The sequence below is a fragment of the Pedococcus sp. P2_D9 genome, assembly GCF_056404275.1.
In genome coordinates this window covers 57,672-115,342 of record NZ_JBFUEI010000001.1, presented here as the reverse complement: position 1 = coordinate 115,342, position 57,671 = coordinate 57,672, and the positions used below count along the sequence as shown (strand labels likewise).

Here is a 57,671-nt window from a genome sequence, read left to right as displayed (position 1 = left end):
TCAGCGTCCCCACCCTCGTCCTCCACGGCGACAGCGACGCCATCGTGCCGTTCGAGGTCTCGGGTCACCGCACCCACGAGGCCGTGACGGGCAGCGAGCTCGTCGTCCTCGAGGGTGGGCCCCACGGGATCTTCGCCAGCCACACGCAGGAGTTCAACGCGGCCGTCGTCGCCTTCCTCGCGAAGTAGCCCACCACCACTCGCGTCCAGGTCAGGTGACGTTGGCGGGGTCGTACATCTTCTGCTCGACCAGGACCATCCAGTTGCCCGAGTTGTCGCGGCACACGGCTTCGACGCCGTAGGGGCGGTCGGTCGGCGGCTGGATGAACTCGACCCCCTTGGCGACCAGCTCCTCGTGGGTCTTGCGGCAGTCGTCGACGTTGAGCCCGAGGCCGTTGAGGCCACCGGCGTCCTGGGCCCGCTTCATCGCCTCGACCAGGTCGGCATCCATCGGCGGGCCGGGGATGGCGAGGTTGACGAGCAGCTCGGGCTGCGACGGGTGGATGACTGTGCACCAGCGGTAGCCGTCGCCGAGGGTGATGTCGTCCTTCTCCTCGAATCCGAGGACATCGGTGTAGAACTTCTTTGCGTCGTCCTGGTTCTTGACGAAGACACTGACGATGGCGATGTTGTTGATCATGCTCGGAGCCTAGGAGCCGTCGGGTCGGGGTGCTTCTCCTCGATTGCGGACTGCTCTGCCACCGTGGCGGTCGACCGCTCCGCGAGGCCCCACATGAAGACATAGCAGCCCGGGATGTGCGGCGCGCCGGCGACGGCATACCGCGCCTGGAACTGCGACGGCGTCTCCCCCACAACCGCCTTGAACCGGCTCGAGAACGAGCCGAGGGACGCGAATCCGACCGCGAAGCAGACCTCGGTCACTGACAGGCCGGTGGCCCGCAGCAGGTCCTGGGCTCGCTCGATACGACGCTGGGAGACGTACTCCCCCGGCGTGAGCCCGTAGGTCGCCTTGAACAGCCTCAGGAAGTGGTACTTGCTCAGCCCCGCCACGGCGGCAAGGGACTCGACATCGACCGGGTCGGCGTAGCAGCGGTCCGCGTGGTCCCGCGCCCGGCGCAGGTGCACGAGCACGTCGCCGGGGGCCCGCAGTGCCTTGTCGCCCACGCGCCCATTGTGCTGGTATGCCGCCCGCTCGAGGTGAGCGGGCGGCATCCGGATAGTGCGTGGTGAGACCTCAGGACCCCGTGCCGACCCTGTCCGTGTCGACCTTCGCGTCGACCGCCTTGGCCTCGGGCAAGGCGTCGACCCCGGCCTCCTTGCGCTGTTCGGGCGTGATCGGCGCGGGAGCCGCCGTCAGCGGGTCGTAGCCGCCACCGGACTTGGGGAAGGCGATGACGTCGCGGATCGAGTCGGTGCCGGCCAGCAGCGAGACGATGCGGTCCCAGCCGAAGGCGATGCCACCGTGCGGCGGGGCGCCGAAGGCGAACGCGTCGAGCAGGAAGCCGAACTTCTCCTGCGCCTCCTCCTGCGACAGACCCATGACCTTGAACACCCGCTCCTGCACGTCTCGGCGGTGGATACGGATGGACCCGCCCCCGATCTCGTTGCCGTTGCAGACCATGTCGTAGGCGTACGCCAGCGCGGGGCCGGGGTCGGTGTCGAAGGTGTCGAGGAACTCGGCCTTGGGCGAGGTGAACGCGTGGTGCACCGCGGTCCAGGCGCCGGCGCCCACTGCGACGTCGCCGGCGGCGACCGCCTCGGACGACGGCTCGAACAGCGGGGCGTCGAGCACCCACAGGAACGACCAGGCGTCCTCGTCGATGAGGTCGCAGCGCCGGCCGATCTCGAGGCGCGCGGCGCCGAGCAGGGCGCGGGAGGACTTGGTCGCACCCGCGGCGAAGAAGACGCAGTCGCCGGGCTGGGCACCCACGTGGGCGGCGAGGCCGGCACGCTCGGAGTCGGACAGGTTCTTGGCGACCGGCCCGCCGAGCTCCCCGTCCTCCTGGACGAGGACGTAGGCCAGACCCTTGGCGCCGCGGCTCTTGGCCCAGTCCTGCCAGGCGTCGAGCTGCTTGCGCGGCTGGGAGGCTCCGCCGGGCATGACGACGGCGCCGACGTACTCCGACTGGAACACCCGGAAGGGGGTGTCCTTGAAGTAGTCGGTGCACTCGACGAGCTCGGTACCGAACCGCAGGTCGGGCTTGTCGGATCCGAACCGGCGCATCGCCTCGCCGTAGGTCATCTGAAGGAACGGCGTCTGGAGCTCCACCCCGATGAGCTTCCAGACCTCGCGGACGACCTCCTCGCCGAGCTCGAGCACGTCCGCCTGCTCGACGAACGACATCTCGATGTCGAGCTGGGTGAACTCGGGCTGGCGGTCGGCGCGGAAGTCCTCGTCGCGGTAGCAGCGCGCGATCTGGTAGTACCGCTCCATCCCCGCGACCATGAGCAGCTGCTTGAACAGCTGGGGGCTCTGCGGCAGGGCGTACCAGGACCCCGGTGCGAGGCGCGCGGGGACCAGGAAGTCGCGGGCGCCCTCGGGCGTGGAGCGCGTCAGGGTCGGCGTCTCGATCTCGATGAAGTCGCGAGCGCCGAGCACGGAGCGGGCGGCGGCGTTGACGCGCGACCGCAGCCGGATGGCGCTGCCGGCCGAGGAGGCACCGGGACGACGCAGGTCGAGGTAGCGGTGCTTGAGGCGGGCCTCTTCGCCCACCGTGACGCGCTCGTCGATCTGGAACGGCAGAGGGGCCGAGGCGTTGAGCACCTCGATCTCACCCGCGATGACCTCGATCTCACCTGTCGGCAGGTCGGGGTTGGCGTTGCCCTCCGGGCGTGCCTTGACCTCACCCACGACGCGCACGCAGTACTCGTTGCGCAGGTCGTGGGCTCCCCCCTCGTCGAGCACCTCGTCGCGGACGACCACCTGGGCCACGCCGCTGGCGTCGCGCAGATCGAGGAACGCCACTCCACCGTGATCGCGCCGACGGGCAACCCAGCCCGTGAGCGTGACGGTCTGGCCGGAGTGGTCGGCACGCAGGGTGCCGGCCTCATGGGTGCGGAGCACGAGAGATCCTTCGATTCGAGCGGGTGGTGAACCCGGCCATCCTACGGACCGGGCCACGCGGCATACGAATCGGTTTGCTGCGTCGGCAGCTCAGCCCGCGACGTCCCTCTCGACGTCTCCCACGATGTCCCCGTCGACATAGACCCAGCGGCCAGCCCGCCGCACGAAGTGGCTGCGTTCGCGCAGCACCCCCTCGGAGTGGGCCGCCTCGAACTCCACCTCGCCGCTCTGATCCCCTTCGCGGCCGTCGGCAGTTGCCAGCACGGTCAGCCCGAGCCACTGCGGTCCCCGGTCGAGCTCGAGGGCCGCAGGACGCGTTCGGGGGTGCCAGGTTCGCGTGAGGTAGGCCTCGTCCCGCACCACGAAGGCACAGTAGCGGCTGCGCATGAGCTCGACCGCGGTCGTGGCCGCCCGCTGGCCGTCGTGCAGTGGCCCGCAGCAGCCGGCATACGGCCGGCCGCTCCCGCAGGGGCATCCGGTCGTGGCGCCCGTCCCGAAGACGCCCACTCAGGCCACCGGCTGTGCGCAGGCGCGGCTGGTCGCGAACGGTCGCTTGCGGCATGGAGCCGGGATGGGGTGGGTCATGGGGTCACGCTAACGCAGCGCGATCCCGCTGGCCTCTTGCCGCCGGGCCACGTCACGAGGCCACCGCACCGGACCGCTCACCACACCCGGCCGATCCGACTACCCCCGGTATGCCGGGTGGCTCGGCCACGGGGCGTCGTGCGCCCGGAGCGTGGCCCAGTCCAGGTCCCGTGCCGCGAGGGCAGCGAGGACCGCGATCGCGATCGTGGCGTTGGTGACCCGCCCGGCGAGGACCGCGTCGCGCACCTCTTCGAGCGGGGCCCAGCGCACCGGCATACCGAGCTCCTCGCCATCTCTGGCATGGCGCTCGGACTCGGGGACGCGGGTGAGGTCGCGCGCCAGGTAGATCCGCAGGGCCTCGTCGAGGCCGCCTGGTGAGCTGACGTAGTCGGCGAGCACGTGCCAGGTCGCGGCGGTCAGGTCGGCTTCCTCGTGCAGCTCGCGAGCCGCACCCACGTGGGGCGGTTCCCCCGCGACGTCGAGGAGCCCGGCCGGGATCTCCCATTCGAAGGCCCGCACCGGGTGCCGGTACTGCTGGATCAGGCAGAGCCGACCCTCGTCGTCGATGGCGGCCACGGCCACTGCGCCGGGGTGACGGACGTACTCGCGGGTCACCTCGCCGGCCTCACCGAGGTCGACGCGGTCGCGGACGACGTCCCAGACCAGCCCGTGCATGACCACCTCGGAGTGGCGCACCGGCAGGGACTCGTGGCGGTCGGCGAGCTCTCCCGTGGCGCCGGACCCCCCGTGTCCCTCGCTCACGCGGAGGCGTCGACCGTGCTGCGCGGTCGCTCGACCTCGACCAGCCGGGCCGCACGCTGGGCGTTGATGGCGGCCTCGACCAGTCCCGCGAACAACGGATGGGCCCGGTGCGGTCGGGACTTGAACTCGGGGTGCGCCTGCGTGGAGACGTAGTAGGGGTGCACCTCGCGGGGCAGCTCCACGAACTCGACGAGGTTGTCGTCCGGCGACAGGCCGGAGAAGACCAGCCCGGCCTCTTCGAGCTGAGCTCGGTAGCCGTTGTTGACCTCGTAGCGATGCCGGTGCCGCTCGTCGACCGCCACGGCGCCGTAGGCCTCGGCGATGACTGATCCCTCGGCGAGCTTGGCCGGGTAGGAACCGAGGCGCATGGTGCCGCCGAGGTCGCCCGCGCCCTCGACGAAGGCCTTCTGCTCCTCCATCGTCGCGATGACCGGAGCAGGCGTCTGGGGGTCGAACTCGGTCGAGCTGGCGCCGGCGATGCCGGCGACGTTCCGGGCGTACTCGATGACCATGCACTGGAGCCCGAGGCAGATGCCCAGCGTCGGGACCTGGCGCTCGCGGGCCCACCGGAGGGCACCGAGCTTGCCCTCGATGCCGCGGACTCCGAAGCCACCCGGCACGAGGACGGCGTCGACCCCGCCGAGGGCCTTCTGGGCGCCGGACTCGGTCTGGCACTCGTCGCTGGCGACCCAGCGGATCGAGACCTTGGCGTCGTGGTGGAACCCGCCGGCCCGCATCGCCTCGGTGACCGACAGGTAGGCGTCCGGCAGGTCGATGTACTTGCCGACGAGGGCGATCTCGACGGTGTGCTCGGGGCTGTGCACCCGCCGCAGCAGCTCGTCCCAGTCGTGCCAGTCGACGTCACGGAAGTTCAGGCCGAGGCGACGGATGACGTAGGCGTCGAGCCCCTCCTTGTGCAGGACCTTCGGGATGTCGTAGATGCTCGGGGCGTCGACGGCCGCGGCGCAGGCCTCGGTGTCGACGTCGCACATCAGCGAGATCTTGCGCTTGATGCCGTCCGGGATCTCGCGGTCCGCACGCAGGACCAGCCCGTCGGGCTGGATGCCGACCTGCCGCAGCGCGGCGACGGAGTGCTGGGTGGGCTTGGTCTTGAGCTCGCCGCTCGGGGCGAGGTAGGGCACCAGCGAGACGTGCAGGAAGAAGACGTTGTCGCGGCCCACGTCGTGGCGGACCTGGCGAGCGGCCTCGAGGAAGGGCAGCGACTCGATGTCGCCGACCGTGCCGCCGATCTCGGTGATGATGATGTCGGGCGCCTCGGACCGCGAGACCCCGGGGCTGCCGGCCGCCTGGGCCCGCATGCGCTCCTTGATCTCGTTGGTGATGTGCGGGATCACCTGGACGGTGTCGCCGAGGTACTCCCCGCGCCGCTCCTTGGCGATCACCTGGTTGTAGATCTGCCCCGTCGTGACGTTCGCCCTGCCCACGAGGTTGCTGTCGAGGAAGCGCTCGTAGTGACCGATGTCGAGGTCCGTCTCGGCGCCGTCGTCGGTCACGAAGACCTCACCGTGCTGGAACGGGTTCATCGTGCCCGGATCCACGTTGAGATAGGGATCGAGCTTCTGCATCGTCACCCGCAGACCGCGAGCACGGAGCAGATGTCCGAGGCTGGAGGCGGTCAGTCCCTTGCCCAGAGAAGAGGCAACGCCGCCGGTTACGAAGATGTGTTTCGTCTGTTCCACCACGGGGTTCAAGCCTACGTCATCCCGGGCAGGGCTGAGTACCAGTCGTGCCAGCGACTCGCCGTGGCTTTGCCGTCGTCCCACGATGTGGCGCGCTCCCGGCCGGCCCTGGAGGCGGTATGCCGTGCGGCTGGGTCCGTGAGATAGCGCTCCACGGCGCCTGCGAGGGCCGAGGCGTCGCCCATGGGCACGAGGGTGCCCACGTCCGCCACGAGGTCCCTGAGGCCGCCGGTGTCGGTGGCCACGACCGGCACGCCCGCCGCCATGGCCTCCTGCACGACCAGGGCGCGTGCCTCCCAGCGGCTCGGGAGCACGAAGACCTCAGCCGCACGCAGCCAGCGCTCGGGCTCGGCCTGCGACCCGACGAAGTGGACCGGCGCACCGACGGCTTCGGCCCTCAGCCGCAGCCCGCGGAGCAGGCCGTCCTCACCATCACCCACGACCACCCACACCGCAGGTGGCGCAGGTTCCTCACCCATTCGGAACGATACCGAGGCCGCGGCGTCGACCAGCGTCTCGAGGTCCTTCTGCGGGGCGATCCTGGCGATGGTCACCATCAGCGGGACGCCAGCCGCGGTCTCGATTCCGTTGTCCCGCAACAGATCCACCGCCAACGCTTCGCGTTCGTCATCGCCCGGCGGCTCGTGGGTGAGTAGCCCGGGCACCCGCGGCGACGGCACCGGCGCGAGGCGTGGCTGGTGCGCGCCGTGGCGTCGAGCCTCGTCGACGAGGTCGCCGCTGGCGCCGGTGACCAGGGTGGCACGACGAGCGACGAAGCGCTGGACCGTCGTCGAGACGCGACCACGCAGACCGCCCGTGGTCAGGACGGCGTTGTGCTGGCTCACCACCACCGGGGTGCGCGTCCCGACGGCGACCAGGGTCGCCACCAGACCAGCCTGGTGCCCGTGGGCGTGCACGACGTCGGCACCCCGGATGAGGCGGCGCAGCCGCCACAGGTGGCGCAGCGAGCCGATCACCCCGGCTGCCCTGCCAGGCCACCACAGCCGTGCCTGCGCGATACCGAACCTGTCGGCGGTCAGCTGGTCGGTGACGAGGCTGACATCGTCGCCCAGCTGGCGCAGACCCTGCGCAAGGTCGACGGCATGGGTCCCGATGCCGCCGGTGCTGCGCCCGATGAGCATCACGACCTTCACAGTTCGCTCCCCCGGCGCCGACCGCGGCCACGCTCGCGCAGTGCCTGCATGGCCTTGCGGTCGGCCACCATCATCACGCCCAGGTAGGCCACCAGGGTCACCAGCCCGGTCAGCAGACCGCTGCCCAGGGCCGACCACAGGGAGTCCGGTGACAGGCCTCTCGCCACGGTGTCGCCCACTGCGAGGCCGACCGCCACCGCCACGACGGCAGCCCCGAGCGTCCGGCCCGAGCCTTGAACGGCCTCGGCGCCCCAGGCACTGCGGACCAGCAGGGCCAGCAGGACGGCCGAGACGGTCATGCCGAGGGTCGAGCCGACGCCGAGCAGGCCCAACGTGGTGCCGGCACCCGAGCCCTCAGGGATGAGCGCGATGGGGATGAGTGCGGCCAGGGCCCACCCGGCCGCCACGGCCAGGGCCGCATGGAGCGGGCGGCCTCGGACATAGAGAGCGCGGGTCAGCAGCGCGGCCACCGAGAAGCCCACGAGTCCGGGTGCGTAGGCCGACAGGGCACCGGGCAACGCTGCCAGGGCGGCGGCCCCACCGGCGTTGGCCGCGCTGTCGAACGAACCGAAGAACACCCCGACCGGGCGGGCGACGGCCATCAGCACGGTGACCGCGCCGGCCGTGAGCAGCAGGATCCCCCTGAGGGCGCCTGCCAAGGTGTCGCGCGCGGAGGTCCCGACCTGCTCCTGCAGCTCCTCGGCGGCGCTGGTGTGGGCCAGCGCGGGAAAGGCGGACGTCGCGATCGGGACGGCCAGCACGGCATACGGGAGCAGGTAGACCGCCTGGACGTAGGTGTAGACGTTGACGACACCGGTGTCGATGGTGCGCGGGGCGTGGGTGAGCCACAACGTTGCCGCGACCGCGGTCTGCTGTGCAACGAGGGCGAGGACGCCCGCAGCGGCGAGCGAGCCGGCGCGGCGGGCCACGCCGGCGGGAAAGGTGAACGTGGGTCTGAGGTGTACCCCGGCCCGCACGGCGGGCACGAGCAGCGGCACGCTCAGCACGACCACGCCGAGGGTGGTGCCACCCGCCAGCACCCACATCGCGCCGGTGGACAGGTCCGCGGGGGTGGTCCCGGGCGCGGCCGCGAACCGGTAGGCGACGTAGGCGCTGATGACCACGAGGCTGGACAGCAGGGGCGCCAGTGCTGCGGCGAGGAACCTGCGGTGGGCCTGCAGCACCCCAGCCAGCACGACGCCGACACCGTAGAGCGCCACCTGGGGCGCGAACACCACGAGCATCGTGGTGCCGAGCTCGGCGGCGCCGGCCACCCTGCTCTTGCGGAACAGGACGTCGCTGATCCACGGTGCCGACAGGGCCAGCAGGGCCGACAGGGGCACCAGCACGGAGACCGCCCAGGTGAGGAGGGCCGACGCGGTGCGGTCGGCGTCCTCGCTGCGACCGGACGCGAGCTGTCCTGCGATGAGGGGCACGGCGACGGCCGCCAGGGCCCCACCGGCGGCGACCTCGTAGACGACGTTCGGGAGCATGTTGACGGTCTGGTAGGTGTCGCCCACCCCACCGGCGCCGACGGTGCGCGAGAACACGATGGTGCGCCCGAAACCAGCCAGCCGGGCGAGCAGCGTCACGACCGCGATCACCGCCGCAGCCCTGGCGACCGACGTGCCGACCGACCTCGCCGTCATCGGCGGCACCGCATCATCGACGACCCAGGGCGTCCAGCTGGCGCAGCACCGGGGTGGACTCGATGACCTGGGTGAAGGACACCTTCTCGGAGGCCAGGGTCAGGGCGGTCAGGGCGCCGAGTGCCACCCATCGCCCCCGCCTACCGGTGCGCTGGACGAGTGCGGCGCCGAGCAGTGCTCCGGCGCTGTTGGCCCCGGTGTCACCCAGCATCGCCTCACCGGAGAGATCGGGACCCAGAAGCCCCACGGCGGCGCCGGCCGCGGCGCCCGCGGCAGCCCCTGAACGCGGTGAGGTCGCGGTGAGCGCGCCGAGCAGGATCGTGGCCTTGAGGGCGCGGCCGGGGCGCAGGTCGAGCAGGTTGAGCAGGTTCGCCGTGCCCGCGATCACCGCGCCGCCCACGAGCGTGTCGACAGCCCCGGGTATGCCGCGTGCCCCGGTGGCGTCGGCAGCGCGCGAGGCCCGGTCGATGAGCGCGGCCGACACCAGGCCGGTGATGCCGAGGCCGACGATCTTCACTGCGCCGGTGGTGACCTCACCGCGGGCCAGGGCGCTCAAGTGACCCTTGAGACCCTTGCTGCTGGAGTCGCCGGCCAGGTCGTCGAGGCCGCCGAGTCCGGCCGAGGCCACGGCGGCCACCACGGGGCCGGGGCCGGCACCCAGCAGGGCTGACGCGCCCGCGGCTCCGACGGCATACGCAGGACCCTCGAGGAGGGTGACCGTGCGCCCTGCGTGGTTGGTGCGGTCCCAGGTGACTGACCCGCCCGGCGGGCGCTCGCGCAGCAGACGCAGGGCGGCGGCCGCGAGGGCGCCTGCCACGGCGCCGGACACCAGTGCACGCACGGCGGCTACTTGGTCGCCAGCTGGGGGAACGCGGCCGCTGCGTCGGACGCGAGGCCGTACTGTCCCGACTTGCCGGCCTCCTGCTCGAGCAGTCCGAAGACAAGGCTGGCCTGGCCCATGGGGAGCTCGGCGTTGTCGACGGTGGACAGCACCTTGGCCTGGTCGCCGTCCTCACGGGCGGTGCTGATCACGGAGGTGGCGTTGGTCCCTCCCGACGCTGCGCTCTGGGCGATGAGGACCGCTCCGGCCCCCGCCCCGTCGAGCGCACCCGCCAGTCGGCTCAGGCCCGTCGCGCGCTGTTCGCGGGCCGTGGCGTCGGAACCGGTCACCGGTCCCGCCACGATGACGGCGATGGAGGACACCCCCACCTGGTCGGGGGTGTAGCGGATGAGGTCGCCCGTGCGCAGACCCTCGAGGGCTGCGGCGGCGCCCGCCGACGTCGAGCCCGCCTTGGCCAGCACCGACCGCGCGAGCACGTCGTTGACGACGTCCCCGCCGGACTGGTCCACAGGCACCCCGACCTGGCTGGCCAGCTGCTGGCCGAGGGTCGCCCGGAACGCGGCCTTGTCGGGGTCGATCCAGTTGTCCTGCACCGAGATCGTCGAGCCGACCACGGCACCTGCAATGGCCAGCGTGCCCTGCGTCGTCTTGACGAGGTTCGCGTCCGCACCGGGCAGCACGACGACAGTCACCGTCGTGCCCTTGAGCCGCTCCGCGAGCAGGCTGCGGTTGCTCGCGGAAGTGAACTCGTCACGGGCCTTGGTGCCCTTCTCGGCCACGTCGAGCTCACCCCGCAGCGCAGCCTTGTCGGCTCGCAGGTTCTTCACCTCTGAGGTGAGCGTGTTGCCGATGTCCTCCTTGAGCGGGCCGGCGCCGAGCACGATGCCCACAGCCAGGGCCATGAAGATCGAGACGATCGAGACGAGGTGGTAGCGAAAGTCGATCACGTGAGGATTCCTACGACGAAGGACCAGAAGTCGTCCCAGCGGGCGCCGAGCACCTGGAGGAACGCGCGCCCACCCGTCGTGGACCACAGCGCGGCGAGCAGGGCGCTGAGACCCACGAGCAACATGAGCGTGAGGGCAAGGTTGGAGATGCGCGAGCGGTAGAGCCGGCTGACCCCCTTGGCGTCGATGAGCTTGCCACCCACGCGCAGCCTGGTGAGGAAGGTGCTGGCCATCCCGCTGCGACCCTTGTCGAGGAACTCGACCAGGGTGGCGTGGGTGCCGACGGCCACGATCAGCTCGGCACCCTTGTCATCGGCGAGCAGCATGGCGACGTCCTCGCTGGTCCCGGTGGCGGGGAAGACGACAGGTTCGACGCCCAGCCGCCGAACCCTCTCCAGCCCGGGGGCATTGCCGTCGCGGTAGGCGTGGACGACGATCTCGGCGCCGCAGCGCAACGTCGAGTCGGACACCGAGTCCATGTCGCCGACGACCAGGTCCGGCTTGAGCCCGACCTCGAGGAGCGCGTCGGCACCCCCGTCCACGCCGATGAGGACCGGACGGTACTCGCGGATGTAGCTGCGCAACATGCGCAGGTCTTCCTTGTAGTGGTAGCCGCGCACGACGATCAACGCGTGCCGACCGTCGATCTTGGTCGTGATGTCGGGGACACCGACACCGTCGAGCAGGAGGTCGCGCTCCCGGCGGAGGTACTCCATCGTGTTGGCTGCGAACGCCTCGAGCTGGACGGCCAGCCCAGCCCTGGCCTCGACCATGGACGACGCGACCAGCTCGTGATCGAAGGCCTGGCCCTTGGCGACGACCTCGTCGCCCACCCAGATCTGGTCGCCCTCGATGCGGACCTGCTGACCTTCGTGCAGGTCGTGCATGACGTCCTTGCCGACGTTGTCGATCAGCGGGACGCCCGCGTCCACGAGAATCTCGGGCCCCAGGTTGGGGTAGCGCCCGGAGATCGACGGTGCCGCGTTGATCACCGCAGCCGGCCGACAGGCGAGCAACGCCTCGGCACTGACCTTGTCGATGTCCTGGTGGTCGATCACCGCGATCTCACCAGGTCGCAGGCGCTTGGTGAGGTTCTTGGTGCGGGCGTCCACGCGGACCAGCCCGCGTACCCCCGGGGTCTCGGGGTCGCGGGCGCGTTGGCGGGGGAACTTCAAAGGCATGGTGTTCCATCCTCCCATGGGCCCTTGCGTCTGCCGCGAGCCCCCACGCGGGAGCCCGAGGGCGACTTCGATCACGCCTGCGGTCAGCCCGCTGCTGTGCGGGCCCGCTGGTCAGACGCGGACCGTGGAGGTGTGGGCGGCAGCCGCCCGCCGGGAGGCGGTCTCCTCGACGAGCTCGCGGGCGTGGTCGAGAGCCGTGCCGGTGTCCACCCCGGCCATCATCCGCGCCAGCTCGCGGAGCCGCTCGTCGCCGTCGAGCGCGTGCACGCCACTGGACGTGATGTGCCCGTCGCTGGACTTGCGGACCACGAGGTGCCGGTCGGCGTAGGCAGCCACCTGTGGCAGGTGGGTCACCACCACGACCTGGGCGTGCTGGGCGAGCGCGGCCAGCCGCGCGCCGACGTCGAGCGCGGCAGCCCCTCCGACCCCGGCATCGACCTCGTCGAACACGAAGGTGGGGACGTCGGTGCCCCCGGCAGCGCCGGTGACCACCTCGAGGGCCAGCATCACCCGCGACAGCTCACCGCCGGAGGCCGCCTTGGCCACAGTCCGGGCGGGACTGCCGGGGTTGGCCGCCAGCAGGATCTCGACGTCGTCGCCGCCGTGGCCGGCCAGGCCGGCGGACCGGGGGCTCACGGCGACGTCGACCGTCGCCTGACCCATCGCCAGGTGGGCGAGCTCTCCGGTCACTGCGCCAGCGAGGCGCTTGGCCGCGGCACCCCGTGCCTTGGTCAGAGCTCGTGCCGCGTCTGCGCGCTCCTGGGTCAGCCGGACCACCTCGGGCTCCAGGGCCTCGATCCGGCTGTCCGAGCCCATGAGGGTGTCCAGCCGCTGCGCCGAGAGGCGGCCCCACTCCAGGACGTCGTCGATCGTCTCGCCGTACTTGCGGGTCAGCGCCGTGAGGTCGGCGCGGCGCTGCTGCACCCACGCCATCCGGGCGGGGTCGACCTCCACGTCGGTGAGGTACGCGCTCAGGTCGGCCGCCAGGTCGGCCGCCAGGTAGCCCAGATCGGCCAGCCGACGGTCCAGCTCACGCAGGGCTGGGTCGTGCTCGACCTCGCCCGTGAGGGCCTGACGCGCCGCGGCGATCCTCTCGACCGCGCTGGGGGCCGGCTCCGCGGCATACTCCTCCTCGCCCGCGAGGTGGTCGTGGGCGAGGGACGCGGCCCGGCGAAGGCCCTCGGCGTGGCCGAGGCGCTCGTCCTCGACGCGCAGATCGCCATCCTCGCCAGACTGCGGGTCGACCTGCTCGAGCTGCTCGAGCCCGTGCTGAAGGACCTCGATCTCGCGAGCCCGGTCGCGGGCCTGCTCGCGCAGTCCGGCCAGCTCGGCCGCCGCCGCCTGATGCGCGTCATAGACGTCGGTGTAGCGCTGCAGGACCTTGTGCAGGGGCGCTCCCCCGAACTGGTCGAGGACGGCGCGGTGCTGGTCGCTCTGCCGGAGCCGCCACTGGTCGGCCTGGCCATGGACGGCCACGAGGTGCTCGCCGATCTCGCTGAGCACACCCACGGGAGCCGTCCGCCCACCGACGTGGGCCCTCGACCGGCCCTCAGCCGACACCGAACGCACCAGCACCAGGCCGTCTGTCACGTCGGCTCCTGCCTCGGCAGCCCGCACCGCCGCGGGATGGTCGGACGCCACGTCCACGACACCCTCGACCACGGCGGTGCCTGCACCGGCGCGCACGAGTCCGGCGTCGGCGCGGGCGCCGAGGAGCAGTCCCAGGCCGGTCACCACCATGGTCTTGCCGGCGCCGGTCTCACCCGTGACGACGTTGAGCCCGGGGTGCAGCTCGAGGACGGCGTCGTCGATGACGCCGAGTCCCTGGATCCTCAGTTCGGACAGCACGGTGCACAGCCTCTCACGCACGGCCGACGCCGACGGTCAGGCTGGCGGTGGGGCTTCACCCCTGCTGGGGAAGGTGACCTGCTCGGGCGGCATCCTCGCGCCGTGCCTCGCCGCGCCAGCCGTGGATGGACAGGTCGAACTTGGCCACCAACCGGTCGGTGAACGGTGAGGTGGTGAGCCGGGCCAGCCGGACCGGTGTCTGCGACCGCACCACCTCGATGCGGGCGCCCGGTGGCAGGTCGACGGCGCGTCGGCCGTCGCACCAGAGCGCCCCGGTGCCGAGGGTGTCGGGGACGACCTCGAGGGCGAGGTGCGAGTTGGGTCCGAGCACCATGGGCCGGGCGAAGAGTGCGTGCGCGCTGATCGGGACCAGCAGGAGGGCTTCGACGTCGGGCCAGACCACCGGCCCTCCGGCGGAGAACGCGTAGGCCGTCGACCCGGTGGGCGTCGCGACGACCACACCGTCGCACCCCCAGGTGGTGAGGGGACGACCGTCGATCTCGGCGACGACCTCCAACATGCGTTCGCGGTTGGCCTTCTCGACGGTGACCTCGTTGAGCGCCCAGCTCGTGTAGACCGGATCGCCGTTGACGTGCGCCGTCACCTCGAGGGTCATGCGTTCCTCGACGGAGTACGTCCTGGCGACGATGTGCTCCACCGTGGCGTCGATGTCCTCGCGCTCGGCCTCGGCGAGGAAGCCCACGTGGCCGAGGTTGACGCCGAGCAGCGGCGCCCCGGTCCCCCGCGACACCTCGGCCCCGCGCAGGATGGTGCCGTCCCCACCGAGCACGCAGACCAGCTCGCACCCCTCTGCCGCGGCATTGCCGTCGTCGACCAGGGTGACGCCCGGGTGCTGGGACAGCTTCACGGCGGTGGCTTCGTCACGTTGGACGACCACCTCGATGCCGGCGGCGTACAGGCGCTTGACGACCTCCGCCGCGACGTCCTGGGCCTCCTGGCGACGCGGGTGGGCCACGAGCAGGACCTTGCGGCGCTGCGTGGTACTCCCTGGGCTCACGGTGCTCTCCCCACGATGTCGTCGGTCACGGTGCGGTCACCTCGTCGGCTCTGCTCACCAGAGCCTCCCACCCCATCGACTCGGCGTCGCAGGGGGTCAGCCACAACAGGTACTCCGCGTTGCCCTCGCTGCCCTCGATCGGGCTCCTGGCCAGGGCGCGCGGATGCAGCCCGGCCGCCACGGCTGCGCGGGCGACTTCGGTGACGGCCCAGGCCCGATCACCCTGGGTGCGGACGATGCCACCCTTGCCGAGCCGGGTGCGACCCACCTCGAACTGGGGCTTGACCAGCACCATCGCCTCGCCGGTGTCGAGGAGCAGCCCGCGAAAGGTGTCGAGGACCAGGGTGAGCGAGATGAAGCTCAGGTCGGCGACGAGCAGCTCGACCGCTCCCCCGACCTCGTCAGCGGAGAGGCCGCGGACGGTCGTGCGCGACCGGTCGGTGACCCTCGCGTCGGCGGCCAGCTCAGGCACCAGCTGGCCGTGCCCGACGTCGAGGGCGACCACGTGGGCGGCGCCGTGGTGCAGCAGCACCTGGGTGAACCCGCCGGTCGACGCGCCCACGTCGAGGCATCGCTTGCCTGCCACCGTGAGCCCTGCGGGTCCGAAGGCCTCCAACGCACCCACGAGCTTGTATGCCGCGCGACTCACCCACCGCGGTCCCTCCTCGCGCACCTCGATGTGCTGGTCGGCGCCGACCGGGGTGGCAGGTTTGGCAGCGGGCTTGCCCCCGATGCTCACGTCACCAGCGTCGATCAGGGCACGGGCGTGCCCCCTGGACCGCGCCAGTCCACGCCGGACGAGCTCGAGGTCGAGCCGGGCCGGGTCGCTCACTCGCCGCCGAGGTCGGACAGCCGCGACTGGAGGGTCTGCTGCACCCGCTGGCCTGCCTCGATCTGGGCGTCGAGGTCTTCGCTGGGTGCGTCCTTGAGGTCCTGCAAGGACGCGTCGATCACGATGTCGCCGGTGGCCTGGTCGCCCAAGCCCGTGCCGAGTGACTCGGCGCGGTCGGTCGGGTTCTCGTGCCGGGAGGCGCGGGCCACCTCGGCACGATGGCTGGTGTCCGGTGCTTCAGCCTGGACGTCACTCGGTGTATCGGGCTCGACGGTCGCGTCGGCCGCGACGGTCTCGTCAGGGTTCTGGTCGGTCACTCTGAGGCCTTCTTGGCAGTCGTGGAAGTCTTCGCGGTTGTGGTCTTCTTGGTGGCGGCCTTCGTCGCCGCGCTCTTCGTGGCCGTGCTCTTCGTGGGGGTGGCCTTCTTCGCGGTCGCCTTCCTCGCCGTGGCCTTCGTGGCTGTGGCCTTCTTCGCCGTGGCCTTCTTCACGGCCGGCGCAGTCGTGGTCGCTGTGGTCTTCTTCGCCGTGGCCTTCTTGGCGGTCGCCTTCTTGGCGGTGGTCTTCTTCGCCGCAGCCTTCTTCACGGTCCGCGCACTGGTGCTGCGCGCAGCCCTCTTGGCGGCGGTCTTCTTGGCTGCGGACTTCTTGGCTGCGGACTTCCTGGGGGCGGGAGTAGCGGCAGCAGCGGGTGTGGCGGGCGTCGACACAGCTGCCGGCTCAGCGGCGGGTGCCGGTGCCCGGTGGGCCGTCGTCACCGCTCCCGACACGCCGACCGAGCGAGCGAGCGGACTGCGCGAGGCTCCGGCGACCGCAGCCGCACCCGTGGCGGCGAGCATCGCCCGCAGCTCGGCCAGCTCCTTGGTGACCAGCGTCAACGCCGCCCTGGCAGCATCCACATCGGCAACGCGGGCTACGTCTGCCCTCTTCAGGGCAGACTCCACCTCACCCTGCACGAGGGTGAGCAGGTTCGCCCGGTTGGCGCGCGCAGCCTCGAGCAGCTGGTCGGCGAGTGTCGAGGCCTGCACTGCCCGGCGGGTGACCTCGTCGGCCCCGGGGAGCGCCAGCAGCCCCTGGGCCGCCTCCATCGCCCTGGCCTTGGTCATCTCGCCCAGCCCACTGGCGAGCTGCACATAGCTGCGCACTGATTCGAAAGCCACGATGGTCCTCCTCGACGGAGCGGCGGGATGCCGCTCGCGCCCCTCACGCTACTGCCACGCGTCGATCTCGGGAACGAGTCTGCGCACCGCGTCGAGATCGAGCTCCTCGTGGTCGAGCGCCTCGTGCAGGCAGGCCGTTCCGGCTCGAGCGGACTCGATGGGACTCCCGACGCTGGCAACGTCCCACGCGCCGTCGATGATGCGACGACGGTCCGCGCCACACACCCACCAGACGTAGTCGGTCTCCGCCGACTGGTACGGCTCCGTGAGTGCGCGCAGGTCCTCGAGAAGGTACGTGGGACGGAATGCGGCCGGCGCCACGGCCAAGCTGGACACCGTGTCGACCCCGGTCAGCACCAGTGCCGAGTCCATTCCTGCCTCCACGGCCCCGGCGACATCAGTGTCCAGGCGATCACCGACGGCCAGCACCTGGGCCGGCGACCGGTCGAGGCGCTGCGCGCAGAGCTGGTACAACGGCGCATGCGGCTTGCCGACGACGAGCGGGTCGCGGCCCGTAGCACGTTGCACCGCCGAGACGAGGGTGCCGTTCCCCGGAGCAGTCCCGCGGTGGGTTGGCAGGGTGCCGTCGGTGTTGGTCGCCACCCAGACGGCGCCCGCAGACACGGCATAGGCAGCCTCCGCGAGGTCCGCCGCGGTGACGGACGGCCCGTAGCCCTGGAGCACGCCGGCCACCGCGAGGTCCGGCTCGTCGCGCGTCTGCTGGGGCGTCGCCACCGTGAAGCCTTGGTTCTGGAGTGCTTCGCGGACACCCACACCGCCGATCGCCAGAACTCTGGATCCTGCGGGCAGCAGCCCCGACAAGGCGACCGCCCCGGCCTGTGAACTGGTCGCGACATCGCGTCCGGTCACGTGGAGGCCGAGGTCGGTGAGGTGCGCCGCGACCTCCTCGGGCGGGCGCGAGGCGTTGTTGGTGGCGTACACGATGGGCACGGTCAACGCGGTCAACGCGGTGACAGCGTGGTCCACCGCCTCGGGTCCGCGGTAGACCACCCCGTCGAGGTCACAGACCACCGCGGCATACCGCTCCACCAGCCCGGGCACGCTAGCGGGCGTCCTCGCCGGGAGCCCTTCCGCCAGCGGACGGGGTGTCTGCGGCGCTCTCGCCGTCGTCCGCGTCGTCCTCTTCACCCTCGAGCAGGTCGGTCAGGATGACGCCGTCCAGCTCGGCGAGACGCTCGGCGGCGTCGGTCTCCAGGTCGTCGTCAGCGTCGGCCGCCCGCGCGAACCACTCTCGGGCGTCGTCCTCACGGCCGAGGGCCAGGAGCGTCTCGGCGTAGGCATAGGACAACCGCGCCGTCCAGGGCTTGCGCCCCGCCTTGAGCTGGGGAATCTCCAGCGCCAGCTGGGCAGCCTCCAGCTGGCCGAGGTCGCGACGGATGCCGGAGATCACGATGGCCAGCTCCACCCGGTCCTCGACGGCCAGGGTCTTCGCCTCCGGAGACATGGCGAGCTCGAGGGCGCGCTCCTGCCGGCCGAGACCGCGTTCGCAGTCGACCATGAGCGCGAGCAGGTGCGAGGAGCCACTGAGTCGGCGCGCGGTGCGGAACTCGCTGAGGGCGCGTGCCCACTCCCCCTTGCGGTACGCCACCAGGCCGAGCGCCTCGCGGGCGGCCGGGACTCGTCCAGCCCGACGAACCGCTGTCTCCGCGTGGGCCTCAGCGCTCTCGAGGTCGTCCACCTCGAGCAGGGCCGCGGCCATCACCAGGTGTTGCGCCACCCCCTCGGCATTCTCCTTGCTCAGGGTGCGCAGCTGCTGGTGCACCGAACGATCCAGCTCCTTGCCCGTCACACCATCGGCGATGCGAGGTTCCGGCAGCTTGGGCTTCTTCGGGGCCAGACGTGGACCGCCGCGCTCGCCGTTGTCGAATGCACTGGCATCCCGTGCCCCACCGCGAGGTGCCGAACCGCCGCGGGACGCGGACGCGCCACGCGGGCTCGAACCGCCTCGACCACCGCGGTCACTGGCAGGGCGTCCGGTAGAGGGACGGCCACTGGAGGGACGGCCACTGGAGGGACGACCACCGGTGGGGCGACCACCACCCGATGAGGGACGACGGTCCTGGCCACCTCGGCCTGGCTGGTTCTCGGGCACGATCTGCTCCTCGCTATGCACGTAATCGGTCGCAGTCTACGGACTGCGGTCACCCCGGGCACCACCGCCCACGGGCTGCGGGACTTGGGCCGGGGCTCATGCCCCGGGAATCAAAGGCAAAAGGGAATGCAAAAGGGCCATCCCCGATGGGGATGGCCCTTTTGAAAGTATGTCCGGCTGCGTCCTACTCTCCCACACCGTAACCAGTGCAGTACCATCGGCGCTGAAGGGCTTAGCTTCCGGGTTCGGAATGGAGCCGGGCGTTTCCCCTTCGCTATGACAGCCGAAACTCTATGGAGATATCAATCAGTGGTTCAGTTTCCCGACCGTATCTCGGGAACCACACAGTGGACGCGTAGCATCTTTGTAATCAAGTTATCGGCTTATTAGTACCAGTCAGCTACATGCATTACTGCACTTCCACGTCTGGCCTATCAACCCAGTAGTCTAGCTGGGAGCCTCTCGGACCTAAGTCCATGGAAACCTCATCTTGAAGCACGCTTCCCGCTTAGATGCTTTCAGCGGTTATCGTTTCCGAACGTAGCTAATCAGCCGTGCTCTTGGCAGAACAACTGACACACCAGAGGTTCGTCCATCCCGGTCCTCTCGTACTAGGGATAGCCCTTCTCAAGTTTCCTACGCGCACAGCGGATAGGGACCGAACTGTCTCACGACGTTCTAAACCCAGCTCGCGTACCGCTTTAATGGGCGAACAGCCCAACCCTTGGGACCTACTCCAGCCCCAGGATGCGACGAGCCGACATCGAGGTGCCAAACCATGCCGTCGATATGGACTCTTGGGCAAGATCAGCCTGTTATCCCCGGGGTACCTTTTATCCGTTGAGCGACGGCGCTTCCACAAGCCACCGCCGGATCACTAGTCCCGACTTTCGTCCCTGCTCGACATGCCTGTCTCACAGTCAAGCTCCCTTGTGCACTTACACTCAAAACCTGATTGCCAACCAGGCTGAGGGAACCTTTGGGCGCCTCCGTTACCTTTTAGGAGGCAACCGCCCCAGTTAAACTACCCACCAGGCACTGTCCCTGATCCGGATCACGGACCGAGGTTAGATATCCAGAACGACCAGAGTGGTATTTCAACGTTGACTCCACCGACACTGGCGTGCCGGCTTCAAAGTCTCCCACCTATCCTACACAAGCCGTACCGAACACCAATACCAAGCTGTAGTAAAGGTCCCGGGGTCTTTCCGTCCTGCTGCGCGTAACGAGCATCTTTACTCGTAGTGCAATTTCGCCGAGTTCGTGGTTGAGACAGTGGAGAAGTCGTTACGCCATTCGTGCAGGTCGGAACTTACCCGACAAGGAATTTCGCTACCTTAGGATGGTTATAGTTACCACCGCCGTTTACTGGGGCTTAAATTCTGAGCTTCGTCCCGAAGAACTAACCCGTCCTCTTAACCTTCCAGCACCGGGCAGGCGTCAGTCCGTATACATCGTCTTGCGACTTCGCACGGACCTGTGTTTTTAGTAAACAGTCGCTTCTCCCTGGTCTCTGCGGCCGATCACGCTCGGGCAGCAAGTGCCGTCACGATCAGGGCCCCCCTTCTCCCGAAGTTACGGGGGTATTTTGCCGAGTTCCTTAACCACGATTCACTCGATCGCCTTGGTATTCTCTACCTATCCACCTGAGTCGGTTTGGGGTACGGGCGGCTCGAACCTCGCTAGAAGATTTTCTTGGCAGCATAGGATCACTGATTTCACCCATACGGGTTACCCATCAGGTCTCAGGATATGTGTGAGACGGATTTGCCTATCTCACTCCCTACACCCTTAGACGTGGACTACCATCGCCACGCTCAGCTACCTTCCTGCGTCTCTCCATCGCTTGACTAGTACTAGATCGGGTCGCGCGCTCCACTCGAATCAGTCCGAAGACGTCATCGAGCTTCAGGCGCTTAGCATCACTAGGTTCGTCATGGGCGGTTCTTCGCCGGTTCCGGAATATCAACCGGATGTCCATCGACTACGCCTGTCGGCCTCGCCTTAGGTCCCGACTTACCCAGGGCAGATTAGCTTGACCCTGGAACCCTTGGATATTCGGCGGACGGGTTTCTCGCCCGTCATTCGCTACTCATGCCTGCATTCTCACTCGTGTGGCCTCCACGGCTGGATCACTCCGCCGCTTCCCTGGCCACACGACGCTCCCCTACCCATCAACACGCTTGGACCGTGGATCCTCAGATGTCACGGCCGGGCAAAGTGTCAATGCCACAGCTTCGGTGGTGTGCTTGAGCCCCGCTACATTGTCGGCGCGGAATCACTTGACCAGTGAGCTATTACGCACTCTTTAAAGGGTGGCTGCTTCTAAGCCAACCTCCTGGTTGTCAATGCAACTCCACATCCTTTCCCACTTAGCACACGCTTAGGGACCTTAGATGGTGGTCTGGGCTGTTTCCCTCTCGACTACGGAGCTTATCCCCCGCAGTCTCACTGCCACGCTCTCACTTACCGGCATTCGGAGTTTGGCTAACGTCAGTAACCTGGTGAGGCCCATTAGCTATCCAGTAGCTCTACCTCCGGTAAGAAACACGTGACGCTGCACCTAAATGCATTTCGGGGAGAACCAGCTATCACGGAGTTTGATTGGCCTTTCACCCCTACCCACAGCTCATCCCCTCAGTTTTCAACCTAAGTGGGTTCGGTCCTCCACGACGTCTTACCGTCGCTTCAACCTGGCCATGGGTAGATCACTCCGCTTCGGGTCTAGACCCAGCGACTAAATCGCCCTATTCGGACTCGCTTTCGCTACGGCTTCCCCACACGGGTTAACCTCGCCACTGAGCACTAACTCGCAGGCTCATTCTTCAAAAGGCACGCTGTCACCCCACAAGGAGGCTCCAACGGATTGTAGGCAAACGGTTTCAGGATCTATTTCACTCCCCTCCCGGGGTACTTTTCACCTTTCCCTCACGGTACTTGTCCGCTATCGGTCACCAGGGAATATTTAGGCTTAGCGGGTGGTCCCGCCAGATTCACACGGGATTTCTCGGGCCCCGTGCTACTTGGGATACTTCTCTGGAGTGCACATCATTTCGTCTACGGGGGTCGCACCCTCTGTGCCGGGCCTTTCAATGCCCTTCGACTATAACGCGCATTTTTGACTCCATGTCAGAATGTCAGTACTGACTGAAAAGTCCCACGACCCCGACCATGCAACGCCTGACAGCTATCACACATGATCGGTTTAGCCTGTTCCGCTTTCGCTCGCCACTACTCACGGAATCGCGGTTGCTTTCTCTTCCTGTGGGTACTGAGATGTTTCACTTCCCCACGTTCCCTCTACCCGCCCTATGTGTTCAGGCGGGAGTGACTGGACTTGCCTCCAGCCGGGTTTCCCCATTCGGAAATCCTCGGATCACAGTCTGGTTATCGACTCCCCGAGGCTTATCGCAGATTCCTACGTCCTTCTTCGGTTCCTGGTGCCAAGGCATCCACCGTTTGCCCTTATAAACTTGAGTTTACAAAGATGCTCGCGTCCACTGTGTAGTTCTCAAGGTACGGGCGGCCCCTTCCCCGTGTCGGTGCCTACCGCAGTGTGTCTGTTCAACAGCACCGTGCGGTGGTTCATCCGTGGGAAGGGTCCTGGCCGATCTACCGGCCTGAGGTTCAAGCTTTCGCCCGAAGCCCTCAGGACCCAACAACGTGTCAGGCGCCGGCACCCTCTCGATCGCGTTCCCAGTCCGAAGACCTGTACTTGCTTGCGAGTTGATGTCAGCGCCAAATAATCGATGTTCCACCCTTGAGCTCCTGGTGTAGGACGTACGCCTACAGACCAGGCTCTGGATCGCTTTCGCGACCAGTGCTCCTTAGAAAGGAGGTGATCCAGCCGCACCTTCCGGTACGGCTACCTTGTTACGACTTAGTCCCAATCGCCAGTCCCACCTTCGACGGCTCCCCCTCAAAGAGTTGGGCCACCGGCTTCGGGTGTTACCGACTTTCGTGACTTGACGGGCGGTGTGTACAAGGCCCGGGAACGTATTCACCGCAGCGTTGCTGATCTGCGATTACTAGCGACTCCGACTTCATGGGGTCGAGTTGCAGACCCCAATCCGAACTGAGACCGGTTTTTTGGGATTCGCTCCACCTCGCGGTTTCGCAGCCCTTTGTACCGGCCATTGTAGCATGCGTGAAGCCCAAGACATAAGGGGCATGATGATTTGACGTCATCCCCACCTTCCTCCGAGTTGACCCCGGCAGTCTCCTATGAGTCCCCACCATTACGTGCTGGCAACATAGAACGAGGGTTGCGCTCGTTGCGGGACTTAACCCAACATCTCACGACACGAGCTGACGACAACCATGCACCACCTGTATGCGAGTGTCCAAAGAGTTCTGCATCTCTGCAGCGTTCTCGCATATGTCAAGCCTTGGTAAGGTTCTTCGCGTTGCATCGAATTAATCCGCATGCTCCGCCGCTTGTGCGGGCCCCCGTCAATTCCTTTGAGTTTTAGCCTTGCGGCCGTACTCCCCAGGCGGGGAACTTAATGCGTTAGCTGCGGCACGGATCTCGTGGAATGAGACCCACACCTAGTTCCCAACGTTTACGGCATGGACTACCAGGGTATCTAATCCTGTTCGCTCCCCATGCTTTCGCTTCTCAGCGTCAGTAGTGGCCCAGAGACCTGCCTTCGCCATCGGTGTTCCTCCTGATATCTGCGCATTTCACCGCTACACCAGGAATTCCAGTCTCCCCTACCACACTCTAGTCTGCCCGTACCCACTGCAAGTCCGGGGTTGAGCCCCGGATTTTCACAGCAGACGCGACAAACCGCCTACAAGCTCTTTACGCCCAATAATTCCGGACAACGCTCGCACCCTACGTATTACCGCGGCTGCTGGCACGTAGTTAGCCGGTGCTTCTTCTGCAGGTACCGTCACTTTCGCTTCTTCCCTGCTGAAAGAGGTTTACAACCCGAAGGCCGTCATCCCTCACGCGGCGTCGCTGCATCAGGCTTTCGCCCATTGTGCAATATTCCCCACTGCTGCCTCCCGTAGGAGTCTGGGCCGTGTCTCAGTCCCAGTGTGGCCGGTCGCCCTCTCAGGCCGGCTACCCGTCGTCGCCTTGGTGAGCCATTACCTCACCAACAAGCTGATAGGCCGCGAGTCCATCCCAGACCGAAAAACTTTCCAGACGATAGCCATGCAGCTTCGTCTCGTATCCGGTATTAGCTCCGGTTTCCCGGGGTTATTCCAGAGTCTGGGGCAGGTTACTCACGTGTTACTCACCCGTTCGCCACTGATCAGGTAGGAGCAAGCTCCCACCGTCACCGTTCGACTTGCATGTGTTAAGCACGCCGCCAGCGTTCGTCCTGAGCCAGGATCAAACTCTCCATTGATGTTTAGCTCGTGGTCCGAAGACCACGAAACTGCTACCCAAGAAGGGTTGTTTCACTGACTGAGCAAGAACAACTAGCTATTGCTAGAAATTCATTGTCAACCAAAGGATTTTCGTTCGACGTGACTGCATCCCCAAGCCGTAGGCCTGGTTCGCTGCCACCTCGAGACGAGGTAATTGGCATCGATTTTTGACACGCTGTTGAGTTCTCAAGGTTCGGACGCGCACCATCGACTGACCTTTCGGTCTGTCTCCGGGGCAACCCTTCAAAGTTACTCGCATCGCTCTTGGGCGTCAAATCCTTGCGCTTCCAGCAGGAAGCGGTGGATCGAGCGCGCTTGGCTCTCCGCGAGGTGTCCCACTCTAGCAGGCTGTCTCTGTTTCCAGAAACTCGCTGTCCGGCGTCCGACTGCCCTTTCAGGCGGTGCGGATGCCCTCCGGCGAAGCGCTTGCTTTGCGGCGGGGCGCCCACTGTAGCAGTCTCTCGACCCGCTCCTGACCACCCTTGCGGGCGCTCCGAAGCGTCCTGGTTTCCCAGTTGCCGTTCGGTGGGGTCTGCCCCGGGACCGGCCTACTTCGCGTGAACTCTCGTTCACCGCGGTGGTGTCCGTTCCTCCCTGTCGGGCTGACGTCGAGAACAGTAGACGGCGCCTGCTGCAAAACACAAATCCGCTGGTCAGCGGCCTGTGGGCCTCAGGAACGCCGTCGCCCTGCGGCCAGGGACTTGCGGCCCCGGCGGAGCAGCGCCACCCGCCCGTGCAGGAAGTCGGACTCCTGCAGCACCTGCTCCGGGTCAACCAGCTTGACGTTGTTCAGCGAGGCGCCGCCGTCACCGATCGCCCGGCGGGCTGCGTTTCGGGAGTCCACCAGTCCCACCGCCACGAGGGCGTCGGTGACCGACGTCCCCACGGCCACCTCTCCCCCGGGCAGCTCGCCGGTCGCGTCGACGAGGGTCTGCTCATCGAGCGCCGACACGTCCCCCTTGCCGAACAGCGCCTCGGAGGCAGCCTGCACAGCGGCCGTCGCCGCCGCTCCGTGGACGAGCGTCGTCACATCGGCCGCCAGGGCCTTCTGCGCCTCACGCAGGAACGGCTTCTCCGCCAGCGACTTCTCGAGCTCCGCGATCTGAGGGGCCGACCTGTCGGTGAAGACCTTGAGCAGCGTGACCACCGAGGCGTCCTCGGTGTTGATCCAGTACTGGTAGAAGGCGTAGGGGCTGGTCATCTCGGGGGACAGCCAGATGGCGTTGCCCTCGCTCTTGCCGAACTTGTTGCCGGCGGCATCCRTGAGCAGGGGCGTCGTCAGCAGGTGCACCGACTCGCCCTCCACCCGGTGGATGAGGTCGGACCCCGCGGTGAGGTTGCCCCACTGGTCCTGCCCACCGGTCTGCAGCGTGCAGCCGTAGTCGCGGAACAGCTGGAGGTAGTCCAGGCCCTGCAGCAGCTGGTAGCTGAACTCGGTGTAGGAGATCCCCTCCTCGGAGTTCAGCCGGGCCGCCACCGCGTCCTTCTTCACCATCTGGTTGACCCGGAAGTGCTTCCCGATGTCACGCAGGAAGTCCAGGGCCGACATCGGGGCGGTCCAGTCGAGGTTGTTGACGAAGATCGCGGGGTTGTCGCCCTCGACGGACAGGAAGGGACGCACCTGCCGCTCGATGTTCGCCACCCACTCGGCAGTCTGCTCCTTCGTCTTGAGGACGCGTTCGGACGAGGGTCGGGGGTCCCCGATCAGCCCGGTCGACCCACCGACGAGACAGATGACCCGGTGTCCTGCTCGCTGCAGGTGTCGCATCACCACCAGCTGGACGAGGTTTCCGAAGTGCAGTGACGGTGCGGTGGGGTCGAAGCCGCAGTACGCCGTGATCGGCCCGTCGGCGAGGGCGTCGCGCAGCGCGGACTCGTCGGTGGTCTGGGCCACCAGTCCCCGCCACTGCAGCTCGTCGAGGATGTTGCTCACGGTGGGTCGCTCCTTCGCGTCGCACGACGTGCCGCGCTGTCGCGGCACGTCGCACAGCCTGCCCTATGCACTGTTCCTGCGTGCACGGGCCGTGGTCGATCGATCCCGTGCCGGTCGGTACGCCGAGACGGTGGGGTCACCGTCCAGCCAGAACCGCCAGGGGTATGCCGCGTCGTCACCCCCTGCTCCCGACACCCCGACGCGGGGACCGGACCGGACGGGGTAGTCGCGCGCGCCGCGGACCGGACCCTCCAGCGTGACGGGGCCACGCGGCATACAGGCGTCGAGGCCGGACTGCTCGCCGCTCAGGGCGAGGGTCGTCGCGAGACGAGCCGGACCCCTCGCCCAGTCGCGACGCGCCACCCCGACGCGTCTGGAAGCCGCGAGGTCCTCGCCTGCCACCACCTCACCGGCGCGCAGGAGCACTGCGCTGGCCTTCCCGTTCGGTCCGCACACGATGTTCGCGCACCAGTGCATGCCGTAGGTGAAGTAGACGTACAGGTGGCCGGCCGGGCCGAACATCACCTCCGTGCGCGGGGTCGGCCCACGAAAGGCGTGCGACCCGGGGTCGGACTCCCCGGCATACGCCTCGACCTCGGTGAGTCGCACGGTGACCCCCGCGTGCGTGATCGTGGCCCCGAGCAGGGCCGGAGCCACGTCGAGGACGTCGCCGGCGAAGAACGCGCGGGTCAGGCGCCGCGACGACGGATCTTGTTGCCCAGCCACACGACGGGATCGTAGTGGCGGTCGACGACACGCTCCTTGAGTGGGATGAGCGCGTTGTCGGTGATCTTGATGTGTTCGGGGCAGACCTCGGTGCAGCACTTGGTGATGTTGCAGTAGCCGAGCCCGTGCTCCTCCTTGGCCGCCGGACGGCGGTCTGCCGTGTCGAGCGGGTGCATGTCGAGCTCCGCGACCCGCATCAGGAAGCGCGGGCCCGCGAAGTTCGTCTTGTTGTCCTCGTGGTCGCGCACCACGTGGCAGACGTCCTGGCAGAGGAAGCACTCGATGCACTTGCGGAACTCCTGGCTGCGCTCCACGTCGACCTGCTGCATGCGGTACTCGCCGGGCTGCAGGTCCGCGGGTGGGGAGAACGCCTGCACCTCACGCGCCTTCTGGTAGTTGAAGGACACGTCGGTCACCAGGTCGCGCATCACCGGAAAGGTCCGCAGCGGCGTCACCGTGATGGTCTGGTCCTCCGTGAACGTGCTCATCCGGGTCATGCACAGCAGTCGCGGCATGCCGTTGATCTCGGCGCTGCACGACCCGCACTTGCCGGCCTTGCAGTTCCAGCGCACCGCGAGGTCTGGCGTCTGGGTCGCCTGGAGCCGGTGGATGATGTCGAGGACGACCTCACCCTCGTTCACCTCGACCGCGTAGTCCTCGAGGCCACCGCCGCCGGCATCGCCCCGCCACACCCTGAACTTGGCCTCGTAGCTCATGACTGGTCACTCCCCTGCGCACTGTGGGCACCGCCCGCGTCGAGGCGGGACAGTTCGGGTTCGGTGAGGTACTTGGACAGCTCGGTGCGCTCGAAGAGCTCGAGCAGGTCCTGGCGGATCTCGGGCACCGGCTGCCGCTTGAGCTGCACGCCGCCGGACTCGTCGAGCGTGCAGATCAGGTTGACCCCTCGCCACTGCGGGTCCATGGCCGGGAAGTCCTCGCGGGTGTGTCCACCGCGGGACTCGGTGCGCTCCAGTGCCGCGAGGGCGACGCAGCGGCACACCGCGAGCATGTTGCGGAGGTCGACTGCGAGGTGCCATCCGGGGTTGAACTGCCGATGGCCTTCCACCCCAACGGATTTGGCGCGCTCGTCAAGGTCGTCAAGCATGTCTAGGGCCTCGCGGACCTCACCCTCACGCCGGATGATCCCGACGAGGTCGTTCATCTTCTGCTGGAGCTCCTGGTGGAGCGTGTAGGGATTCTCCGAGGCCTCCCGGAACGGCGCCAGTGCCGTCTCGGCGGCCTGGTCGACGTCAGTGTCGCGGATGGCGGGACGTGAGTTCCCCAGTGCACCAACGTATTCCGCCGCGCCAACACCCGCCCGGCGGCCGAAGACGAGCAGGTCCGACAGGCTGTTTCCGCCGAGGCGGTTGGAACYGTGCATGCCCCCAGCAACCTCGCCCGCGGCATACAGTCCGGGCACGCTGGTGGCCGCGGTGTCGGCGTCGACCTCGACGCCGCCCATGACGTAGTGGCACGTGGGGCCGACCTCCATGGGCTCGGCCGTGATGTCGACGTCGGCCAGCTCCTTGAACTGGTGGTGCATCGACGGGAGCCGGCGGCGGATCTCCTCGGCGGGCAGACGCGTGGACACGTCCAGGAAGACGCCACCATGGGGTGAGCTGCGCCCCTCCTTGACCTCGTTGTTGATGGCGCGGGCAACCTCGTCCCGGGGCAGCAGCTCTGGGGGTCGCTTGTTGTTCTCGGGGTCCTTGTACCAGCGGTCCGCCTCCTCCTCAGTGTCGGCGTACTGGCCACGGAAGACGTCGGGGACGTAGTCGAACATGAAGCGCTTCCCCTCGGAGTTGCGCAGCACTCCGCCGTCGCCGCGCACCGACTCGGTGACGAGGATGCCCTTGACCGAAGGCGGCCAGACCATGCCCGTGGGGTGGAACTGGATGAACTCCATGTTGACGAGCGAGGCGCCGGCGCGCAGGGCCAGCGCGTGGCCGTCGCCGGTGTACTCCCACGAGTTGCTGGTGACCTTGAAGGACTTGCCGATACCCCCCGTGGCGAGGATGACGGCCGGCGCAGAGAACAGCACGAAGCGGCCTGACTCGCGCCAGTAGCCGAACGCACCCGAGACGGCGCCGTCCTCGCCCTTGAGGATGTCGCTGATGGTGAGCTCGGCAAAGACCCGGAGCCGGCTCTCGTAGTCGCCGGTCTCGCGGTGGTCCTCCTGCTGGAGGCTGACGATCTTCTGCTGGAGGGTGCGGATCAGCTCGAGGCCGGTGCGGTCGCCGACGTGCGCGAGCCGGGGGTACTCGTGGCCCCCGAAGTTGCGCTGGCTGATCTTGCCGTCGGGAGTGCGGTCGAAGAGTGCGCCGTAGGTCTCGAGCTCCCACACCCTCATGGGGGCTTCCTTGGCGTGGAGCTCGGCCATCCGCGGGTTGTTGAGGAACTTGCCGCCACGCATCGTGTCGCGGAAGTGGGTCTCCCAGTTGTCCTTCGCGTTGGCGTTGCCCATCGACGCCGCGATGCCGCCCTCGGCCATGACCGTGTGCGCCTTGCCGAACAGGCTCTTGCAGATCACAGCGGTCCGCAGCCCCTGCTCGCGAGCCTCGATCGCCGCCCGCAGCCCGGCACCGCCGGCTCCGATGACGATGACGTCGTACTCGTGGCGTTCGAGGTCGGTCACAGGCGGTCCCTTAGTTGATGAGGCGGAGGTCGGAGATCGAGCCGGAAGCCACCAGCGCGATGTAGGCGTCGGTGACGACGAGGCTGCCGAGGGTCACCCAGGCGTAGGTCATGTGGCGGGCGTTGAGCTTGCCCACCAGGCCCCACGCCTTGTAGCGCAACGGGTGCTTGCTGAAGTGGTTGAGCCGCCCGCCCACGATGTTGCGACAGGAGTGGCAACCCAGCGTGTAGCACCACAGGAGCACGACGTTGGCCAGCAGGATCAGTGTGCCCAGACCCAGCCCGAAGCCGCCGTCCCTGCCGCGGAACGCGTGAAGCACGTCGTAGGTGTTGATGAGCGAGATCACCACGGCGGCGTAGAAGAAGTAGCGGTGCAGGTTCTGCATGATGAGCGGGAACCGGGTCTCCCCGGAGTAGGCTTGGTGCGCCTCGGGAACCGCACACGCGGGGGGGCTCACCCAGAACGAGCGGTAGTAGGCCTTGCGGTAGTAGTAGCAGGTCAGCCGGAAGAGCAGCAGGAACGGCAGCGTGAGCGCGGCGAACGGGATGAGCGCGGGCCACTCGCCGAAGGGCGTGCCGAAGTGGGTCGAGCCCGGGACGCACGAGGTGGACAGGCAGGGCGAGTAGAACGGCGTGAGGTAGCCGTAGTCGGCGACGAAGTAGTCCTTCTGGAGGCTCGCGCGAACCAGGCCATAGAGGAGCCAGGCCGTGAAGCAGACGAAGGTGACGAACGGCTGGAGCCACCAGCGGTCCTCGCGCAGCGTGCGAGCCGCGATGCGGGCCCGGCCTGGTGCATGAACGCCTCCGCTGAAGGGGACGTAGGCCACCTCAGTGGTCCCTGGAGGGGCCGACGCCCTCGTCCTCGGCGTCGGACCACAGGGAGGGGTCGTACTCCTCGTCCGTGATGAAGACGATCTCGCCCGGGCCTCCGGCGCGGTCCTGGGAGCCCACTCCGGCACCTCGGGCCACGAGGTCGACGTCGTCGGCAAGGCGCACGACGTCGTCGCGCAGCCGCTGGATGTCGATGGTGTTGCCGAGCTCCTTGGAGAGCGCGGTCACCGCCCGTCGGAGCCCGGCCACGTGTCCCGCAGCCGCCGTGAGGTCGTCGCTGACGCCCATGACACCTTCCCTTCGCAAGGAGGATGCGGATCGCCTGTGACCCGCGTCACGAACCTATCGCGTGGCTCCCGAGATTTCTCGGAAGCCGGCCGACGGGTATGCCGTCAGCGCACCACGATGGGCACGCTGGCCCACGCACGGGCAGCGTTGACCGCCTCCACGACCCGGTTCCGCTGCTCCGCGACCCGCTCCGGTGCGGTGCCTCCCTTGGCGTTGCGGGAGGCCAGCGAGCCTTCGACGGACAGGACGCTGCGAACTCCCGGCGTCAGGTGCTCCGAGACCTCCGCCAGGTCGGCGTCGGTCAGGTCCCACAGCTCGATCCCCCGGTCCTCGCAGACCCGGACGCACGCGCCGGCGACCTCGTGGGCCACCCGGAACGGCACTCCCTCACGGACCAGCCACTCGGCGATGTCGGTGGCCAGCGAGAAGCCCTGCGGCGCCAGCGAGGCGAGCCGGTCGGTGTCGAACACCATCGTCGCCACCATCCCGCTGAACGCCGGCAGGAGGACCTCGAGGGTGTCGACGGCGTCGAACACCGGCTCCTTGTCCTCCTGGAGGTCGCGGTTGTAGGCCAGCGGCAACGCCTTGAGGGTGGTCATCAGGCCGGTCAGGTCGCCGACGAGGCGACCAGCCTTACCGCGCGCCAGCTCGGCGACATCGGGGTTCTTCTTCTGCGGCATGATGCTCGACCCGGTCGAGTAGGCGTCGTCGAGCCTGACGAAGGAGAACTCCTTGGTCGCCCAGATCACCACCTCCTCGGCGAGCCGCGAGATGTCGACCGCGGTCATCGCGGCGACGAAGGCGAACTCGGCGACGAAGTCCCTGGAGGCGGTGCCGTCGATGGAGTTCTCGACCGATGTGGTGAACCCGAGGTCTGCGGCGACCGCCTCGGGGTCGAGGCCGAGCGAGGAGCCAGCGAGCGCGCCGGAGCCGTATGGCGAGACCGCAGCCCGCGCGTCCCAGTCCTGGAGCCGCTGGACATCGCGCAACAGGGCCCAGGCGTGGGCGAGCAGGTGGTGTGCGAGCAGGACCGGCTGGGCGTGCTGCAGGTGAGTGCGCCCCGGCATCGGCACGTCGGCGTTCCTGGTGGACTGGTCGACGAGGGCGTCGACGACGTCGAGCACCAACGCCGCCACCGACCGGGCGTGGTCGCGCAGGTACATCCGGAACAGGGTGGCCACCTGGTCGTTCCGGGACCGGCCGGCGCGCAGCCGTCCACCGACGTCGGCTCCCGCCCGGTCGAGCAGGCCGCGTTCGAGGGCGGTGTGCACGTCCTCGTCGTCCTCGGCCGGCAGGAACGCCCCGGAGCGCACGTCGTCGGCCAGCTGGGCCAGCCCCGCGAGCATGGCGTCGAGGCCGTCATCGTCGAGCAGGCCCGCGGAGTGCAGCACCCGGGCGTGGGCTCGTGACCCGGCGATATCGTACTGCGCGAGCCGCCAGTCGAAGTGGGTGGACTTGCTGAGCGCGGCCAGCGCATCGGCCGGCCCTCCCGCAAAGCGTCCGCCCCAGAGGCTGACCTTCTCCTCGCTCACTCGTTCTCCTCCGTGTGGGGGGTGGCCTGGCCGAGGAGGTCGGTAGCAACCTTGCGGCTGGCCGCGGTCCCGGTGGTGATGACCATGATGGTGTCGTCACCGGCGATGGTGCCCAGCACCCCCGCCAGTGCCGCGTGGTCGATGGCCGAGGCGAGGTAGTTCGCCGCCCCCGGAGGAGTGCGCAGCACGACGAGGTTGTGCGACGGCTCGGCCGTCACGAGCAGCTCCTCGCACACCCGCCGTAGTCGGGCGGTGAGCTGGGTGCGGTCGGGCGCCGGACGAGCGGTGCGGTCGCCACCCTCCCCCGGCACGGCATAGACGAGCGTGCGTCCGGAGCGGACCTTGACGGCCCCGAGCTCCAGGAGGTCACGCGACAAGGTGGCCTGGGTGACGTCGATCCCGTCGTCGGCGAGCAGGTCGAGCAGCTCGTTCTGCGACCGGACCTCGGTGCGCCCGAGGATGGTCACGATCCGTTGCTGGCGACCGGTCCGGGTGGCAGCGAGGCTCATCGGCTCAGGCCTCCTCTGTGCCTTCGGCGCCCTCGAGGAGGAACGACAGGAGGGCCTTCTGTGCGTGGAGGCGGTTCTCGGCCTCGTCCCAGACCACGGACTGGGGTCCGTCGATGACTGCGGCTTCGACCTCGAAGCCCCGGTAGGCCGGCAGGCAGTGGAGGAAGATGGCGTCGGCCGCCGCCTGGGCCATGAGCTCCTGGGTCACGGCGTACGGCGTGAACGGGCTGGCCGCCCCCTGACGCTCGCCCTTCTCCTCCTCCATCCCCATCGAGACCCAGGTGTCGGTGACCACGACGTCGACACCCTTGACCGCTGCCCCGGCGTCGTCGGTGACCAGCACCGAGCCACCCTGCGCGGCGGCGATCTCGGTGGCCCGCGCGAGGATGGCGGGGTCGGGCTGGTGACTGGTGGGCGTCCCGATGCGGACGTGCATGCCGGACAGGGCGCAGCCGAGGAGGTAGGAGTGGGCCATGTTGTTGGCGCCGTCCCCGACATAACCGAGCGTGAGGCCCGGCAGGGCGCCCTTGTGCTCGAGGACGGTGACGAGGTCGGCGAGGATCTGGCACGGGTGGAAGTCGTCGGTCAGCGCGTTGACCACCGGGACGCCGGCGTGGGCAGCGAGCTCCTCGATGCGGTCCTGGCCGAAGGTGCGCCACACGATGGCTGCGGACTGACGGCCCAGTACCTTTGCCGTGTCGGCGATGGACTCGCGGACCCCGATCTGGGCGAGGTTGCCGTCCACCACGAGGGGGTAGCCGCCCAACCCGGTGATGGCGCCGGCGAAGGACACCTGGGTGCGCAGCGTCGGCTTGTCGAACACCACGGCCACGGTGCGCGGGCCCTCGAGGGGACGTCGGGAGAACGGTGCAGCCTTCAGCTCGAGCGCCCGCTGGAGGACCAGCGACTGCTCTTCGGCGGTCAGGTCGTCGTCGCGCAGGAAGTGACGAAGGCTCATGCGGTGTCCTCGGAGTTGGTGGCTGCGTCGAGCAGCGCGGGCAGGGCGTTGACGAAGGAGTCCAGCTCCTCGGTGCTGATGACCAAAGGTGGCGCAAGCCGGATCGCCTGCGGCGCAACGGGATTGACGATGAATCCCGCGTCGCGCGCCAGGGACGCCACCTGCGCGGCCACCGGCCGGGAGAGCACGATGGCGCGCAGGAGTCCGGCCCCACGCACCTCCGTGATGAGCGGATGACCAAGCGCGAGAACGGAATCCGCGAGGTGCTGTCCAGCCTGCGCGGCGTGGGCGAGCAGCCCCTGGTCCTCGATGGTCTCCAGGACCGCCAGCCCGGCGGCCGCCGCGAGCGGGTTGCCGCCGAAGGTGCTGCCGTGCTGACCTGCCGTGAGCAGCCCCGCCACCTCGGGACCGAAGGCGACGAGCGCGCCGATGGGCACTCCCCCGCCGAGCCCCTTGGCGAGGGTGATGGCGTCGGGGACGATGCCCGCCTGCTGGAAGGCGAACCACGTCCCGGTGCGGCCGATGCCCGTCTGGATCTCGTCAAGGACGAGCAGGGCGCCATGCTCCCGGGTCAGCTCACGGGCCAGCTGGAGGTATGCCGTGCCGGGGCTCAGCACGCCGGCCTCACCTTGCACCGGCTCGAGGACGACGGCGGCGGTCTCGGACGTGACGGCGGCACGGAGGGCGGCTCCATCCCCGAACGGGACGTGGCTGACGCCGGCGATGAGTGGCTCGAAGGGCTCGCGGTACGCGGGCTTGTGGGTCAGCGCCAGGGCACCCGTCGTGCGTCCGTGGAAGGCTCCCTCGGCGGCGACGATGCCCGACCGGCCGGTGCGGCGGCTCAGCTTGATCGCGGCCTCGATCGCCTCGGCCCCCGAGTTCGCGAAGAAGACGGCGGAGCCCTCTGGGGCGCCGGCGAGCTCGATCAGCCGCTCCGCCAGGGCGATCTGCCCCTCGGAGGTGAACAGGTTGGAGACGTGGATCGCCTCACCTGCCTGCTTGCTGATCGCACTCACCAGCGCCGGGTGGCCGTGGCCCAGCGCGTTGACGGCGATGCCGCCGACGAGGTCGAGGTAGCGGTTGCCGTCGACGTCCCAGACGTGGCACCCGCTGCCGTGCGACAGCACCAGAGGCGGAAGTCCGAAGACACCCATGACCGAGCGCTGGTAGCGGGCCAACAGCTCGTCGTTGCGCGCACCCATCAGGACTCCTCGTCCGGGACGATCATCGTGCCGATCCCCTCGGAGGTGAAGACCTCCAGGAGGAGGGAATGGGGTTGGCGTCCGTCGATGACGTGCGCCTGGGGGACGCCACCCTCAACCGCCCGGATGCACGCCTCGAGCTTGGGGATCATCCCTGAGTCGACCTTGGCGAGCAGCTCTTGCGCTCCTCTCACGGTCAGCGACGACAGCAGCGAGTCACGGTCCGGCCAGTCGGCGTACACGCCCTCGACGTCGGTGAGCATGACGAGCTTCTGGGCCTTCAGCGCGACGGCCAGTGCTGCGGCGGCCGTGTCGGCGTTGATGTTGAGGACCTGGCCTTCGACGTCGAGGTCGGGAGCCACGGTGGACACGACGGGGATGCGCCCGGCGTCCAGGATGTCCTGCACCGCCCCGGGGTTGACCGTCTCGACGTCCCCGACCAGTCCGAGGTCGACCTCTTCACCGTCGACGCGGGTGCCGCGGCGGCGGGCGCCGAACAGGGCGGCGTCCTCGCCGGACAGCCCCACGGCCACGGGACCGTGCTGGTTGAGCAGCCCGACGAGCTCGCGACCGACCTGACCCGTGAGGACCATCCGCACGACGTCCATCACCTCGGGCGTCGTGACGCGCAGGCCGCCCCGGAACTCGCTCTGCAGACCCAGCCGGTCGAGCATGGTCGCGATCTGGGGACCACCGCCGTGGACGACCACGGGCCGCAGCCCGGCATACCGCAGGAAGGCCACGTCCTGGGCGAAGGCGGCCTTGAGGCCGTCGTCCACCATCGCGTTGCCGCCGTACTTGACGACGACGAGGGCGCCCCGGAACTGCTCGAGCCAGGGCAGCGCTTCGACGAGCGTCTGGGCCTTGCCCTGGGCGACGCGCAGGGCGGCGGCCCCGATGTGGCCGCGAACGGTGTTGGTCGGACGGCTGGGCGGTGGGGTCATGAGGAGTAGGCCGAGTTCTCGTGGACGTAGTCGTGGGTGAGGTCGTTGGTCCAGACCGTGACCGAGCGGTCTCCGGCGTGGAGGTCGACGACCACGTGGACCTCGCGGGGGGTGAGGTCCACGAGGGTGCGGTCCTCGCCCACGCCGCCCGCGCGGCATACCTCGACGCCGTTGATCGACACGTCGAGCTGGTGGGGGGCGAAGGCAGCCTTGGTGGTGCCCACGGCGGCGAGCACGCGCCCCCAGTTGGGGTCGTTGCCGAAGACCGCACACTTGAACAGGTTGTTGCGGGCGATCGAGCGAGCCACCTCGAGCGCGTCGTCCACGGAGGCAGCGGTCCGCACCTCGATGGCGATGTCGTGGCGGGCGCCCTCGGCGTCGGCGATGAGCTGCCTGGCGAGGCTCGCGCAGACCTCGGTGACGGCCGCAGTGAGGTCGGCTGCGTCGACCGTGACCCCGGAGGCGCCGGACGCCAGCAGGACGACCGTGTCGTTGGTGGACTGGCAGCCGTCGGAGTCGATGCGGTCAAAGGTCACGGCTGTGGCGGCGCGCAGGACGCCATCCAGCTCCGCGGGCGCGACGACGGCATCGGTCGTCACGACGACGAGCATCGTGGCGAGCGCCGGAGCGAGCATGCCGGCGCCCTTGGCCATCCCGCCCACGACCCAGCCGTCGCGCTGTGCCTGCGCCACCTTGTGGACCGTGTCGGTGGTCTTGATCGCGGTCGCCGCGGCCACGCCACCGTCCGCCGCAAGGTCACCGGCGGCGCGCTCGACGCCCTCCAGGAGTGCCGGCATGGGCAGCAGCTCGCCGATCAGACCGGTCGAGCAGACGACGACGTCACCAGCGGAGACGCCGAGGACCTCGGCGACCTTCTCGGCCGTGGCGTGGGTGTCGGCGAAGCCCTGGGCACCCGTGCACGCGTTGGCACCACCGGAGTTGAGCACCACCGCATCGACCCGGCCGTCACCGACGACCTGGCGCGACCAGGTGACCGGGGCGGCCTCGACCCTGTTGCTGGTGAACACTGCCGCGCCGTGGTGGTCCGGGCCGTCGTTGACGACSAGTGCGAGGTCAGGGTTTCCGCTGGCCTTGAGGCCGGCGACGACGCCGGACGCCCGGAAACCTTGCGCTGCGGTCACGCTCATGAGGTGCCTCCCGAGAGCTTGGCCGGTGCCGCGGTGTTGCCCCCACGCTTCCAGGTGGCCATCGCCTCGTCGGCGTGCTCGGAACCGATGAGGATCCAGTCGGTGTCGTAGGTCGAGAGCGCGAGGATGCTGATGCCCTGCTTGGCCAGCGGCTCGAGCAGGCCCGACAGGACACCGACCGTCGAGAAGTCCAGCGGCCCGGCGATCTCGAACGCGGTCAGCGGTCCTTGCACCCGAGCGTCCTTGGGCACCGAGTCGAACGCGCAGACCACCGAGGTCTCGCTGTCGGTGTAGGTGATCGAGGCCAGCGGGCCGGTCCGCCAGTCCCACGCGGGCTCCTGGCCGGCCGGCAGCCGGACGAAGGCGACCGGCTCGGCGTGCCGCATCAGGTGCAACGGGAGGCTCATGGCGACACCCCTGCGATCGGCAGGCCGGTTGTCTCGGGCAGCCCGAGGGCGAGGTTCATGCACTGCACAGCGGCACCTGCCGTTCCCTTGGTGAGGTTGTCCACCGCCGCGACGGCGATGACCCGCCCGGTCCTGTCGTCGAACGTGACCTGGATGTGCACGCAGTTGCTGCCCAGGACGCTCGCGGTGGACGGCCACTGCCCTTCGGGCAGGAGGTGGACGAACGGCTCGTCGGCATAGGCCTTCGCCCACGCCTCCCGTATGCCGCGTGCGTCGGTGTCGCTCACGCCGTCGGCCAGGCGGGCGGTGCAGGTCGCGAGGATCCCCCGTGGCATCGGCGCGAGCGTTGGCGTGAAGGACACGCGGACGTCGGTGCTGTCCACTCCCCCGGCCGCCGTGAGGTTCTGCTCGATCTCGGGGGTGTGCCGGTGGACCCCACCGACGCCGTAGGGGGACATCGCTCCCATCACCTCGGCGCCGAGCAGGTGCGGCTTCAGGGACTTGCCGGCGCCCGAGGTGCCGGATGCCGCCACGACGACCACGTCCTCCCCCGACAGCAACCCGGCGGCATACCCGGGGGCGAGGGCCAGCGAGACGGCAGTCGGGTAGCAGCCTGGTACTGCGATGTGGCTGGTCCCGACGAGCGCCTCGCGCTGGCTGCCACCGCCCACGGGCAGCTCGGGCAGGCCGTAGGCCCACGACCCGGCATAGGGGGTGTCGTAGAAGGTCGTCCACGCCGACTCGTCGCGCAACCGGAAGTCCGCGCCGCAGTCGATCACCGTGACCGAGTCGGGCAGCTGCGCGGCGAGCGCGGCCGAGTGGCCGTGAGGCAGGGCGAGGAACACCACGTCATGCCCGGCGAGCACCTCGAGCGTGGTGTCCTCGATGACCCGGTCGGCGAGCGGCGTGAGGTGAGGGTGGACGTCCCCCAGACGCTGACCGGCACTGGAACCCGCCGTCAGCGCGCCGATCTCGACCTCGGGGTGCCCGAGCAGCAACCGGAGGATCTCGCCTCCGGCATACCCGCTCGCCCCTGCCACTGCCGCTCTCACCATGTGCATAAACATACACGAGTGTGCACACTCATGCACAACTCGTGGGTGGCGAATGACGGGTAAACCGGTTCTGGGACGTCACCCTGGGGATGCTCCAGAACCCCTGCGCCCACGCCCTCGACGTCGTGGGGGTGGAGCTCGGCGCAGCGATGGGAGTTGCGGGACAGGGGGCGTCTGTCGCCCTTCGTCCCGATCAGGTATTCGCCGCCGTGGCCTCGTCGCCTCGGGCCTTGCCCCCGTTCGAGCCGTTCCGCGTCGCTGCTGGCAGCACGGTCCAGGTCGTCGGGCGGTTTGCGGTGACCGGTGACGAACCGGTCAAGGTTCCGACTGCGACCCTCGCGCGCTCCGGATGGCGAGCAGTCCGCCACTCTCACCCTGACGCCGAGGGTGTCACTCTGCACGTGCGGCCCTCCCGGCTAGGGCTCGGGTCTACCGCGGAGCATGGACGACGCCGGCTCGTTCAGGTCAGCGGGTCGTCGTCGCCCCAGCGCAGCAGGCCCAAGGTGCGGTCGGCCTCGCCGAGCCCCCGACCGGCTCRGGCGCGCAGAGACTCAGGAGTGTCGACGCCGGCGCGGACCATGCGACTGTTCCACTCGTCGAGCTCGCCAGCAGCGATGGCTAGCAGCAGCTCCGCCACGACAGCCGGCTCGGTCCAGTCGGTGCGGTCGCGATGGGCGTCCATCGCCTCGGTCATGTCGGTGCGAACCACGCCGGGGGCCAGGTCGAAGGCGCGCACGCCGTGGACGGAGCTCAGGCCCGTCGCGGCGGTGAGGCGGGCGAGGGCCCCCTTGCTGACGTTGTAGGCGGTGGCGCTGTCGCCGTTGCGGTAGGCCGCCCCCGAGTTGATGTTGACGATCCGGCCCGACCCCGCCGCCACCATGTGCGGGAGCACCGCGTGGGTCATGAGGTAGGGACCGCGCAGGTTCACCTCGACGGTCTGCCACCACTCGTCCGGGTCGCTGTCGGCCAGCGACACCTCGGCGTCGATCACACCCGCATTGTTGACCAGCAGGTCGATCCGCCCACGGCGAGCGATGATCTCAGCCACCCAACGCTCGACGGCCGACCGGTCGGTGACCGGCGCGACCGAACGCGAACCGCGCTCCACGGCATACCCGGCCTGCTCGAGGGCGGTGGCGAGGTGCTGACCGATGCCGCGGGAGGCGCCGGTCACCACGGCGACGGGAGCAGCGCTCACCGCTGGATCGCGCCGGTGTGGGCCGCGGCCGCGGCGACGGCCTTGTCGCGCAGCGCACTCACCTCGTCGGTGGTCAGCGTCCGGTCGGTGGCACGGAAGGTCAGGCGGTAGGCCAGCGACTTCTTGCCCGACTCGACCTGCTCGCCGCGGTAGACGTCGAACAACGCCACGGACTCGAGGCTCTCCCCCGCGCCCTCGCGCAGGGCTGCCTCCACGGCGGCTGCCGGCACGGTCTCGTCGACCACGAGGGCGACGTCCGTGTGGGCCAACGGATAGGTCGACAAGGCACTCGCCTGCAGGGGCGTGCCCGTCGCCGCGACGAGCACGTCGACGTCGAGCTCGCCGGCGACGGTGCGCGCGGGCAGCTCGAGGGCGGCCGTCACCTTGGGGTGCAGCTCACCCGCGTAGCCCACCACTGTGCCGTCGGCCAGGGCCAGCTCGGCGCAGCGCCCGGGGTGCCACGGGGCACGGACGACCGACGCGACCACGAGGTCCAGGCCCACGGACCGGCCCACCGCCAGGGCCCACGCCACGGCGTCCGAGGTGTCGGCCTTGCGACCCGGCCCCCAGGGCCCTCCGTGCTCGACCTCACCAGCAGCCGCGTATGCCGCGTGGCGGGGCTGCGCCGGCACGGCACCGAGGATGGCGGCGAGCGTCTCGTCGTCGGGACGCGACTCGATGCCGGGGACGGGCGCGCTCGTGGGGTCCTGCTGGGCGCGCGTGACGAGGCCGATCTCGTAGACGGCGATGTCGCGCGCACCACGAGCGACGTTGCGGCGCAGGGTGTCGAGCAGGGTGTCGAGCACCGACGTGCGCATGACGGGCGCCTCGTCGGACAGCGGGTTCACCAGCGAGACCACGCGCCTGCGCTCGTCGTCAGCGGGCAGGCCGAGCCGGTCGAACAGCGACCGGGAGACGAACGGATAGCTCAGCACCTCGGTGAGGCCCTGGTGGGCCAAGGTCGTGGCGACGACCCGACGGATGCGCTGGCCATGGGTGAGGCCGCGGCCGGCCGCCTTGGGCTGGGGCAGGACCGACGGGATCTGGTCGTAGCCACGCGCCCGCGCGACCTCCTCGACCAGCTCGGGTCCGTTGGTGAGGTCGGGCCGCCAGGAGGGCGGCAGCACGCTGACGAGGTCTGCGCCGGCGCCGGCGCCGGATTCGGTTGCCGTCACCACGCAGCCGATGGCGCGAAGCGTCGCGAGCACCTCCTCACGGGGGTAGTCGAGCCCGATGTAGCGGGTCGGCAGGGTGGTGTCGAAGTCGAACGGCTGGGCCGGCGCGCGGTGGTCGACGTCGGTGACGCCGGCGTCAGCCGTGCCACCTCCGTGCTCGACCAGCAGGTCGACCGCCAGCTGCGCGGCAGCTGCGGCGACGGCGTGGTCGACGCCGCGCTCGAACCGCTTGGACGCCTCGGTGGTGAGGCGGTGCCGACGCGAGGACCGGGCCACGGTGATCGGGTCGAAGTGGGCCGCCTCGATCAGGACGTTGGTGGTCCTCTCGGTGACCTCCGAGGCAGCGCCACCCATGACCCCCGCGATGGCCAGCGGGGTGTCGGCCCCGTCGACGATGAGGAGGTCCTCGGGGTCGAGCGCGCGCGCGACGTCGTCGAGCGTGGTGAGCTTCTCCCCCGGCCGGGCGCGACGGGTCCCGATCGAACCCGACAGGGTGTCGAGGTCGAAGGCGTGCAGCGGCTGGCCCAGCAGCATCATCACGTAGTTGGTGACGTCGACCGCCAGCGAGATCGGTCGCATCCCGACCTGCGTGAGCCGCTTCTGCATCCAGCGGGGGCTCGACGCCGTGACGTCGACGCCGCGCACGACGCGAGCGACGTAGCGGTCGCAGCCCGGCACGCCCTCGAGCGGCGAGGCATCGGCGAGCTCCACGGCATACCCGGCGCCGGTGGGCTCCGGGGTCGTGATCTCGGCGGGGTCGCGGAACGCCGCGCCGGTCGACAACGCGTACTCGCGCGCGATGCCACGCATCGAGAAGCAGTAGCCGCGGTCGGGGGTGACGTTGACCTCCACGACCTCGTCGGCCAGGCCGAGCAACGCGATGGCGTCGTCACCAGGGGTGAGGGTGGCGGCAGCCTCGGCACCCAACAGCTCCGACAGCACGATGATGCCGTCGTGGTCCTCACCGAGCCCGAGCTCGCGGGCCGAGCAGATCATGCCGTTGGACACGTGGCCGTAGGTCTTCCGTGCGGAGATCTCGAACCCGCCCGGCAGCACCCCCCCGGGGAGCACGCAGACGACGAGGTCACCGACGGTGAAGTTGTGCGCCCCGCAGACGATCTCCTGGGCCTTGCCCTCGGAGACGCGCTGGCCGTGCTCGCCGACGTCGACGGTGCACCAGTTGATCGTCTTGCCGTTCTTCTGCGGCTCGGGCTCGACCGACAGCACCCGGCCGACGACGAGGGGACCGGCGATGTCGCCACCGTGCAGGCCCTCCTCCTCGAGGCCGACGCGCACGAGCGCAGCAGCGATGTCCTCACCGGTGGCGTCCGCGGGGACGTCGGCGAGCTCGCGCAGCCAGGACACGGGCGCGTGCATCAGATCTCCATTCCGAACTGCTGGGAGAAGCGGACGTCTCCCTCGACGATGTCGTGCATGTCGGCGACGTTGTGGCGCTGCATGAGCGAGCGCTCGATGCCGAGCCCGAACGCGAAGCCGGTGTAGCGGTCGGTGTCGACCCCCGCCGCCCGCAGCACGCGCTGGTTGACCATCCCCGATCCGCCGAGCTCGATCCAGCCGGTGCCACCACAGGTGCGGCACTTGTCGCCGTCCAGCGAGCCCGACCCGCCGCAGATCCAGCAACGGCAGTCGATCTCGGCGCTCGGCTCGGTGAACGGGAAGTAGTTGGGACGCAGCCGGGTCACGATGCCCTCGCCGAACAGCCGCTGGACGAACGCGTCCAGGGTGCCCTTGAGGTGGGCCATCGTGATGCCTTCGTCGACCACCAGTCCCTCGAACTGGTGGAACACCGGCGTGTGGGTCGCGTCGAGGTCGTCGGTGCGGAACACCTTGCCGGGACACAGGACGTAGATGGGCGGCTCGCGGTCGAGCATCGTGCGGACCTGCACCGGCGAGGTGTGGGTGCGCAGCACGAGCCCGGACCCGGCCGGCTCGACGAAGAAGGTGTCCTGCTCCTGGCGGGCAGGGTGGTCGGCCGGGATGTTCAAGGCGTCGAAGGTCAGCCACTCGGACTCGACCTCGGGCCCCTCGGCGATCTCCCAGCCCATGGAGACGAAGATGTCCTCGACGCGCTCGGAGACGAGGCTGATCGGGTGGCGGGCCCCCATCGGCCTGCGCGGCACCCGCACCGTCACGTCGACGGTCTCGTCCACCAGGATGCGCTCGTCCCGCTCGGCCTCGAGCTCCGCCTGCCGTGCGGCGAGCGCCTGCGCCACCTGGCCGCGGGCCTGGCCAACGCGCTTGCCGGCCTCGGCCTTGGCACTGGGTGGCAGCGCACCGATCTCGCGGTTGGCCAGCGCCAGGGCACTCTTCTCGCCCTGGTGCGCCAGTCGAGCGGCCTTCAGCTCGTCGAGGTCCGCGGCGGCGGCGATGGCCTGCCGGGCATCGGCGACGGCCTGCTCCACCACGGCGGGATCGAGCGCTGCGACCTCGACGGGGTCGTACTGCTTGTTCGGTCCTGACATGTCTTCCACTCTGCTCATCGGCTGGTCAGCACGGCGCACCGGAGGCGGCGCACCGAAGTCTAGGGGCCGCATGGCTGCGCCCTCGGGGCTGGGTTCGGCCTTCGGGGCGGAGCGGCAACTGCGATGAGGTATGCCGGTCGGCCGGCGTGGTGACGCACCGGGACGGCTGCGTCGGTGGCCCTCAGTGCAGCGGTGCGACCGCGCCCGAAGGCACGGTAAATCGCTGCACGAGGTGGCTCACGGGTCCAGCCTGACCTGCGGCACACGGTCCGCGCAACCTGGTTTCGGCGACCGAGCACTGCTGACGGTCGCGGCCCAGGCTGGTTCTCGGAACAGCCCTCAGGCGAGGTAGTCGGGCGGCTCGGATGGCAGGCTGAGACGGAACTGCGCGCCACCACTCGGCGCCGACTCCACCTGGACCCGCCCGCCGTGCGCCTCGACCAGACCCTTGACGACATAGAGGCCGAGCCCCGTGCTCCCCCTGCCCGAACCGTGCCAGAACCTGCTGAACACCAGGTCCCGGTGGTCGGCCGCGATGCCCTTTCCCTCGTCGCTGACGACCAGGTCGACACCGGTGGCACTGTGCCCCTTGGACTCCAGCGCCTCCTGGCCGTTTCCGGTCGTGGGCTGCGCCCCGAGGGTCACCATGCCGTCGCCGTGTCGGAACGCGTTCTCGATCAGGTTGGAGAGGATCTGGTCGAGCCGGTCTGGGTCCGCCCACACCTCGGGCAGGGTCTCGGGTACCTCGATGGAGAAGCGGTCCCGTTCCTGGCCGCTGGCCACGGCTCGCTCCACGTGGCGGCCGTAGACAGCGGCGACGTCGATCGGCAGGGGCCGGATCTGCAGTCGTCCCGAGTCGATGCGGGACACGTCGAGCAGCTCGGTGATCAGGCGGGTCACCCGGTCGGCATCGGCCTCGATGGTCTCGAGCATGAGCCGCTTCTGGTCGTCGGTGAAGCGGTCCCACCGACGCAGCAGCGTCGAGGAGAATCCCTTGACCGAGGTGAGCGGCGAGCGCAGCTCGTGGGCGACGGTGGAGATGAGCGCTGCGTGGTCGGCCTCGAGCCGGCGGCGTGCCTCCGCATCACGCAGCATGAGGATGACGCGGTTGACCGGCTTGTTGCGCCCCGGCCTGAGGTACTTCGCGGTGACGAGCACCTCGGCGCCACCGTCGACCATGAGGTACTTCTCGCGATGGCCGGTCCGGATGTCCAGGCCGTTCCAGGGGTCGGTGACGTCCCACCAGTCGGTGCCGTCGTTGTCGCGCAGCACCAGCGCGGTGCGGATGTCGCGGCCCACGAGCTCGCTGCGGGCGATGCCGAGGATCTGGACGGCTCGACGGTTGACGAAGCTCACCTTCGCATCCGCCTCGGCCGCGACCATGCCGTCAGGCAGGAGCTCACTGGCCAATGCAGCCTGCTCGGGCGGCAGGATGGAACCGGGCCGGAAGTCCATGCCGCCGACCCTAGTGGTTCTGGGCGCCCGCGGACGCGTAGAGACAGACCGTGGCGGCCATCGCGAGGTTGAGCGACTCGGCCTTGCCGTAGATCGGCACGCGCACGACCTCGTCACACAGGTCGCGGATCTCGGGTTCGAGCCCCCAGGCCTCGTTGCCCATCACCCAGGCGTGGGTAGGCAGGAGGTCGACATCAGGCAGCATCGTCGTGCCGACGCCGTCGGCTGCCAGCACACGGATGCCGGCCGCGCGAAGCCTGGCCAGCGTCTCCTCCACCGGCAGCCCGGTCACCAGGGGCAGGTGGAACAGTGAGCCGGCGGTCGACCGCACCACCTTGGGCGCGTGCACGTCGACCGACGCGTCACTCACGAGGACGGCGTCGGCACCAGCCGCGTCCGCGCCGCGGATCACCGTCCCGGCGTTGCCCGGATCCCTGACATTCGTCAGCAGGACGAGTAGTCGGGGCCTCCGAGTGAGGACCTCGTCAAGGCTGGCGGTGACCACGCGGCATACCGCGGCAATCCCTTGGGGGGCAGGGGTGTCGCACATCGCTGCGAGGACGTCCTCGGTCACCTCGTGGAGGTAGAGGTCCGCCTCCTCGGCTCCGGCCACGATGTCGGCGTGTCGCGCGCGGGCCTCGGCGGTGAGGTACAGGTCCACCACCCGCTCGGGGTGGTGGACGACCACCTCGCGGACCGACTGCGGCCCCTCTACGAGGAACCGGCCGGTCTTGTCACGCACGGAGCGCCGGGACAGTGCCCGCACCGACTTCACCCGGTCGGCTCCCGGATTGGTCATCACGGGAGGTTCACGGTGGGTCGGCGGGGGCATGTCCCGGCGCTCGGAGGGTGCTTGGTCGATCAGGCCGACGCGGCCGCGGTCTCCGTGGTCGCCGGCACGTTGGCGCGGGCGATCTCGACGAGGGCGGTGAACGCCGCCTCGTCGTTGACGGCGAGCTCGGCCAGCATGCGACGGTCGACCTCGATCTCCGCGGCCTTGAGGCCCTGGATGAACCGGTTGTAGGTCATGCCGTTCGCGCGGGCGCCGGCGTTGATGCGCTGGATCCACAGGCGACGGAAGTCACCCTTGCGGGCGCGACGGTCACGGTAGGCGTACCCGAGGGAGTGGGTGACCTGTTCCTTGGCCTTGCGGTAGAGCCGCGAGCGCTGTCCGCGGTAACCGCTGGCGCGCTCGAGGACGACCCGGCGCTTCTTCTGGGCGTTGACTGCCCGCTTCACGCGTGCCACGTGAGTTCTCCTTGCTGTCTAACTGCTTGCGAGGCTGCTTGCTGAGCCCGGCCAAACAATGGGATGGGTGGGCTCGGCTACTTGCCGAGGAGCTTCTTGACCTTCTTGGCGTCCGGCTTGGACACCTCGACGTCGTTCGCGATCGAGCGGGTGTACCGCGAGGACTTGTGCTCGAGCAGGTGACGGCCATTGGCCTGCTCACGCATGACCTTGCCGGTGCCGGTGAGGCGGAAGCGCTTCTTCGCGCCAGAGTGCGTCTTCATCTTCGGCATGGGGCCGATCTCCTTGTGTTGGTGTGTAGCCGTGTGTCGTTCGTGCGTTGTGGATCAGGGGTGGAACGGGCCTCAGCCGGTCGGCTCGGTGGCCTTTGGCTTGGCCGCGGGCTTGGCCACCGGCTTGGCCGTGGCGGCCGGCTTCGCAGCGGGCTTCGCCGTGGCGGCCGGCTTCGCAGCGGGCTTTGCCTCAGGGGCCGGGACCTCAGCCTCGGGGGCGGCGGGGGCCTCTGCCTCGGGGGCGGGGACCTCAGCCTCGGGGGCGGCGGGGGCCTCTGTCTCGGGGGCGGGGACCTCAGCCTCAGGGGCGGTGGGCTCCGCGGCTGTCTCGACCGAGACGTCCTGTACCTGGTCGACCGGCGGGGCGTCGTGCACCTGGTCGGCGTCGTGCACCTGGCCGGCGTCGTCCGCGTGAGCGGGGGTGGCCGACCGGGCGCGGCGCTGCTCGGCCATCGCCTCCGACTTCTTCTTGGTCGGGCCGAGCACCATGATCATGTTGCGGCCGTCCTGCTTGGGGGCCGACTCGACCGTGCCCAGCTCGATGACGTCCTCAGCGAGGCGCTGCAGCAGCCGGAAGCCGAGCTCCGGGCGCGACTGCTCGCGTCCGCGGAACATGATCGTCACCTTGACCTTGTCGCCGCCCTTGAGGAACCGCTCGACGTGGCCCTTCTTGGTGCCGTAGTCGTGCGGGTCGATCTTCGGGCGGAGCTTGATCTCCTTGATGACCGTGTTGACCTGGTTCTTGCGCGCTTCGCGAGCCTTCAGTGCCGCTTCGTACTTGAACTTGCCGAAGTCCATGAGCTTGGCGACCGGAGGCTTGGCCATCGGGGCAACCTCGACGAGGTCGAGGTCAGCCTCGGCGGCCAGACGCAGCGCGTCTTCGACGCGCACGATGCCGACCTGTTCTCCGTTGGGGCCAACCAACCGCACTTCGGGAACCCGAATGCGGTCGTTGATGCGAGGTTCGCTGATGTTGGTGCTCCTCTGTTGGAAGTTCACTGCCCGTGAATGTTCGCTGTCCGGCCGCTGCAACGAAGAAAGGCTCCCCGTCGCCGTTGCGCGGGAAGCCTCACCTGATCCGGTTCACGAGTTCACCAAGGGCAGGTATGCCGCGTGGCTCGCGCCCACGGCATACGCCCTGCGTGACCTCGTTGACCCGGCAACCGTGAGGTTGACGCGGGTGGAAGCAGGTGCTGCTTCACTTGCACACCGGGCCCGGTGCTGGGTCACCCTCTCAGGTCACCCGACGATGGACACGGCCGGTCGATCTGCAAGGCTACCAGCGTGAGCACCGAATCTCCCAATTCCCCCGAAGGCCCCGACCTCGCCGCCACCAGTCACGAGCAGGCCACCCGCGACATCGCCGAGGTGCCGGCTGTCGAGGTCATCACCACCGCGGCCATCCACCTGATGAGCGCAGCTGCGGTCAAGTGCGGGCTGGCCGAGGGGCCGGACGCGGGCGAGCACCTCGACCTGGACGAGGCGCGGCGACTGATCAGCGCCCTGGCCGGGCTCATCACCGCGGCGGCCCCCGACCTGGGCAGCCAGCACGCCGCCCCGCTGCGGGACGGGCTGAAGTCGCTGCAGCTGGCTTTCCGCGAGGCCTCGGTGATCCAGGACCCACCGGGCCAGGGGCCGGGCGAGAAGCTGACCGGTTCGGTCGTGTGACCCGGGCCGGCCCTCCCCGACGAAGGGCCGGGACCGCCAGCCCGAGCGCTCAGGCGTCGGCGGTGGCGCTCAGCCGCTGAGCGGCGCGGCGCTGCGAGGCTCGCCCTGAGGTGGCCACGGCGCCGACGAGGGCGACCAGCAGCCCGATCACCGCGACGACGAGGAAGCCCGCCTGCCAGCCCTGGTGGTCGATGGCGACGCCCGCCATCGGTGCGCCCAGCGCCATGCCTCCGGTCATGAACGAGCCGTGCCAGCCCATCGCCTCGCCGCGCGCGGCCCCCGGGACCACCCGGCTGACCTGGTCCACGGTCGCCGTGATGGTCGGCGCGCAGAACAACCCGGCCACGAAGGACAGGACCGCCAGCGAGGGCACACCGTGGGCCAGCGCCATCGGTGCGCTGACCAGCGCGAGCCCGCCGAGCAGCCAGAAGGCTGAGACCGACTTCTGCAGCCCGCCGTAGACCAGGCCGCCCAGGAGGGAGCCGAAGCCCCAGACGGCCAGCACCCAGCCGATCGAGGACTGGGCGTCGAAGTCTCGCAGCGCGGCCACGATGGCGATGTCGGTGCCGCCGAGCACGACGGTCGTGGCCGCGGCGGCCAGGCAGATGACGATGAAGCGTGCACGGAACCAGTCCGATCGCGCCACGCGCGGCACCGCAGCGCCGACGCCCTCGTCGTCCACGAGCCCAGCGTCCACCACCCCGGCGTCCACCAGTCCCTCGTCGATCGGCTCGGCCGCCTCGTCGTGCATGACGGGGTTGGCGAACCAGAGCAGCACACCGGCCAGCACCCCGAGCATCTCGATGGCGAACAGCACCCACTGGGTCGGCCAGAGCGTGGCGGCCCAGACCCCGGCAGCCGGGCCGACCATGAAGGACAGCTCGACGGCCACGGAGTCCAGGGAGATCGCCGTGCGCCGGTCGTCCTCGGGCACTGCGGCGATCACCGCCTGGCGGATGATCGAGAACGAGGGGATGACGAAGAGCCCGGCCAGTGCCGCGAGCCCCAGGAGCCACCAGTACGAGACGAAGGGCGCGATGGACCAGCAGACGGCCGCGACGACGATGGAGGGCAGGACCACGCGGCGCAGGCCTCTGCGGTCGAGGAGGCGGCCACGCCACGGCCCGCTGATGGCGATGGCGATGGTCGCCGCGGCCGACACCAGACCGGCTGCTGCGTAGGACCGCCCGAGGTGGGAGACGACGTGCAGGGTCAGCACCACTCCGCCGGCGAAGATGGGCATGCGCACCAGGAAGCCCAGCACCAGCGCCCGCCGCAGGGCGGCACTGGCGAGGACGCGGCGGTAACGGGCGTTGGCGAGCTGCACCCACCCACTGTGCCAGCCCGCACTGACAGTGGCCAAACCCTTTTTGCTCCTGTCATGAAGCTGTCGCCCAGCGGCGGGAGTCAGCAGGCGGCAGACCCGCGCAGCGCGCCCCAGGGCCACTGCCGACGACTAGGTTGCCGACCATGACGATCTACCACCTTGCCGAGCCGGAGAAGTGGGAGCAGGCCCGCAGGTCGGGGAGCTACACCGAGTCGACGCGAGGTCGGACCCTGGCGCAGGAAGGCTTCATCCACTGCTCCTCCGAGCAGCAGTGGCCCGTGGTGCGCCGCTCGTTCTATGCGGACTACCAGGGCACCTTGCTCCTGCTCGAGATCGACCCGTCCCGACTCACCGAACGCCCGATCGAGGAGATCGGCGACCTGGACACGGGCGAGACATTCCCCCACCTCTATGCCGCCCTGCCGGCCGACGCCGTCGTGGCCGTCACCGAGCTCGCGCCGCCGCACGCCTGAACTGCGGGCGCCCTCAGGAGATCGAGAACGAGAGCCCGTCGATCCGGGCGCGGATCTCACCGTCGGTGGCGAGCCGTTCGCCGACCTCCGTGGCGACCGCCTGCACGGCGTCCGCGTCCAGACCCGGCACCAGCTGCAGCGTCACTCGGAGCACGCCTTCGCCCGGTGCCCCCGGGCCGATCTCGTGGGCGAGCACGGCGTCCTGCTCCCGGACCGCGTTGGCCACCGCTCGCCGCACCGTCTCGTCCTCGTGGGCTGGCAGCCACTCGCGCTGCTGGGCCAGCGCCCAGACCATGCTGGGTCGCAGGGCAACCGTGAGAGGGCCTGCCAGGTCGACCACCATCACATCGCACCGCTCGCTGACCGCGGCCTGCGCGGCCCTGGCTGCAGTCACCGGAACCGGCCTGGCTCCGGCGTCCCAGGCCGCGATGGCTGCCATCGAGGAGAACACCGGGAGGGCCCGCGTGCCGTCGGGCGCGACGAGGGTCACCGCCGCCATGTCGGTCTGCTTCTCGACGGCGTGCTCGCCCGACGTGTCGACGGAGACGGGTTCGGCGACGATGGGCACGAGCAGACGCGCGGCTGCGACGGCGGTCATCAGGGCCACCTCGTCGAGCGGCTCCGCGAGTGCCCTCACCAGGGCCGCATCGGCCTCGCCCGTGTCGCCGTCGAAACCGGTGCCGGTGAGCTCACGACCGCCGAACGGGACCCCCGCGGAGTCGTGGGAGGTCACGGGCGACCCGCAACGTCGAGCGCGTCGGGCAGGGTGAACGCGCCACGGTAGAGCGCCGACCCGACGATGGCGCCCTCCACGCCAACGGGCACCAGGCCCCGGATCGCCTCGATGTCCTCCAGCGTCGACACGCCGCCCGACGCCACGACGGGGCGGTCGGTGCGCGCGCAGACGTCGCGGAGCAGGTCGAGGTTCGGGCCCTTGAGCATGCCGTCCTTGTTGACGTCGGTGACGACGTAGCGGGCGCACCCCTCGGCGTCGAGTCGGGCCAGGGTCTCCCAGAGGTCGCCACCGTCCTTCGTCCAGCCACGCGCAGCCAGGGTGGTGCCACGCACGTCGAGGCCGACGGCGACGCGGTCGCCATGCTCGGCGATCGCCCGCGCGGTCCACTCGGGATCCTCCAGCGCCGCTGTCCCGAGGTTGACCCGGCGACACCCCGTGGCGAGGGCGGCCTCGAGCGACTCGGCGTCGCGGATCCCGCCGCTCATCTCGACCTTGAGGTCCAGCCGGCCGACGATGCCCGCGAGCAGCTCGCGGTTGGAACCGCGCCCGAAGGCGGCGTCGAGGTCGACGAGGTGCAGCCACTCGGCGCCCTGCTCCTGCCACGCCAGCGCGGCCTCCCAGGGATCACCGAACTCTCCCCCGCTGCCGGCCACCCCCTGGACGAGCTGGACGGCACGGCCGCCCTGGACGTCGACGGCGGGCAGCAGCTCGAGTCGGGGTGCGTCGTTCATGCGGGATCCTCGGGTCGGGGTTCGGTCGGCGGCGTGGTGTCGGTCAACGCTGCCGTCTGGTTCGACGGCGTGGTTTCTGGTGGCGGCGGGGTGTCGTCCGCGGCTGTGGCGGCGTCGTGTCGCCGGCCCTGCACCAGCAGGTAGCCGCCGACGATCACGAGGGCCGCCACCACCAGCGCGATCCGCACCGGCCAGGACGCGCCGGCAAAGGCCGCCACCGCCAGCGTCGCCAGGCCCGCGCCGATCGTCGTGGCGACCTTGGGCTGGGCCCGCCGTCGCGTGGTGGTGCGCCGCGTCGTCCGACGCCGGGTCGTGCTGCGACGGGAGGTGCCGGCCGTGCTCGTCCTCTTGCGGGTGGTGGCCTTGCGGGCCGTGCTGCCCGCCGACCTGGCCGACTTGGCCGTCTTCTTGGTTGCGCTCACAGTGACTTCACCCAGTTCTCGAGGAGGGACAGGCCTGCGTCGCCGGACTTCTCCGGGTGGAACTGGGTCGCGGCCAGCGGTCCGTTCTCCACGGCCGCGACGAACCGTCCACCGTGGTCGGCCCAGGTCACCTTGGGGGCGACGGCGGCGAAGGCGCCGCTGGGGTCCTCCAGCGTCCAGGACTGCACGGCATACGAGTGGACGAAGTAGAACCGCTCGGACTCGACGCCTGCGAAGAGCCGGCTGCCGGTGGCGACGTCCACGTCGGACCAGCCCATGTGCGGCACCACCTCTGCCTGGAGGCGGGACACCGACCCGGGCCACTCCCCCAGGCCGTCCTGGGGTGCACCGCTGGGTTCGTCGGACCCCTCGAACAGCACCTGCATGCCCACGCAGACGCCGAGCACCGGCCGTCCCCCCGAGAGGCGCAGGTCGATGACGACCGGACCGTCGGCGGCACGCAGGCCCGCCATGCAGGCGTGGAAGTTTCCCACCCCGGGCACGAACAGCCCGTCCGCGGCGAGCGCTGCCGCCCGGTCACCAGTCAGCTCCACCTCCGCACCGACGTGCTCCAGGGCGCGCACCGCCGACCGGACGTTGCCACTGCCGTAGTCGAAGACGACCACCCGGCTCATGAGTTCTCCTCGAGTTCGGTGCGGTGCCGGGCCTGCTCGGCCATCCGCGCGTCGAAACGGGCCACCGCCTGTGCCGTCGGTGCCACCACCTGGCCGCGCAGGCCCACCCCCGGTCCGACCAGGTCCGAGCCCGGCAGGCCCAGGACGGACAACAGGTCGGTGATGACGCGGTCTGCGGTGCCGTTGCGCTCGGCCACGACCCGCATCACCGCACGCGGGTCCCCTGTCCGACCGGCCGCAGTCAGGAGGTCCGCCGGTCGGGCCAGCTCGAGCTGGGGGGCGCGCACCACTCCGGCGCCGGGCTCCCACACCAGCCACCGGGCGACGTCGCGCCACCCCGGCGCGTGGGAGGTCACCACGGCCCGGCCGTCGACGGTGAAGAACCCGAGGGCGCCTCGCAGCCGGCGTGGCACCGGGCGCGCGGCGAGGACGGCGAGGGCGTCGTCATACGGCGGTTCGGCGCGTGACCGGCGCTCGGTGGGCAGCACCGCGGTCCAGTCCCCGACGGGGACCACCTGGCAGGCCACCAGGCCCCGGCGCAGCCAGGACGACACCGGCGCGGGGCCGCCGCTCACCAGGAGCAGTCCGCGCGCCTCCTGCGCGGGCTGCCACGGCACGCTCACGTGGAGAGGCTGCCCTTCGCGCTGGGTATGCCGCTGACCCGCGGGTCGCGGGCGACCGCGGCACGCAGGGCGCGGGCGACCGCCTTGAACTGGGCCTCGACGATGTGGTGCGGGTCGCGGCCCGACAGCACGCGCACGTGCAGCGCGATCCCGGCGCGTCCGGCGAAGGACTCCCACACGTGGCGGGTCAGCGAGCCGACGTAGGTGCCGCCGATGACGACGTAGGCCTGGCCCTCGGGCTCACCGGTGTGCACGACATAGGGGCGTCCCGCCACGTCGACGACGGCCTGGACGAGCGCCTCGTCGAGCGGGACCGTCGCGTCGCCGAAGCGCGAGATGCCGCGCTTGTCGCCGAGCGCCTCGCGCAGCGCGTCGCCGAGCACGATCGCGACATCCTCGACGGTGTGGTGCGCGTCGACGTCGACGTCGCCGGTGGCCTTGACGCGGAGGTCGATCAGCGAGTGCTTGGCCAGGGACGCGAGCATGTGGTCGTAGAAGCGCACGCCAGTCGAGATCTCGGACTGGCCGGAGCCGTCGAGGTTGAGCTCGACCTCGACGCTGGACTCCGACGTCGAGCGGCTCAGCGATGCCGTGCGGTCACCGGGCTGGTTCCCCTGCGTCACGGTCTCCTGCGTCACGGTGCGCTCCTGTCCTGCTCAGGTCGGGCGATCTGCGCCACGGCGGCGAGGAACGCACCTGTCTCGTCCGGGGTCCCGGCCGTGACACGAAGATAGTGGGGAATGCCGACGTCGCGGACGAGGACGCCCCGGTCCAGCAGCGCACGCCAGGTCTGGGCGGCGTCCGCGAGGCCGCCGAAGAGCACGAAGTTGGCGTCGCTGGGCACCGGCGCCAGACCGAGCTCGGTGAGTCCGGTGACCATCCGGTCACGCTGCTCCTTGATCGCCTCGACGGTGCCGAGCATCTCCGGCGCGTGCCGCAGGGCCGCCAGGGCGATCGCCTGCGTGGGCGCCGACAGGTGGTAGGGCAACCGCACCAACCGCAGGGCGTCGATGAGCGCAGGGTCCGCGGCGAGGTAGCCCAGCCGGCCCCCCGCGAACGCGAACGCCTTGCTCATCGTGCGGGTGACCACGAGCCGGGGGCGCCCGTCCAGCAGCGTCAGCGCGCTGGGGGTGCCGGGGCGGGCGAACTCGGCGTAGGCCTCGTCCACCACGACCACGGCACGCTCGGCCGCGGCATACACGGCCTCCACCACGTCGAGGCCGAGCGCGGTGCCCGTCGGGTTGTTGGGTGAGCAGAGGAAGACGACGTGGGGATCGTGCTCGCGCACCTGCGCCACCGCGGACTCGACGGTCAGGTCGAAGGGGGTGCCGCCCTGTCCGCGCAGGCCGTCCACCCAGGCGGTGCCGACCGAGGTGCTGATGATCGGGTGCATCGAGTAGGCCGGCGTGAAACCCAGGGCCGTGCGCCCCGGCCCGCCGAATGCCAGGACGACGTGCTGGAGCACCTCGTTGGAGCCGTTGCCCGCCCACACCTGGGCCGGGTCCACGGCAGTCCCCGACGACGACAGGTATGCCGCGAGCGCAGTCCGGAGGTCGGTGAACTCCCGGTCGGGGTACCTGTTCAGGCCAGCCGCGACCTCGGCAACGGCGGCCGTGATCTCGGCCACCACCGACGGCGGGACGGGGTAGGAGCTCTCGTTGGTGTTGAGGCGCACGGGCACGTCGAGCTGGGGTGCGCCGTAGGGAGTCCCACCGCGCAGGTCCTCGCGCAGCAGGCCCTCGATGCGGGAGCCGCCGAAGTCGGTCATCGGCCGCTCACGACCCGTCGAAGCGGACCTGGACCGCCTCGCCGTGGGCGGGCAGGTCCTCGGCCTGAGCGAGGGCGACAACGTGGTGGGCGACCTCCTGGAGGGCCGTCTCGGTGTAGCTGACCACGTGCACGCCGCGCAGGAACGACTGCACGGAGAGCCCGCTGCTGTGGCAGGCGCATCCACCGGTCGGAAGGACGTGGTTGGACCCGGCGACGTAGTCACCCAGGCTCACCGGTGAGTGTGGCCCGACGAAGATCGCGCCGGCGTTGCGCACGCGCTCGCTGACCGCGGCGGCATCGGCGACCTGCAGCTCGAGGTGCTCGGCGGCGTAGGCGTTGACGACGGCCAGACCGGCGTCGAGGTCGTCCACGAGGACCACTCCCGACTGGGGTCCGGTGAGCGCCTCGCGGACGCGCTCTGAGTGCTTGGTGGACGCGACGCGGTCCTCGAGGTCGGCCTGCACCGCCTCGGCCAGGGCCACCGAGGCCGTCACCAGGACGGAGGCAGCCTGCGGGTCGTGCTCGGCCTGCGAGACCAGGTCGGCGCTGACGTGGGCAGGCACTGCGGTGTCGTCGGCGAGGATCGCGATCTCGGTCGGGCCCGCCTCGGAGTCGATGCCGATGACGCCCTTGAGGTAGCGCTTGGCAGCCGCGACGTAGATGTTGCCCGGTCCGGTGACGAGGCTGACCGGGTCGCAGACCACCGTCGCCCCCTCGGCGCCGGTGGTGTCCTCGAAGCCGAAGGCGAACGCCGCCACGGCCTGGGCGCCGCCCACGGCATACACCTCGTCGACGCCGAGCAGCGCGCACGCGGCGAGCACCGTCGGGTGGGGGTAGCCGGTGAAGGCGCCGGAGTTGTCGCGCTGCGGTGGGCTGGCGACGGCCAGCGAGCCGACACCGGCGATCTGGGCCGGGACGACGTTCATGACGACGCTGGAGGGGTACACCGCGCGCCCACCCGGGACATAGAGACCGACCCGGTCGACCGGGATCCACCGCTCGCTGACCTCGCCGCCGGGGACGACGGTGGTCGTGGTGGTGGTGCGGCGCTGGTCCTCGTGGACGATCCGAACTCTGCGGATGGCCTCGTCGAGGGCGGCCCGCACCTGCGGGTCGAGGGACTCCAGAGCCGCCTCGAGCACGGCCACGGGGACGCGCAAGGTCGTCGGGCGGACGCCGTCGAACCGCTCGCCCAGCTCGTAGAGCGCAGCAGCACCACGGTGACGAACGTCCTCGCAGATCGGCCGGACCGTCTCGACCGCGGCGGCGACGTCGAACTCCGCCCTCGGCAGCAGGTGACGCAGCTCGCGGACGCCGAGCGGCCGGCCGCGCAGGTCAATCGTGGAGAGCATGGGTCAAGTCTAGGTCGGGCCCACTGGGCGACCCGGTGCGGTCTCAGCCCCCGGTCTGTGCGGAGGACCGTTCGACTGCGGAGGCCTCCCCGGCCTCCCCAGCGTCCCCGGTCTCCTCCTCGCCTGCATCACCAGGGCCTACAGCGCCCTGACTCGCGACGGCCCGACTCACTGCGCCCTGACTCACTGCGCCGTGGCTCGCGGCGGCGTGGCCCACTGTGTCCTGGCCCACACCGGCCTGGCCTACCCCGGCCTGACGGGCTGCGGCCAGTCGGGCCACCGCCTGGGCAGCCCCGCCCTGCCGGACGGTGAAGGTGGCCTCGACGCTGCCTGCGAGCTCCTCCTTGGGCCAGCGGGCCGCGAGCAGCACGAGCACCCCCAGCGTCACGACGGCACAGATGCCGACCGACGCCGCGGGTGAGGTGCGCTCGGAGACCCAGCCGGCGGCAAGGAAGCAGGCGCCCGTGACGCCCACGGACAGCGCCCCTGCGAGCCCGAAGACCCGACCTCGCATGGCGGTCGGGACCAGCAGGGTGAAGGCAGCCTGCAACGGCAGCATGTAGCACTGCAGGGCGCCGCAGAGGAACCACGCGGCGCCCACCACGACGAGGGGCGGCTCGAAGATCGTCGCGAGCAGCGGCAGTGGAGTGAGCAGCGCAAGGCGCATGACCAGCGCAGACTGGCGCTCGGCGGGCAGCCGCCCGATGATCAGGAGGCCGACGACGGCCCCGAGGATCGGCGCAGCCATCAGCAGGCCGCCCCAGTTCGGCGACGGGCTGTGCTGGGCGGCGTAGGGCAAGGCCACAGCTTCGGGCGCCGCAATGGCCAGTGCGCTCGCGAGCGACAGCATGAGCATGTAGGTCAGCACCCGGCTGGATCGGATCTGGCGCCAGGCCTGGCCGACGTCGCCGACCAGGCCGGAGAGTGGTGCGTCGTCGACCTTCACGATCGACTTCGGCGGCCTGACCGCCATCAGGATGACAGCGCCGACGAGGAACGTGGCCAGGTCCAGCACCAACGTCTTGGTGTCGCCCACGAGGCCCACGATGGCGCCGCCGATGGCCAGGCCGATCGCCTGGTTGACCTGGGCGGCGAGGGTGGTCAGCCCGAATGCCCGCGCATAGAGCCGACGGTCCGGGAAGATGTCGGTCAGCAGCATCTGGCTGGCGGTCACGGCAGGGCCGCCGACGAACTCCAGGACGGCGACGAGCACGAGCACGAGCCACAGGGACTGGGTGACCGACACCGCCACGATGAGCACGCCGACCAGGGCCGCTCGGATCAGGTGGGTCCCGACGAGGCAGACGCGCGGCGGCATCCGGTCGCACAGGGGCGAGAGGAGCGCCCGGCCCAGGATGCTCGGCACCAGGGAGACCGCGAACGTCGCGGCCGTCGCCAACGCCGAACCCGTCCACGAGTAGACCACTGCAGCCACGGTGATGCGGGCGATGTAGTCGCCCCACGTCGAGAGCGTCGCGACCAGGAAGACAGGCAGGAACACCGGGGTGCGGAGGACCTCGGAGAACGAGGGGACCGTGACGGAGTCGTCCCTGCCCGTGGCCATGCGCCGACCGTACCTTCCTAGGTTGAACCGTAAAAGTTGAACTCCGTCACGCTACGCGCATGTCGGGCGATTCGGAGGTAGTCCTCCGCAAGATGTGCACCACTTCCCGGCTCGCGGCCGAGGATTCTGCTGACCCCGTCGGCAACCCGCAGGTCGGAGGGCACGCTGTCGACCGCCTTG

Annotated in this window: 54 protein-coding genes and 3 rRNA genes (2 of these 57 cut by a window edge); 3 read left to right on the top strand and 54 right to left on the bottom strand. The window is 69.7% G+C overall.

Annotated features, from left to right (window positions below; genetic code table 11):
- Positions 1-188, top strand: partial view of an alpha/beta fold hydrolase gene (locus AC1DXJ_RS00545; protein ID WP_477636139.1) — the final stretch only. 637 nt of this gene lie to the left of the window's left edge; 188 of the gene's 825 nt are visible here — the last part of the coding sequence; its start codon lies beyond the left edge, outside the window; it ends in the stop codon at positions 186-188.
- 22 nt (positions 189-210) lie between these two features.
- Here AC1DXJ_RS00545 and AC1DXJ_RS00540 read toward each other — a convergent pair whose 3' ends face one another.
- The 43 genes from AC1DXJ_RS00540 to infC all read right to left on the bottom strand — a co-directional run bounded on the left by AC1DXJ_RS00540 (position 211) and on the right by infC (position 47,120).
- Positions 211-639 (bottom strand): VOC family protein, encoded by a 429-nt coding sequence (locus tag AC1DXJ_RS00540; protein ID WP_477612691.1) that lies wholly within the window; start codon positions 637-639, stop codon positions 211-213.
- On the bottom strand, positions 636-1,172 hold the full coding sequence (locus tag AC1DXJ_RS00535; RefSeq protein WP_477636138.1) for a helix-turn-helix transcriptional regulator: 537 nt from the start codon (positions 1,170-1,172) through the stop codon (positions 636-638). Before AC1DXJ_RS00535 ends, AC1DXJ_RS00540 begins: the two co-directional genes overlap by 4 nt.
- 22 nt (positions 1,173-1,194) lie before the next feature.
- Positions 1,195-3,024, bottom strand: a complete 1,830-nt coding sequence (gene aspS / locus AC1DXJ_RS00530) for an aspartate--tRNA ligase (RefSeq protein ID WP_477636137.1) — start codon at positions 3,022-3,024, stop codon at positions 1,195-1,197.
- 90 nt (positions 3,025-3,114) lie between these two features.
- The gene (locus AC1DXJ_RS00525) at positions 3,115-3,531 is read right to left on the bottom strand and encodes a YchJ family protein (RefSeq protein ID WP_477636136.1); all 417 of its coding nucleotides are present in this window, start codon (positions 3,529-3,531) and stop codon (positions 3,115-3,117) included.
- 177 nt (positions 3,532-3,708) lie between these two features.
- Positions 3,709-4,371: an NUDIX domain-containing protein gene (locus tag AC1DXJ_RS00520; protein ID WP_477636135.1), complete on the bottom strand. Its 663-nt coding sequence runs from the start codon at positions 4,369-4,371 to the stop codon at positions 3,709-3,711.
- Entirely contained in the window at positions 4,368-6,074 is a 1,707-nt protein-coding gene (locus AC1DXJ_RS00515; protein ID WP_477612685.1) for a CTP synthase, read from the bottom strand. Before AC1DXJ_RS00515 ends, AC1DXJ_RS00520 begins: the two co-directional genes overlap by 4 nt.
- Before the next feature lie 11 nt (positions 6,075-6,085).
- Positions 6,086-7,225 carry a glycosyltransferase family 4 protein gene (locus AC1DXJ_RS00510; RefSeq protein WP_477636134.1) on the bottom strand — a complete coding sequence of 380 codons (1,140 nt, stop codon included), beginning with the start codon at positions 7,223-7,225 and terminating at the stop codon, positions 6,086-6,088.
- Positions 7,222-8,874 carry a murein biosynthesis integral membrane protein MurJ gene (gene murJ / locus AC1DXJ_RS00505; RefSeq protein ID WP_477636133.1) on the bottom strand — a complete coding sequence of 551 codons (1,653 nt, stop codon included), beginning with the start codon at positions 8,872-8,874 and terminating at the stop codon, positions 7,222-7,224. Before murJ ends, AC1DXJ_RS00510 begins: the two co-directional genes overlap by 4 nt.
- A gap of 13 nt (positions 8,875-8,887) precedes the next feature.
- The gene (locus AC1DXJ_RS00500; protein ID WP_477636132.1) at positions 8,888-9,715 is read right to left on the bottom strand and encodes a hypothetical protein; all 828 of its coding nucleotides are present in this window, start codon (positions 9,713-9,715) and stop codon (positions 8,888-8,890) included.
- A 5-nt stretch (positions 9,716-9,720) separates the two neighbouring features.
- Positions 9,721-10,662, bottom strand: a complete 942-nt coding sequence (locus AC1DXJ_RS00495; protein ID WP_477612681.1) for a copper transporter — start codon at positions 10,660-10,662, stop codon at positions 9,721-9,723.
- Complete coding sequence (steA, locus tag AC1DXJ_RS00490; RefSeq protein WP_477612680.1) at positions 10,659-11,843, bottom strand: putative cytokinetic ring protein SteA; 1,185 nt, start codon at positions 11,841-11,843, stop codon at positions 10,659-10,661. The genes AC1DXJ_RS00495 and steA overlap by 4 nt, the downstream gene beginning before the upstream one ends.
- Positions 11,844-11,954: 111 nt before the next feature.
- Positions 11,955-13,691: a DNA repair protein RecN gene (recN, locus tag AC1DXJ_RS00485; protein ID WP_477636131.1), complete on the bottom strand. Its 1,737-nt coding sequence runs from the start codon at positions 13,689-13,691 to the stop codon at positions 11,955-11,957.
- Positions 13,692-13,746: 55 nt separating this feature from the next.
- A complete protein-coding gene (locus tag AC1DXJ_RS00480) occupies positions 13,747-14,709 on the bottom strand; it encodes an NAD kinase (protein ID WP_477632035.1) in 963 nt (320 codons plus the stop codon).
- A 25-nt stretch (positions 14,710-14,734) separates the two neighbouring features.
- Positions 14,735-15,541: a TlyA family RNA methyltransferase gene (locus AC1DXJ_RS00475; RefSeq protein WP_477636130.1), complete on the bottom strand. Its 807-nt coding sequence runs from the start codon at positions 15,539-15,541 to the stop codon at positions 14,735-14,737.
- Complete coding sequence (locus AC1DXJ_RS00470; RefSeq protein ID WP_477636129.1) at positions 15,538-15,858, bottom strand: hypothetical protein; 321 nt, start codon at positions 15,856-15,858, stop codon at positions 15,538-15,540. The genes AC1DXJ_RS00475 and AC1DXJ_RS00470 overlap by 4 nt, the downstream gene beginning before the upstream one ends.
- Entirely contained in the window at positions 15,855-16,700 is an 846-nt protein-coding gene (locus tag AC1DXJ_RS00465) for a hypothetical protein (RefSeq protein ID WP_477636128.1), read from the bottom strand. Before AC1DXJ_RS00465 ends, AC1DXJ_RS00470 begins: the two co-directional genes overlap by 4 nt.
- Positions 16,701-16,748: 48 nt before the next feature.
- Complete coding sequence (locus tag AC1DXJ_RS00460; protein ID WP_477636127.1) at positions 16,749-17,762, bottom strand: HAD-IIA family hydrolase; 1,014 nt, start codon at positions 17,760-17,762, stop codon at positions 16,749-16,751.
- Between the two features lies 1 nt (position 17,763).
- Positions 17,764-18,510, bottom strand: a complete 747-nt coding sequence (locus AC1DXJ_RS00455) for a tetratricopeptide repeat protein (protein WP_477636126.1) — start codon at positions 18,508-18,510, stop codon at positions 17,764-17,766.
- A 474-nt stretch (positions 18,511-18,984) separates the two neighbouring features.
- Positions 18,985-19,101 (bottom strand): 5S ribosomal RNA (rrf, locus tag AC1DXJ_RS00450).
- A 78-nt stretch (positions 19,102-19,179) separates the two neighbouring features.
- Positions 19,180-22,292: ribosomal RNA gene (locus tag AC1DXJ_RS00445) — 23S ribosomal RNA — on the bottom strand.
- A 352-nt stretch (positions 22,293-22,644) separates the two neighbouring features.
- Positions 22,645-24,170: ribosomal RNA gene (locus AC1DXJ_RS00440) — 16S ribosomal RNA — on the bottom strand.
- Together the 16S, 23S and 5S rRNA genes form the textbook arrangement of a ribosomal RNA operon.
- A 692-nt stretch (positions 24,171-24,862) precedes the next feature.
- Positions 24,863-26,125 (bottom strand): tyrosine--tRNA ligase, encoded by a 1,263-nt coding sequence (tyrS, locus tag AC1DXJ_RS00435; protein WP_477636300.1) that lies wholly within the window; start codon positions 26,123-26,125, stop codon positions 24,863-24,865.
- 63 nt (positions 26,126-26,188) lie between these two features.
- Positions 26,189-26,851 carry a DNA-3-methyladenine glycosylase gene (locus AC1DXJ_RS00430; RefSeq protein WP_477636125.1) on the bottom strand — a complete coding sequence of 221 codons (663 nt, stop codon included), beginning with the start codon at positions 26,849-26,851 and terminating at the stop codon, positions 26,189-26,191.
- A complete protein-coding gene (locus tag AC1DXJ_RS00425; RefSeq protein WP_477612671.1) occupies positions 26,815-27,567 on the bottom strand; it encodes a succinate dehydrogenase/fumarate reductase iron-sulfur subunit in 753 nt (250 codons plus the stop codon). Before AC1DXJ_RS00425 ends, AC1DXJ_RS00430 begins: the two co-directional genes overlap by 37 nt.
- Positions 27,564-29,486 carry a fumarate reductase/succinate dehydrogenase flavoprotein subunit gene (locus AC1DXJ_RS00420; RefSeq protein ID WP_477636124.1) on the bottom strand — a complete coding sequence of 641 codons (1,923 nt, stop codon included), beginning with the start codon at positions 29,484-29,486 and terminating at the stop codon, positions 27,564-27,566. The genes AC1DXJ_RS00425 and AC1DXJ_RS00420 overlap by 4 nt, the downstream gene beginning before the upstream one ends.
- A 10-nt stretch (positions 29,487-29,496) precedes the next feature.
- Positions 29,497-30,312, bottom strand: coding sequence for a hypothetical protein (locus AC1DXJ_RS00415; protein WP_477632029.1), 816 nt, complete (start codon positions 30,310-30,312; stop codon positions 29,497-29,499).
- A gap of 1 nt (position 30,313) precedes the next feature.
- Complete coding sequence (locus AC1DXJ_RS00410) at positions 30,314-30,604, bottom strand: hypothetical protein (protein WP_477612668.1); 291 nt, start codon at positions 30,602-30,604, stop codon at positions 30,314-30,316.
- Positions 30,605-30,708: 104 nt separating this feature from the next.
- Positions 30,709-32,136 carry an argininosuccinate lyase gene (gene argH, locus AC1DXJ_RS00405; RefSeq protein ID WP_477632028.1) on the bottom strand — a complete coding sequence of 476 codons (1,428 nt, stop codon included), beginning with the start codon at positions 32,134-32,136 and terminating at the stop codon, positions 30,709-30,711.
- Complete coding sequence (locus tag AC1DXJ_RS00400; protein ID WP_477624721.1) at positions 32,133-32,645, bottom strand: arginine repressor; 513 nt, start codon at positions 32,643-32,645, stop codon at positions 32,133-32,135. Before AC1DXJ_RS00400 ends, argH begins: the two co-directional genes overlap by 4 nt.
- Before the next feature lie 4 nt (positions 32,646-32,649).
- Positions 32,650-33,603: an ornithine carbamoyltransferase gene (gene argF, locus AC1DXJ_RS00395; protein ID WP_477632027.1), complete on the bottom strand. Its 954-nt coding sequence runs from the start codon at positions 33,601-33,603 to the stop codon at positions 32,650-32,652.
- A complete protein-coding gene (locus AC1DXJ_RS00390) occupies positions 33,600-34,805 on the bottom strand; it encodes an acetylornithine transaminase (RefSeq protein ID WP_477636123.1) in 1,206 nt (401 codons plus the stop codon). Before AC1DXJ_RS00390 ends, argF begins: the two co-directional genes overlap by 4 nt.
- The gene (gene argB, locus AC1DXJ_RS00385) at positions 34,805-35,749 is read right to left on the bottom strand and encodes an acetylglutamate kinase (protein WP_477636122.1); all 945 of its coding nucleotides are present in this window, start codon (positions 35,747-35,749) and stop codon (positions 34,805-34,807) included. The genes AC1DXJ_RS00390 and argB overlap by 1 nt, the downstream gene beginning before the upstream one ends.
- Complete coding sequence (gene argJ / locus AC1DXJ_RS00380) at positions 35,746-36,897, bottom strand: bifunctional glutamate N-acetyltransferase/amino-acid acetyltransferase ArgJ (protein ID WP_477632024.1); 1,152 nt, start codon at positions 36,895-36,897, stop codon at positions 35,746-35,748. Before argJ ends, argB begins: the two co-directional genes overlap by 4 nt.
- Positions 36,894-37,304: an ACT domain-containing protein gene (locus AC1DXJ_RS00375; RefSeq protein ID WP_477632023.1), complete on the bottom strand. Its 411-nt coding sequence runs from the start codon at positions 37,302-37,304 to the stop codon at positions 36,894-36,896. The genes argJ and AC1DXJ_RS00375 overlap by 4 nt, the downstream gene beginning before the upstream one ends.
- Positions 37,301-38,359 (bottom strand): N-acetyl-gamma-glutamyl-phosphate reductase, encoded by a 1,059-nt coding sequence (gene argC / locus AC1DXJ_RS00370; protein ID WP_477632022.1) that lies wholly within the window; start codon positions 38,357-38,359, stop codon positions 37,301-37,303. The genes AC1DXJ_RS00375 and argC overlap by 4 nt, the downstream gene beginning before the upstream one ends.
- A 460-nt stretch (positions 38,360-38,819) precedes the next feature.
- A complete protein-coding gene (locus AC1DXJ_RS00365) occupies positions 38,820-39,557 on the bottom strand; it encodes an SDR family oxidoreductase (RefSeq protein ID WP_477636121.1) in 738 nt (245 codons plus the stop codon).
- Positions 39,554-42,109, bottom strand: coding sequence for a phenylalanine--tRNA ligase subunit beta (gene pheT, locus AC1DXJ_RS00360; RefSeq protein WP_477632020.1), 2,556 nt, complete (start codon positions 42,107-42,109; stop codon positions 39,554-39,556). The genes AC1DXJ_RS00365 and pheT overlap by 4 nt, the downstream gene beginning before the upstream one ends.
- A complete protein-coding gene (gene pheS, locus AC1DXJ_RS00355) occupies positions 42,109-43,215 on the bottom strand; it encodes a phenylalanine--tRNA ligase subunit alpha (protein ID WP_477612657.1) in 1,107 nt (368 codons plus the stop codon). The genes pheT and pheS overlap by 1 nt, the downstream gene beginning before the upstream one ends.
- 339 nt (positions 43,216-43,554) lie before the next feature.
- Positions 43,555-44,670 (bottom strand): sensor histidine kinase, encoded by a 1,116-nt coding sequence (locus AC1DXJ_RS00350; RefSeq protein WP_477612656.1) that lies wholly within the window; start codon positions 44,668-44,670, stop codon positions 43,555-43,557.
- A 10-nt stretch (positions 44,671-44,680) separates the two neighbouring features.
- The gene (locus AC1DXJ_RS00345; protein WP_477632019.1) at positions 44,681-45,472 is read right to left on the bottom strand and encodes a TrmH family RNA methyltransferase; all 792 of its coding nucleotides are present in this window, start codon (positions 45,470-45,472) and stop codon (positions 44,681-44,683) included.
- A gap of 59 nt (positions 45,473-45,531) precedes the next feature.
- Positions 45,532-45,918, bottom strand: coding sequence for a 50S ribosomal protein L20 (gene rplT, locus AC1DXJ_RS00340; protein WP_140737333.1), 387 nt, complete (start codon positions 45,916-45,918; stop codon positions 45,532-45,534).
- 77 nt (positions 45,919-45,995) lie between these two features.
- A complete protein-coding gene (rpmI, locus tag AC1DXJ_RS00335) occupies positions 45,996-46,190 on the bottom strand; it encodes a 50S ribosomal protein L35 (RefSeq protein WP_179422513.1) in 195 nt (64 codons plus the stop codon).
- 72 nt (positions 46,191-46,262) lie between these two features.
- Positions 46,263-47,120 carry a translation initiation factor IF-3 gene (gene infC, locus AC1DXJ_RS00330; protein ID WP_477636299.1) on the bottom strand — a complete coding sequence of 286 codons (858 nt, stop codon included), beginning with the start codon at positions 47,118-47,120 and terminating at the stop codon, positions 46,263-46,265.
- A gap of 354 nt (positions 47,121-47,474) precedes the next feature.
- Here infC and AC1DXJ_RS00325 point away from each other — a divergent pair, with 354 nt between their 5' ends.
- Positions 47,475-47,858: a DUF1844 domain-containing protein gene (locus AC1DXJ_RS00325; RefSeq protein ID WP_477612653.1), complete on the top strand. Its 384-nt coding sequence runs from the start codon at positions 47,475-47,477 to the stop codon at positions 47,856-47,858.
- A gap of 49 nt (positions 47,859-47,907) precedes the next feature.
- On the opposite strand, the gene AC1DXJ_RS00320 is transcribed toward AC1DXJ_RS00325, so the two are convergent.
- A complete protein-coding gene (locus tag AC1DXJ_RS00320) occupies positions 47,908-49,185 on the bottom strand; it encodes an MFS transporter (RefSeq protein ID WP_477636120.1) in 1,278 nt (425 codons plus the stop codon).
- 143 nt (positions 49,186-49,328) lie between these two features.
- Between AC1DXJ_RS00320 and AC1DXJ_RS00315 the strand changes: the two genes are divergently transcribed.
- Positions 49,329-49,658 (top strand): DUF952 domain-containing protein, encoded by a 330-nt coding sequence (locus tag AC1DXJ_RS00315; protein WP_477636119.1) that lies wholly within the window; start codon positions 49,329-49,331, stop codon positions 49,656-49,658.
- A 13-nt stretch (positions 49,659-49,671) separates the two neighbouring features.
- Here the strand turns inward: AC1DXJ_RS00315 and AC1DXJ_RS00310 are convergent, their stop codons facing one another.
- The 10 genes in view from AC1DXJ_RS00310 to AC1DXJ_RS00265 are tightly spaced (at most 43 nt apart) and all read right to left on the bottom strand, a layout consistent with a single transcriptional unit that may run on beyond the window.
- Complete coding sequence (locus tag AC1DXJ_RS00310) at positions 49,672-50,391, bottom strand: SseB family protein (protein WP_477636118.1); 720 nt, start codon at positions 50,389-50,391, stop codon at positions 49,672-49,674.
- Positions 50,388-51,125, bottom strand: a complete 738-nt coding sequence (gene priA, locus AC1DXJ_RS00305; RefSeq protein ID WP_477624707.1) for a bifunctional 1-(5-phosphoribosyl)-5-((5-phosphoribosylamino)methylideneamino)imidazole-4-carboxamide isomerase/phosphoribosylanthranilate isomerase PriA — start codon at positions 51,123-51,125, stop codon at positions 50,388-50,390. Before priA ends, AC1DXJ_RS00310 begins: the two co-directional genes overlap by 4 nt.
- Entirely contained in the window at positions 51,122-51,547 is a 426-nt protein-coding gene (locus AC1DXJ_RS00300; protein ID WP_477636117.1) for a hypothetical protein, read from the bottom strand. The genes priA and AC1DXJ_RS00300 overlap by 4 nt, the downstream gene beginning before the upstream one ends.
- Positions 51,544-52,182, bottom strand: a complete 639-nt coding sequence (hisH, locus tag AC1DXJ_RS00295) for an imidazole glycerol phosphate synthase subunit HisH (protein WP_477636116.1) — start codon at positions 52,180-52,182, stop codon at positions 51,544-51,546. The genes AC1DXJ_RS00300 and hisH overlap by 4 nt, the downstream gene beginning before the upstream one ends.
- A complete protein-coding gene (locus AC1DXJ_RS00290; RefSeq protein WP_477636115.1) occupies positions 52,179-52,805 on the bottom strand; it encodes a hypothetical protein in 627 nt (208 codons plus the stop codon). The genes hisH and AC1DXJ_RS00290 overlap by 4 nt, the downstream gene beginning before the upstream one ends.
- Positions 52,802-53,443 (bottom strand): imidazoleglycerol-phosphate dehydratase HisB, encoded by a 642-nt coding sequence (gene hisB, locus AC1DXJ_RS00285; RefSeq protein WP_477624703.1) that lies wholly within the window; start codon positions 53,441-53,443, stop codon positions 52,802-52,804. Before hisB ends, AC1DXJ_RS00290 begins: the two co-directional genes overlap by 4 nt.
- Complete coding sequence (locus AC1DXJ_RS00280; protein ID WP_477632016.1) at positions 53,440-54,573, bottom strand: histidinol-phosphate transaminase; 1,134 nt, start codon at positions 54,571-54,573, stop codon at positions 53,440-53,442. The genes hisB and AC1DXJ_RS00280 overlap by 4 nt, the downstream gene beginning before the upstream one ends.
- A 7-nt stretch (positions 54,574-54,580) precedes the next feature.
- Entirely contained in the window at positions 54,581-55,927 is a 1,347-nt protein-coding gene (gene hisD, locus AC1DXJ_RS00275; protein ID WP_477636114.1) for a histidinol dehydrogenase, read from the bottom strand.
- A 43-nt stretch (positions 55,928-55,970) separates the two neighbouring features.
- Entirely contained in the window at positions 55,971-57,491 is a 1,521-nt protein-coding gene (locus AC1DXJ_RS00270) for an MFS transporter (RefSeq protein ID WP_477636113.1), read from the bottom strand.
- Positions 57,492-57,508: 17 nt separating this feature from the next.
- A protein-coding gene (locus AC1DXJ_RS00265) for a bifunctional [glutamine synthetase] adenylyltransferase/[glutamine synthetase]-adenylyl-L-tyrosine phosphorylase (protein WP_477636112.1) crosses the window boundary here: on the bottom strand, positions 57,509-57,671 show its end. It continues 2,867 nt past the right edge of the window; the window shows 163 of its 3,030 coding nt (coding positions 2,868-3,030); its start codon lies beyond the right edge, outside the window — the gene reads right to left on this strand; the stop codon is at positions 57,509-57,511.

Coding starts and splice junctions, on each gene's coding strand:
- AC1DXJ_RS00375 (WP_477632023.1), bottom strand. CDS start 37,304: ATGAGCCTCCCGTTGCACCTGATGCGGCACGCCGAGCCGGTCGCCTTC.
- AC1DXJ_RS00390 (WP_477636123.1), bottom strand. CDS start 34,805: ATGGGTGCGCGCAACGACGAGCTGTTGGCCCGCTACCAGCGCTCGGTC.
- AC1DXJ_RS00535 (WP_477636138.1), bottom strand. CDS start 1,172: ATGCCGCCCGCTCACCTCGAGCGGGCGGCATACCAGCACAATGGGCGC.
- argC (WP_477632022.1), bottom strand. CDS start 38,359: ATGGTGAGAGCGGCAGTGGCAGGGGCGAGCGGGTATGCCGGAGGCGAG.
- AC1DXJ_RS00315 (WP_477636119.1), top strand. CDS start 49,329: ATGACGATCTACCACCTTGCCGAGCCGGAGAAGTGGGAGCAGGCCCGC.
- AC1DXJ_RS00280 (WP_477632016.1), bottom strand. CDS start 54,573: ATGACCGACTTCGGCGGCTCCCGCATCGAGGGCCTGCTGCGCGAGGAC.
- AC1DXJ_RS00270 (WP_477636113.1), bottom strand. CDS start 57,491: ATGGCCACGGGCAGGGACGACTCCGTCACGGTCCCCTCGTTCTCCGAG.
- AC1DXJ_RS00400 (WP_477624721.1), bottom strand. CDS start 32,645: ATGAGCCTCGCTGCCACCCGGACCGGTCGCCAGCAACGGATCGTGACC.
- hisD (WP_477636114.1), bottom strand. CDS start 55,927: ATGCTCTCCACGATTGACCTGCGCGGCCGGCCGCTCGGCGTCCGCGAG.
- murJ (WP_477636133.1), bottom strand. CDS start 8,874: ATGACGGCGAGGTCGGTCGGCACGTCGGTCGCCAGGGCTGCGGCGGTG.
- AC1DXJ_RS00540 (WP_477612691.1), bottom strand. CDS start 639: ATGATCAACAACATCGCCATCGTCAGTGTCTTCGTCAAGAACCAGGAC.
- AC1DXJ_RS00425 (WP_477612671.1), bottom strand. CDS start 27,567: ATGAGCTACGAGGCCAAGTTCAGGGTGTGGCGGGGCGATGCCGGCGGC.
- AC1DXJ_RS00410 (WP_477612668.1), bottom strand. CDS start 30,604: ATGGGCGTCAGCGACGACCTCACGGCGGCTGCGGGACACGTGGCCGGG.
- priA (WP_477624707.1), bottom strand. CDS start 51,125: ATGAACGACGCACCCCGACTCGAGCTGCTGCCCGCCGTCGACGTCCAG.
- AC1DXJ_RS00350 (WP_477612656.1), bottom strand. CDS start 44,670: ATGGACTTCCGGCCCGGTTCCATCCTGCCGCCCGAGCAGGCTGCATTG.
- argF (WP_477632027.1), bottom strand. CDS start 33,603: ATGAGCCTTCGTCACTTCCTGCGCGACGACGACCTGACCGCCGAAGAG.
- steA (WP_477612680.1), bottom strand. CDS start 11,843: ATGCCTTTGAAGTTCCCCCGCCAACGCGCCCGCGACCCCGAGACCCCG.
- pheS (WP_477612657.1), bottom strand. CDS start 43,215: ATGTCAGGACCGAACAAGCAGTACGACCCCGTCGAGGTCGCAGCGCTC.
- rpmI (WP_179422513.1), bottom strand. CDS start 46,190: ATGCCGAAGATGAAGACGCACTCTGGCGCGAAGAAGCGCTTCCGCCTC.
- hisH (WP_477636116.1), bottom strand. CDS start 52,182: ATGAGCCGGGTGGTCGTCTTCGACTACGGCAGTGGCAACGTCCGGTCG.
- pheT (WP_477632020.1), bottom strand. CDS start 42,109: ATGCACGCGCCCGTGTCCTGGCTGCGCGAGCTCGCCGACGTCCCCGCG.
- argB (WP_477636122.1), bottom strand. CDS start 35,749: ATGACCCCACCGCCCAGCCGTCCGACCAACACCGTTCGCGGCCACATC.